This is a genomic window from Streptomyces sp. AC550_RSS872 (assembly GCF_019049285.1).
Lineage (GTDB): Bacteria > Actinomycetota > Actinomycetes > Streptomycetales > Streptomycetaceae > Streptomyces.
Genome location: NZ_JAGMUL010000092.1, coordinates 144,069 through 201,739 on the forward strand (window position 1 = coordinate 144,069; position 57,671 = coordinate 201,739).

Here is a 57,671-nt window from a genome sequence, read left to right on the forward strand (position 1 = left end):
GGATCTTGAGACCACGAACAGCCCATGGAAGGTTCATGCCGCATGATCGATGAATTCGCGAAAGACAGCCTGCACGGGAGACTGCGGCGGGACCGCAAGGCGCTGCTCTGGAAACTCGACGGCTTGTCCGAATACGACGCCCGCCGGCCTTTGACGGCGACCGGGACCAACCTTCTCGGCCTGGTCAAACACGTGGCCACCGTCGAGGCCAGGTACTTCGGCGAGGTCTTCGACCGCCCTTCCCCGGAACCGCTGCCCCGCTGGCAGGACTACAACGGCAGCGATCTGTGGGCGGCCGAGGACGAGACCCGCGATCAGATCACCGGGTTCTACCGGCGCACGTGGGAACACGCGGACGCAACGATCAACGAGCTTCCCCTCGACGCCCCCGGCCACGTGCCGTGGTGGCCGGAGCCTCATCCCAACACGAACCTGTTCGCCGTCATGCTCCACGTCCTCACCGAGACCATCCGGCATGCCGGGCACGCCGACATCCTGCGCGAGGGCCTCGACGGCCGGACCGGGATGCGCCCCGAACACGAGCAGCAGATCGACGAGGAAGCCCGTGCAGCCTACTGCGCGAAGATCGAGCAGGCCGCCAGGTCGGCCGCACCAATCAAGGCTTAGTCAGGCATACCAGGCAGCCCGACATCAGGTCCCCTACCGGCACTTGCGCTTTTCGAGCACCCCGGCGCCTGATATGCCTGCGTCACCCGATGCGGGCGTTCCGTCCACACCTTCGTCGTCCGCCTCCCGCCCGGGCGCGTCCGCGTCCCGCAGCAGGCGCAGGGCGCCGGCGCCCGGGGTCGAGGCGGTGAAGCTGTAGCGGCCGAGCAGGTTCAGGTTGCGGTGCGTGAGAGGGGAGTGCCGGGTGATGTCCTCCTCGCGGATCGCGTGGCCCTCGGCCTGGTAGCTGGGCGACGGCGGCGTCGACGTAACGGGTCGTCCAGAGCACGACGGTGCTGAGGGACCAGACTGAGCGAGCCGAGCTGGTCCTCCACGCCGTCCCGGTACGCCTGGTGGATGGTGCCGCGCTTGCCGTGGCACACGTCCCGGACCAGCTTGTGGCGGGAGATCGCTAGAGGTTGTCCGATGCCCCGGCCCCGCCCCGACTCTCTGATACAGATGCGGACGTTGATCAGCGAGATGCTTGAGGAACCGGCCCGAAGGTGCTTCGCAGTTCAACGCCTGGCGGACGAGGCGGTAGTCGGGCGGCGCGACGTCGCCCACGGCTACGTGATGCCGGAAGCCGCCTGACCTGCCGGAGAAGGCTCCTGTTCGGTCAGTACCGCCCTCATGACGGAAAAGGCAACGGCTCCCGGATCAAACTCAGTCGCCGTCGATGATCTGGTACAGGTAGATGATGTGGGACTCATCGTCCGGCATCGTGTTCACGTCGTTGGACTCGCTGTCGATCCGGAAGTAGAACTCGGGGGACTTGGGGCTACCGAGCTCGCCGTTGTCCCGCATCTTTGCGAGCTGCTTGACGAACGTGTTGGCGTCCGGTGTCTTGGTGCCCAGATCGCTCGCGAGCGTGCCGCCCACGACAACCTTGAGGTGGCTGTCGTCGAGGAGTACGTCCGTCGCGGCCCCGGTCGCGCTGGTCGGCTTGAAGACGGGGCCCTCGTCGCCGCACTCGTATCGGCCGAGGACGAGCCCTATCGTCGTGTTGGGGGCCTCGCCCCCGAAGTTGACGGACTCGATCATCCCGTAGGGGCCCTGACCGCCGTCGTCGCAGACCGAGCTCTGGGGCGGGGTCTGCCGGTCCGCATACTCGTATGTGTCGTCCTTGCCGCCCGAACCGCCGGTGTTCGCGCCGCCGGAATCGGCGTCCGGCTTGCTCGGGGCGCTCGCGGACGGACTCGTTTCGCCGTCGGCCTTTCCGTCGCCCTCGCCCGGCTCGCAGGCTGTGGTGGTCAGGGCCGCCGCGACGGCCACTGCCAGGGCGTACAGCTTCATCTTCTTGCGGGTGGCGCTCATGTACAGGTGGTCCCCGTGGTGGTGCGCACGTTGTGTGCATGGTCAATTCATCGGTGCCCGGGAAATGTGCCCGTGGACCGGGCGTTCCTCGCCGGCCGTAGCGCGTCTGTGGCCGGAGTACGGCATGTAGGTGCCGTACTCCGGCCACAGACGACATAGGCCTTAGCCGCAGGGGATCACGTAGCGGACGGGCATCCAGTCGCCGTGGCGGTCCTCGCTGTACGCCCGCGGCGTCTTGTAGATCATGTGGCCGCTGGGGTTGTACATCCGGGCCCGGCGGCTCTCCAGGTCGCGGGTCTGGTCGTTGATCCAGGAACCGCCCCTCCCCCAGGTGGACACGTAGTACTTCGTATTGCACTGGAACATATTGATCCGGGTCCCCTCGAAGCCGTCTTTCCGGTAGGCACAGAAGTTCCCGGACACCCCCGGAGAAAGGCACGGGTCGGCGGCGGCGCGCATCCCGTTGCCCGAGGCGAAGTCGCGCGGGTGGGCCTCGCCCGGCAGGGCGACGAGGACCTCGCCCTTGCCGTTGAGGTCGATCTTGTTGAGCGCGACCTGGGTCCCGCCCATCTTCTTCAGGTAGCGGTCCACGTCCGCCTGCAGCGCCGTGGTCTGCGCACTGGTCAGGTGCGCGGACTCGGCCTGCTGGGCGAAGCGCGAGGCGGCCGGCGCCGCCGGTCCTGCCGCGGCCGTGCCCACGCCCGTGACGAGCATGAGCAAACCGCCCGCCGCCGCGATACCGCTCTTGTGCATGTACCTCATATCTCTCCTTCGAGTCACGGGCACGGCTCGTGCCCACGGCCGCATGCCGCCGGATCCCGGGGCGTGCCGTTCGGTTGGTTCGGCACCGAGTTCATCGGGCTGGGGGTTGTTGCTCAGCCCTGTCCCGGGCGTGAAACAAAGCAGGTCACAGGCTTCGGTTGGCGAAATGGTGTCTTTCGCGGTGGTGGGGCGCGTGTTGGGATGAGACGCCGCTGCTGGTCACGGGGCGGCACGGGGGAAGGAAGCGATATGGGGCGTCCGGAGGCGGACCTCGATCCGGGGCTGGGGCCGGTCCAGCGGTTTGCGTTCGAGTTGCGCAAGCTGCGTCAGGAGGCGGGCGGCATCACCTATCGGCAGATGGCCCGGCAGGTGGAGGTCTCGGTGTCGACCCTGTCGAGGGCGGCCAAAGGGGAGCAACTGCCTTCCCTTCCGGTGGCCTTGGCCTATGCGCGGGCGTGCGGTGGCGATACGGAGGAGTGGGAGCGGCGCTGGCGCGAGGCGGTCATGGAGCAGGCCCGGGCTGCCGACCTCGTGGCGGACGAGACCACCGCTTCCCCCTACCGTGGCCTGGCCCGGTTCGATGTGGGCGATGCGGAGCTCTTCTTCGGCCGGGACGAGGTGACCGATGCGCTGGTCCGCGCGGTGACGGAGCACCGGGTGTTCGCGGTCTTCGGGCCGTCCGGCAGCGGCAAGTCATCCCTGCTGCGGGCGGGGCTGATTCCCCGCCTGCGCAGCCTCGACGGACCGGACCGGCCGGCGGCGGTGCGGATCCTCACCCCGGGCGAGCACCCGCTGCGCACCCACGACACCGTGTGCGTACCGGCCGCGGGCGAGGGGGACACCTGGCTGGTCGTGGACCAGTTCGAGGAGGTCTTCACCCTCTGCCGCGACACCGCAGAGCGGGCCGGCTTCCTGGCCCGTCTGCTGGCCGCCGCCGAGCCCGCAAGCCGGCTACGCGTCGTCCTCGGTGTTCGCGCCGACTTCTACGGCCGCTGCGCCGAGCACCGCGAGCTCGCCGACGCCCTGCGGGAAGCCAACCTGCTGGTAGGACCGATGAGCCCGGCCGAGCTGCGCGAGGCCGTCGTCAAGCCCGCGCAGTCGGCCGGACTGATCGTCGAACGTGAGCTGACCGCCCGCCTGGTGGAGGAGGTGGACGGCGAGCCGGGCGGCCTGCCGCTGCTCTCCCACGCCCTGCGGGAGACCTGGCGGCGCCGCCGCGGTCGCACGCTCACCATGGAGGCATACGACGCGGCGGGCGGCGTGCACGGCGCGATCACGCAGACAGCGGAGGAGGTCTATGGCCGCCTCTCTGCCGGCCACGCGGAGCTGGCCCGGATGATCCTGCTGCGGCTGATCGCCCCCGGCGAGGGCTCCCCGGACACCCGACGCCCGGTCGACCGGAGCGAACTCGACCTCGGCACCGCCTCCCAGGACGACATCGCCCTGGTCCTGGACCGGCTGGCCCACGCCCGGCTGCTCACCCTCGACGAGGACACCGTCGACGTCGCCCATGAGGCCCTGATCTCCGCCTGGCCCCGGCTGCGCGGGTGGATCGAGGAAGACCGTGAGCGGCTGCGCATCCACCGCCGGCTGACCGAGGCAGCGCGCGCCTGGGACGACCTCGGACGCGACCCGGGGGCCCTGTACCGAGGCACCAGACTGGCCACCGCCGAGGAGGCCTTCGCCCCGCTCGGACGCAGCACTGCCCTCACCGTGCTGGAGGCGGACTTCCTCACCGCAAGCGCCGCAGCACGCGATCAGGAACGGCAGGCGGCGACCCGGGCCGCACGCCGGCTGCGCACGCTGGTCGGCTCACTGTCCGCTTTGGTGGTGCTCGCCCTCCTGGCGGGCATCGTCGCCTGGCAGCAGACTCAGCAGAGCGACCAGCAGCGGGTTCTCGCCGCCGCCCGCAGGGCCGCCACCGTGGCAGACGGGCTGCGCTCCTCCGACCCCCGGCTGGCACTCCAACTCAGCGTCGCCGCCTGGGAACTGAGCCATACTCCGGAGACCGAATCGGCACTGCTGGGCGCCTTGGAGCAGCGGGAGCGGGCGAAGTTCGAGCCGCCGACCTCCGACGACGACTACGAGCAGTTCCTGAGCGACGGAGGCCGCACCTTCACCCGCATCGAGAACGAGAAGCGGCGCATCACGGTGTGGGACGCGGAGACGGGCCGGGTGGCCGGCACCTACTCCTCCGTGCCGGGTCACACGGACCCGGAGGTATTCGTCCCTCCTCAGCACAGCCCCGACGGCGCGGCGCTCGCCGTCCCCACGGGCTCCGGAAGGCAGGTGCGTTTGTGGGACATCCGCGCCGGACGGTACCGCGGCCCCGCCTTCGGCCCCTCCCGTTCTGCCTCCGGCTCCACCTCGTCCTCCACAGGATTCAGCAGCAGCGGGCGGACGATGTACTTCAACACCGCCGACCGCGGCACAGAGGTGTGGGACACGCGCACCGGGCGGCGGCTGCTCTCCGTCCCGGATGCCCCCCATGCGGTGGCGGCGGACGTCAGCGTGGACGGCCGCCTGCTGGCTTTCTGCACCGTGGACGATCACGTCGAGCTGTGGGACATGCGCCAGGAGCGCCGATCGGCTGCCGAGTGGAGCACGAACGTTCCCTGCTCGACCCTGCAATACATACAGTTCTCGCCCGACGGAAACACCCTGGCGGTGGCGGATGAGCAGGGACTGCGGCGCTGGCGGCTCTCCTCCGGGAAGGAACTGCCCATGCTCCGCCAGACGGGCCCGGAGCAGTACGCCTTCAGCGACGACGGCAAGTTCGTGGCGAGCGCGGGCAGGAACGAGATTCTGCTCTGGCGCCTTGACCGGCCGCAGGCCTCGGTCTTCCGCCACGCACTGGCCGACGAGTACGGGGTCCCCGGCGGCATCGAACTCGACATGAGTTCCCGTGCGATCCGCTACATCGGAAGCGGGACCGGCACCCGACCCGTGGTGCACACTCTCGACCTGGGCCGGTCCATTACCTCCTCCTGGCGTGCGCAACCCGTCAACAACGCCACGTTCAGCGCGGACGGCAGCACGCTGGCCCTGGCCCACGAGGGCGCCCGCGCCGACCACTTCACCCTGCTCGACGCGCGCAGCGGCAAGGCCATGGCGACCGTTCCCGGGCTGGAGCGGTCTGCCCCGGCCGGGGAAAACGGCCCGTTCCTGCCGATGTCGCTGAGCGCCGAGGGGGACCGCTTCTCCTACGGCCTCGACGAAGACCCGATCCTGCACGGCGCAGACGGGATCCGCGTGTGGGATACGAGGAGAAACCGGCAGGTCACGGCGCTCACCCCCGGGAACGCGGACATCCAGTTCATGTCAGTGACCCTCAGTCCGGACGGCCGGAAGGTGATGACCACCGGAGCGGAAGGCGGAATCAAGGTCTGGGACACCCGCAGTGGAAAGCGGCTGCGCACTCTGCCCGAGCCGAACCGTGGCATCCGCGATGAGCAGGTCCAGGGAGTCGGCGCGCTCAGTGCCGACGGCACGAAGCTCCTGACGGACGCCGGTGCCCTGATCAGAGTGTCCGACGGCAAGACCCTGCCCGACGAACTCGGGGAATGCATGGACTGCTTGTTCGCGTTCAGCCCGGACGCGCGCCGGATCGCCGTGGCGGCGACGTACCAGGGAAAGGTGTCCCTGTGGGACGGCACCCTGCGTACGCCGCTGGGCACACTGTCCGGCACCCTCTCCCGCGCCACATACGGCGCACGCGAGGTACCGACCGCGATGGCCTTCTCCCCGGACGGCACCACCCTCGCCGTCGCCGGGGAACAGGGCACCCTCCAGCTGTGGGACATGACCTCCCAGCAACCTCTCGGCCCCGCGCTGCGCACTCCGGGCGACGGCATCCTGTCCCTGGCCTTCAGCCCGGACGGCGGCACACTGTACGCCGCCGGTGAACACGTGCCGTGGCAGAAGTACGACATCGATCCGGATCGAGCCCTCGACACGGTCTGCGCACGCGCCGGAGCCCCGCTGTCCCCAGCCGCCTGGAACAGGTTCCTCCCCGAAATCCCCTACCGGCAGCTGTGCCGGCCCTGAGCGCACGCAGTCCCCCGAGCGCCCCACCACGTCCACAAGGCGCCCTACCCGAACCTGATCTCCACCGATGCCGACCTGCCCCGGGACCTGCGCCGCCGCGGCACGTGTACGCCGGCTACCCCACCCCCCGGGGATATGGCTGCGGACCCCGTTATCTGCGCGGACGTACAGCATCCGGTCAGTAGTCATCCCGTTGTTGTGCGGGTGGAAGTCGAGGTCGGCGAGCGCCGCGTGGTAAGGCGCAGCGTGCGTGAGGTCGTGGACGGCGGCCATCAGGTCGATGACGGGCTTGGCCGCCGGCCCCGGGACAGCTGTTGAGCCGATGTGCTCGATCTTCACGAACAGCCCAGATGCCGCTGCCCGGAGAGCATCGATGGCGCTAGCGGCATGCCGGGGCCAGCTCGGGTCATAGTCGGCTACGTGGATGGCGCTGGGCTCTGACACACCACGCCCGCCCTCAAGGTTGGAAAGGCTCTGTGTCCGCTTCTTGGTCGAAGGGTGCGCGGTGATGCTCGGCCAGGAACGCGAACACACTCCCGGCCGGGATCAGATCCCGGCAGGTCTCCCACACGTCCGGCCCGACCATCTCGCCGACCCACTCGCCCATCGCCAAATGACGAGTCCGGCCCTGCCGCTCACGCGGCAGGGCCAGAACCCAAGATGTTCATCGACCTTCTAGGGGGCTCCTGATGGATCTGGGCGTCCCGGGACGCTCAGCCGCCGTACTCGATCGCCACGCCGCCGACGCCACTGCTCAACGGGCCGCAGCCGATACTGACAGTGGTGGTCCCGCCCGGCGACACATATGCCCAATTCGAGTAAGCGTCGGGGGACCAGCCGCAGATGGCGTGTACGGAGAACGCATGTAGCTGCGTCCCGGGGTTGTAGCACTCGCCGTAGGCGCGATTGTCCGCGACCCAGGCGCTGCACCGCAGCACATTGCCCTCCGCGGCCGCCGCGGGCGAGGCGGTCACAAGACCGGCTCCGCCGGCGAGAGCGATCCCCGCTGCTCCGGTGACGAGTGCGCGTTTCCAGAGGATCTTCATGTCCTGCCCTTCTGTTCCGCCCTGTGCCGGGCGTCCTGCGCGAAAGGGTAGGAGACAGGCAGGCAGGCGGGATCCTGACAGATGTCAGGGCTCCCGAGCATGGGCACGGCGAGGCCCGGTGTGCTGCGCACGATGGTCACGGCAGTCCTTGAGGTGCTCCCCTCGCGCACAGGCTGAGGGGATGGGGGTGAAGCAGGGTGAGGACTGAGCCTGTCCGGCCAAGACGTGGCTGCGCACTGCTCGCTGCCACCGGCCCAGATCGTCATGCCGTAGACCCGCGGGCCGAGCCCTCCCGAGGAGCGCTTGCATGACACGGGCGCCATCCTGCCGAAGACAACGCCAGCGGCAGCCGTGGATCCTTTCGGCCCAGCAGCAGCCCCGGCTGCCCTCGCGCCCACTCCGCAGCAGGCCATGACCACTGCCGCCGCCAAGGCGTTCGTCATCCTGGACGGCACCGTGCTACTCATCGATCGCATCGCCGCCGACCGACCGCTCCACTCAGGCAAGCACAAGAAGCACGGCATGAACGTGCAGGTTCTCACCGACCCGTTCGGAAAGCTGATCCGGGCCTCACCGACCCTGCCCGGTGCGGTCCACGACATCAGGGCCGCCCGTGCCCACGGCCTACTGGACGTTCTCGACACGACCGGCGTCATCTGCTGGGCGGACAAGGCGTACCAAGGCGCCGGCCACGCTGTTCGCGTTCCCTACCGCCACCGCTGGGACAAGCTCCCTGCGGGCCAGAAGGCCGTCAGTCGCGCTCACGCGAAGATCCGCGCGCTCGGCGAGCAAGCCATGGCGGCCCTCGGGACCTGGCGGCTCCTGCGCGAGCTTCGGTGCAGCACCACCCGCATCACCGACCTGGTCAAGGCCGTCCTCACCTTGGAGCTGACCGCCCCAGCCTGAGGATGCAAGATCCTCACTGATCGGCGTTGCTCAACCGACCGGTCCCGTCGCCGCGAGCACGTACTGCCGGTTCGAGCAGCGACAACGTCCTCTCCTCCGCGTCGAGGGCGACGCGGATACCGACCGGCATCGGCAGATTCGGGCCTGCGTGCCCGACCTCGACGTTGCCCAGGACCGGAATGTCACGGTCGCCGAGGACGTCGAGGACGATCTCGGCCAGGGTCGGGGAGCCGTCTGGTGAGTCGAGCCCGTCGATCGCCTCCGGAACGCCCACGACCATGCCGGCGATCCGATCGAGGACGCCACTGTGCCGCAGTATCTGCAGGTAGCTCCACACGTGGGATGCCTGGCCGCCCAGCTCCTCCCAGAACAGCACCGCGCCGTCGAAGCATTCGAGCGGCAGCGCGAAAGGCGTCGCCTGCGCAAGCACGATGCGGTTGATGACCCCACCGATCAGCGGACCTTCGGCCCGCCCGGCACGCCAGCATTCCCACGACGGACTGGCAGGCAGCGCACCGATCGGCTCTGTGTCGGTCAGCAGCGTCGCGTACAGCTTCCCCAGCTCCGTCCGGCGGGCAGCGGACGCTCTTTGCCAGTGCCCGCCGAGACCTGGCGTGGCCACGTCGGCATGGAATCCGACCAGGCCCGTGCGCGCGTAGAGCACCAGGTGCAGCAGGGAGATGTCGCTGTAGCCGAGGATCGGTTTGGGGTCGGCCCTGATCGCGTCGAAGTCGATCAGGTCGAGGTATCCGAATACTGTCTGGCCACCGTCGTGCGCGACGATCGCGCGCACCTCGGGGTCACGCAGCAGACTGTTGAACTCCTTGGCGATCTCGTCCGGCCGCGCCGCGCTCCACCAGCGGCGCCGTCCAGCTTCGAGGAGCGGCGCGAGACGCACACGGAATCCCATCCCCTCGATCTCGGCCACCGCCCGTTCGAGATCGGGCACGTACCTGGCGTCGAGCGGCCCGGACAGCGCCGCGACGACGACAAGGTCTCCGGGCACGAGAGCCCGAGGCCGCAGCAGTTGGGACGGCTGGGGCAGTGCGGTGAGAGTCACCGAGGAAGTATCCCGGCGCCTGCGACGACACGCGACACATTTACCGATCGGCTCCCTCCTCAGGTTGGCAAAGGCTCCCTACGTTGTTCTGCGGGAGGCGGTGAGCCTCTCCGCAGGCAGTCAGTGACCCTCAACTGCCCCAGTTACACCACTCGTTCGACAGTCCCCTACCTGGAAGTGGGTGAAGAGCGGCCGGATATCAGCGAGACAGCGCCAGGCGCCGGACCACCTTCGACCCCGGCCACAGCGCCCATGACCGCTCCCGCCGTACGCCTGTGACCTGGTTACGGGCCCGCCTCGTTCCCAGGCCGGCCATCGCCCGACGCCGACGCAATCGGCCGCATCCTCCCCCGCCATGCAGGTGGCGCCGAAGCCAGTCCGTGTCCACTGGCACGGCCGGGCCTCCGGCGCCGCCGCACCCGCAGGCATCGTGCTACAGCCGAGACCGGTCCAACCATGAACTGTGCGCCCGGTGCGGTCGTACGGGCGAGATACGCCGGACCGGCGACCATGCGGGCGTGTGCTTCGCGTGCGTACGGGCCCCCGTCGCCCTGTGCTCCGTCTGCGGGCGGTTGCCCCCGTGCTACCGCGTGGACACCGCCTCGCCCCGGTGCCCGGAGTGTTCCCGAGTGACACGTCGCACCCGATCGGTCTCCGGCGGCGAGGGCGTCCGGGCCAGGATCGAGGCTGTACGCCAGATCCTCGCCGGGCAGTGACGCGCCCGACCCCCGCACGCGTCCGGGCCCCGCTCACCATGCCAGTGCGGTTGCGGTTCCTTCAGCGGCACATCCTCGGGGCCGCGGCCGGTCTCCCGGGCGAGCATCTGGAGCACTACGACGAGAACGCCGCGGATGCCCGACGTCGTCCCAGTGGAACTCAGTGCGCCGGGCAGGCGGCCGATCCGCTCCGCCGACCTGATCGGCTGCGGCGTCATGGGTTTCTCGTTGCTCCACAGCGCGGCCGATGAGTTTGTGGCTCCCGGCCGGTCCAAGCTCGTGACAGCCTAGGAAAGGACACCGCCATGTCGGAGCTCCTCGTCGACTTCATCACCTCCCTCGACGGCCACGCATCCGGAGAGGGATGGCCCGGGTTCTGGGGGCTCGAGGGCCCGGAATACCTCGCATGGCTCGGCGAGCAGCCCGAGGCCACCTACCTGATGGGAGCGAACACCTACCGCCTGATGTCGGGCTTCGCCGCGGGCGAGGTCCCGAATGGTCAAGACGAGTTCAGGCCCGAAGAAGAGGCGTCCGTCGACTCGCTCACGCAAGCGTCCAAGGTGGTGTTCTCCTCCTCGCTCGAGGAGCCACTGACGTGGGCCAACTCCACGCTCGTCCGCGACGACGCCGTCGAGGCGGTCCGCGCCATGAAGTCGAGTGGCTCGGGGCTCCTCAGCACGATCGGCAGCCTCAGCCTGTGCCGGTCCCTGCTACGAGCCGGACTCGTCGACCGCTTCCGGGTCGTGATGTTCCCGGTGATCACCGGGGCCACGGGCGAAGAACGCATCTACGACGGTTATCCGGACGTTGCCCTCGAGATGATCGAGCACCGCACCTTCGACGGCCGTATCCAGCTGGTCGAGTACAAGCCCCGCGTGCTCGAGCACCCGCCGCTCGGCGTCACTGCGTGACGCCGCCCCGTCCGCCGGTCTGGACGGCCGCCAGGCCAGCGCCGCGGGCGCGGAGCAAGACCTACCGCCAACGTCAGGACGCCCGGTCCAGGTCGCGACGCGGTTGAGGGAGACAGGGTTCCTCTCGCCCCCGGAGGCGATCCCGTGCCCGTACACGGCCAGGAGACCAGCGATGTCCGACAAGCCCGCCGTGCTGTTCGTCCGCGTCCACAACGCCGGCCGCTCACTGATGGCCGCCGCCTGGCTGAGCCACCTCGCCGGCGACCGCATCGAGGTCTGCTCCGCCGCTTCGGCCCCCGCCGGCCAGGTCAACCTCGCCGCCGTCGAAGCCATGGCTGAGGTGGGCATCGACATCACCGCCGAACAGCCCAAGCTCCTCACCGTCGACGCGCTCCGGGCCTCCGACGTGTGCATCACCATGGGCTGCGGCGACGCCTACCCCTGTCCGGCCAGCTCGGCAGCCGACGCGCAGGCCCGAGCGCGCGGGCGGTACAAGCTGGCCGTCGAAGGTCGCCGCACACTTCCTGCCGCCGATTCACTCAGCGCCTGCCCAACGCCCGCCGCTCTCCGCCATGGGGGCACGGAACCGCTCGATCGCGGCCGCACGTGTGGCGCCTGGTCCCATTTCGCGCCGTACTCGCCGGTGGGCATACGCCAGGTCCGTACACGGTATTCGGCAACGCCGTCCGGCGCTGCGAAGACCCGGTGCGGCACGGCGAGCGGCCGGATCGACGTCGCGGGGGAAGAACCGACTCTGAGCACGACGTAGGACCAGCCGGTCTCTTCCTTGGCTTTGTATCCGAGAGCGGGCTCATCTTCACCCGGCTCCGGCATATCGCCCAGGCGGCGTACGAGCGCATCGTCGGCCTCGTACTGGACCAGGTCGCCGTCGACGGGCCGATCACCGCACGCCCGGAGGCGGGGAAGCCGCCGGACGCTCCCCGGTCGACCGGGGCAAACAGGGCCTCAAACCTTCGGGGATGACAGACGGGTACGGCATCCCGCTGGGCCGCGTCCTGGCCGGAGCGAACTGCCATGACTCGCCGCTGCTCGCCCCGACCCTGGATGTTCTGGACGGCCTGGGCCCGCTGCCCGACGACACCACCGTGCACACGAGGGCGAGAGAACTCCCGTCCGGGCCACCGGGCGCCGGCGCGTAGAGCGCACCCACGCCTGGCAGAACGCCTTCCACCGTCTCGCACGCTGCTACGAACGCCGGATCGACGTCATCAACGCCTTCTTCGACCTCACGGATGCCGTCATCACCGTGCGTACCAGCTCCAGCGAAGCACCAATGGAGAACGCGCTGTACCTACCAGAGCCCTGGCGGCCGTCGGCGGCGGTCGGTCACGGCATTGCCGCGAATGCCTCCCGATGGTCGCGTGCCCACTGCTCAAACGTGCCCGCCGGCCGGCCGAGCACCCGCGGCACGTGGTCGGTGACGTAGGCCGCACCGCCGGCGCGCGCCCAGCCGATCCCGGTGACCATCCCGGTCGACAACTGGTCGAACGCATTCGTGTCGGTGATCCTGACTGGCCGTTCCAGCACTCCCTCCAGGATCGCCGCCTGGTCTGCGAACGTCAGCAGCTCCGGCCCGGTCAGGTCGTACCGCTGCCCGTCGTGCGCCTCGCCGGTCATGGCGGCGACGGCGACCGCGGCCACGTCCCTCGGATCGACGATGGCCTGCCGGGAGTCGCCGGCCAGGTTCGGGATCGGCTCTCCGGCCTGGATAAGCGCCCGGTACCACAAGAAGTTCGAGGCGAAGCTCGGCGGGCGAAGCATCGTCCACACGAGCCCGCTGGCCTCGATCGCCTCCTCCGCGGCGAGGTGCCACGCGCCGACGGTCGCCCCGTCGAACCGCTCGCCGCTGCCGATGGCGGACAGCTTGACGATCTTACGGACCCCGGCCGCCCGCGCGGCCGTGACCAGGGCGATGTCGTGGTCCGCGGTTGGTACGGGGGGCACGGTTACGAGGAAGACCGTGTCGACGTCGGCCACCGCGCGCGCCAGCGACGCCGGGTCGTCGAAGTCGGCCCGCACCCCGCCGGGCCGCTCGCGGCGGGACATCGCCCGGAACGGTACGCCCCGCTCGGTGAGCAGACGGACGACGTGATTACCGATGGTGCCGGTAGCACCAGTAACAAGGATCATGTCCCGACGATGACAGCGCTCTTACACCTCGTGATAGGAAGTTTCGGCACTATCGTGGGCCGCGTGGGTTCTCTCGTCGTGCCGCCTGCCCTTCTGCGGTGGGTGGCCGGGATCGATGTCGCTACGGCGGCCGGTTCGGCGGCGGTCGATGTGCCCGATCACGCCACCACGCTTCTCCTGCGCACTGACAAGCGCGAGCTGATCGTCATGGGCCCCCGCACCCGGGCCGCCTATCACGTCGCCGCGCCCGGCCACTCGTGCGTGCGGGTTCGTATGCGGCCGGGTCGTGCCCAAGCCCTGATCGGCCGTCCCCTGCGTGACTTCGCCGACCGGGCCCTGCTGCTCCGCGAACTACCGGGCCTGGACATCGACCAGTTCGCCGCCGACCCGGTCACCGCTCTCGAAAACGCATGGGCCGACCGCCCGGAGCCGTCGGAGCGGCTCGAAGAGGCGGCGCGTCTACTGGCCGGCAGCACTGTCGCCGAGACCGCGGCCCGGTTGCACATCAGTGAGCGCCGCCTGCACGCCCTGTTCACCGAAGGCACCGGTTTGTCCCCCAAGCACTTCGCACGCATCGACCGCGTTCGCACCGTGCTCGCGGCAGGTGTGGGCCGATGGGCGGACATCGCCGCGACGGCCGGCTACTACGACCAGTCCCACATGACGGCCGAGTTCCGCCACTTCATGGGTGTCCCACCGGCCGCGTTCACCGCGGGTCGGCGCCCCGCCGCGACTTCGTGCAGAGCGGTCACACTCCGATGAAGCTCACTGTTTCTGTCATGTCCGCCCGCCCGGTACGCAGCCGTGGCACGCCTTCCTTCTCGAATCCCACCGCGACACCGCAGAACAGTACGAGCCCGTCGTCGGCTCCGACCATCCGGCTGACGGTCTGGCGATACATCGTCCACATCACCTGGGGGCAGCTGTGCAACCCTTCCGCCCTGAGCAACAGCATGACCGTCTGCAGGTACATCCCCGCGTCCCCCCACTGCCCGGGCCCCATCGTCCGGTCGAGGTAGCAGAACAGTACGACCGGTGCCCCGAACGCCTCCGAGTTCAAGGCGGCGATCTTCGTGGGCCTCTCGGGGTCGTCGCGCTCGATTCCCAGCGCCTTGTACCGCTGGGCGGCCGCGGTGGAGAAGCGTTCCAGATACGGCGAGGTCAGTTCGGCCGGGTACATCGGATACTCCCGCTCATCACCCGGGTCTCCCGCCAGTGCCCTGGCCGTCGCGCGCCTCTTCAGTTCGGCCAGGGGCTCGCCGGTCACGACATACACATGCCACGGCTGGAGGTTCCCACTCGACGGAGCCTGCGTCGCTGTGGCCAGCACTCGTTCGAGTACCTCTTTGGGCACTGGCTCATCGCTGAACGCCCGTACGGCCCGGCGACTGTTCACGGCTTCGTAGACGTGCACGCCTTCTTGTCCTCTCACTCCACGCTGATGCTTCTGGCCCGCTCCTGCCATGTCTCCGCCCGCTCCGGAGCGATATGCCCGACCGGACGTCGACGCGGTCGCCGGTTGCCGCCCGTGCCCAGCGTGATCCCGCTGCACGCCGCCAGGACTGAACCAGGTGCCGCGGCGGGGCGGAACGTCGTTGAGACGTGACGCCAGGCCGGCGGTGCCGCCTGGCCACCTCCAGGTGCTCGGGCGTATCTGCGGCGCACAGTGGCTCTCCGGGACTCTCGATCAGCTCAGGGGGAATGCCGTGGACCTGTTCACGCCACCAGATTCTCCGCCTCGCGGCCGTCGACATACGTCGCCACCACCTCGATGTCGCCGATGCGCGAGGCGTCGACGCGCCGCGGGTCGTCACCGAGCACCACCAGATCGGCGCGTTTGCCCGGGGTGAGGCTGCCGGCACTGTCCTCCCAGTGGCAGGCATAGGCGCCGGCGATCGTGTAGGCACGCAGGGCGTCGTCGACGGTGATGCCCTCGTCCCGGCCGATCAGCCGGCCCGACTCGGAGGCGCGCTCGACCATGAACTGGACGGCCCGCAGTGGGGATCCGTCCGTGACGGGACGGTCGGAGCTGCCGACCAGGGTGATGCCGTGGTCGAGGAAGCTCTGGCCCCGGTACAGCCACGGTGCACGCTCTTCGCCCATGATCGCCGCATAGTCGTCGCCGAAGTAGCGCAGGAAGTTGGGCTGGACGACCGCGCTGACGCCGAGCTGCGCGAAGCGCGGAAGCTGGTTCGGGCGGATCAGGCCGGCGTGTTCGATGCGGTGCCGGGCGCCGGGGCGCGGCCGCAGACGCTGGGCGCGCTCCAGGGCGTCGAGGGCGACGTCGGCCGCGCGGTCGCCGATGGCGTGGACGGCGAGCTGCCATCCGGCGAGGTGGCCGTCCACGATCGTGTCGGCGAGCGCGTCGGGGTCGTCCTGCAACTGGCCCGCGTGGTCCAGCCCTTCGTACGGGCTGCTCAGAGCGGCCGTACGGGCCATCATGCCGCCGTCGGTGTAGATCTTCAGGGCACCCACGGAGAGCCAGTCGTCGCCGAAGCCGGTGCGCAGGCCGAGGTCGAGGGCGCGGGGGATGCCGTCGGTGTCGTGTGCGGCGACCGGGCGCAGCCGGTCGGCGGACACCATCAGCTGCACCCGCAGCGGCAACAGGCCCTTTTCTCGGGCAAGTTGGTAGGCGCCCAGCTCGACGGGGCTGTGGCCGAAGAGGGTGCCGCCGATGCCCGCCTCGGCACAGGCGGTGACGCCCTCGGCCAGACAGGTCCGGGCGGCGCGCCCGATCGCCGCGGCCAACTCCTCCTGGGAGTACGGCAGGCGCAGCGCGCGGGCGGCTCCCATGGCACCCTCGGCGAGGAAGCCGTTCTCATGCGGGATGTCGGCGGGGAGCAGGTCGAGGACGGCGCTGTTGACGACGCAGCCGTGTCCGGAGTCGTGCATCATGAACACTTTGCGCCCGTAGCTGACCTTGTCCAGTTCGGCGGCGGTCAGGTGGCGGCCCAGGGCCCGCTGGTCGTACCCGGCGATGCTCACCCAGTCGTCGGGTGAGCTCTTCCGGGAGGCGGCCTCCTCCACGACCGCGAGCACGTCGTCGATCCGCGCGCGGCCGGCGATGCTCGGGGTGACCTCCTTGAACCCGGTCCAGGGCAGATGCACATGCGCGTCGATGAACCCCGGCAGCACGGTGGCGCCCTCCAGGTCGATCACCTCGCGGGCGGGCAGGGAGGTCACGGCATCGTCGAGCCCGACGATCCGGCCCTGCCAGATGCCCAGGTCGTGGGCGACCGGGTGGTCCGGGTCCATGGTGAGGAAGCGTGCGTTGGTCAGCCGGGTGCTGAGCATCAGCGGTGTCCCCCTTGGGTGTCGGCCAGCACGGTGGCGGGCGGGTCGCCCGGCTCGCCCTCGCCCTGCGCCGCCGCGTCCTCAAGGGCGGGTCGCCTCGGTGCGGCGGGCACCATCAGCGGCGTACCGGTCTCCGGGTCGTCGATGATCCGGCAGGGCAGGCCGAAGACGTCCTCGACCAGGTCGGCGGTCATGACGTTCGCCGGGTCCCCCACGGCTGCGATCGTGCCGCCGGGGCGCATCACGATGAGGTGGGTGGCGTAGCGGCACGCCTGGTTGAGGTCGTGCAGGACGGCGACGACGGTGTGTCCCTTGCGGGCGTGAAGGTCGGCACACAGGTCGAGGACCTCGACCTGGTGGGCGATGTCGAGGTACGTGGTGGGTTCGTCGAGCAGCAGGACGGGGGTCTGTTGCGCGAGCACCATGGCCAGCCAGACGCGCTGGCGCTGGCCGCCGGAGAGGTCGTCGACGGGCCGGTCGGCGAGTTCGAGTACGCCGGTCTGGCGCATCGCCTCGCCCACGGCATCCTCGTCCTCGGCGGACCACTGCTTGAGCAGCCGCTGGTGCGGGTAGCGTCCGCGGGCCACCAGGTCGCCCACGGTGATGCCGCCCGGCGCGGTGGACGACTGGGGCAGGAGCCCGAGCCGGCGGGCGACTTCGCGGGAGCGGTACGACGCGATGGCGGCGCCGTCGAGATAGACCTCGCCCACCTTGGGCTTGAGCATCCGCGCCAGCGCCTTCAACAGGGTTGATTTACCACAGGCGTTGGGGCCGATGATCACGGTGAAGGAGTGATCGGGGATGTCGACGCCGAGGTCGGTGGTCACGGTTCTCTGGTCGTACGACAGCGTCAGGTGCTCGGCCCGCAGGCGGGACGCCGGGGCGTTCTTCGCTGTCGTCCCTGTCATACGCGGCTCGTTCCTGCTCATGCGCGGCTCGTTCCTGCTCATGCGCGGCTCTTTCGGGACTCGGTGACCAGCAGCCAGATCAGGTACAGCCCGCCGAGGGTGCCGGTCGCCGTGCCCACCGGGAGGAGGGTGGGGGCGAAGAGGCGCTGTACGGCGAGGTCGCTCGTGGTCAGCAGGACGGCGCCCATGAGGGCGGTGGGCAGCAGGGCGGGTCCGGAGGATCCGGTCAGTCTGCGGGCGAGTTGGGGTGCGGCCAGGGCGATGAACAGGATGGGGCCGGTCACGGCGGTGGCGAAGGCGGCCAGACAGACGCTGATGACGAGCAGCGCGGTGCGGGTGCGGGCCACGTTGACGCCGAGTGCGGTCGCCGTGAGATCGCCCATCTCCACCATGGACAGGCGGCGGGCCAGGACGAGGGCGAGCGGGAGGAGCAAGGCGACGGCGAGGCCGATGGCGTTGGCCTGGGTCCAACCCCGGTTGTTCAGGCTGCCGATGAGCCACGCCTGGGCCTCGATCGCCTCCTGGAAGTTCGCGCGGGTGATCAGGTACGAGTTGACGGCGAGCAGCAGGGCGCTGACGCCGATGCCGATGACGACCAGCCGGAACCCGTGCATCCCCCGCCCGACCATGAGCAGGTACACCGCGGCGGCGGTGGCGAGGCCGCCGATGAGCGCGCCCAGCGCGATCTGGGTCATGCTGCCGTGCACCACGATGATGACCACCAGCGCGCCGACGGCGGAGCCGTTGGTGAAGCCGATGACGTCGGGGCTGCCCAGGGCGTTGCCGGTCAGGCTCTGCATGATCCCCCCGCTGACCGCGAGCGCCGCGCCGACGCACACCGCGGTCACCAGGCGCGGCATGCGCAGGGTGTTGACGATGAAGTCGGCGCCAGGGTCTGCGCTGCCGGCCAGGGCCCGCAGGACCTCTCCGACGGAGAGGGCGAAGTCCCCGGTGGTCAGGCTGATGCCCATGACGACGACGAGCAGGGCGAGCAGCACGGCCGTCACGGCCACGGCACGTCCCTGGATCCGCAGCGAGACGCCGCCTCGTCCGGTGCGGACGACGAACCCGCTGACGACCCGAACGGGCGCGGTGTTCTTGCCGCCCGGGGTCGGTGGTTCGCCGGCGGCGGTGGTCCCTGCCTCCCGTACGGCACTCACAGCATGACCAGCTTTCGACGGCGGCACAGTGCGATGAACAAAGGTGCGCCCAGGAACGCGGTGACGATCCCGACTTGCAGTTCGCCCGGGGCTCCGAGCACCCGGCCCAGGACGTCCGCGCCGATCAGCAGCACGGGCGCGAGCAGCATGGAGTACGCGAACACCCACCGCTGGTCGGGGCCGACGATGAAGCGGGCCACGTGCGGTACGGCCAGGCCCACGAAGCTGATCGGTCCGACCGCGGCCGTGGCGGCGCCGCAGAGCAGCATTACGGCGACCGCGCCCAGTACCCGGGTCCGGCCGACATTCACGCCCAGGGCGCGTCCCATCTGGTCGCCCAGGGCGAGGGCGTTGAGCGACGGGGCGAGCACCAGGGCGATGAGCAGGCCCACGGCGACGAACGGCAGGACGACGTAGAGGACGTCGAAGTAGCGGCCCGTCAGGGCGCCCACCGTCCAGAAGCGGAACTGGTCGAAGGCGCGCGGCTTGAGCAGCAGCACCGCCGAGTCGAAGGCGTACAGCACGACTGTCACCGCCGCTCCCGCGACGACCATCCGGTCCGGGGTGGCGAGTTTCCGTCCCGAGGAGCCCAGCACGTAGACCACCACCGAGGTGATGGCCGCGCCGGCGAGTGCGAACCACACCTGGCCCAGCACCGAGCCCACCCCGAGGAAGGCGATGGCCGCGACCACACCGGTGGCGGCGCCCTGGCTCACGCCGAGCAGGCCGGGGTCGGCGAGCGGGTTGCGGGTCAGGGCCTGCATGAGTGCGCCGGACAGGCCGAGGGCTACGCCGACCACCAGGCCGAGAAGCGTGCGGGGGATGCGGTAGTCGTGGATGATGACCGACACCTCCGACCCGTCAGGCTGCCACAGCAGGCTCCAGGTCGAGGCGAAGGGGATGCCCCTGGTGCCCACCCACACGCTGACGAGACCGATCAGGACCAGGGCACCGAGGGCGAGCAGCAGACCCGCTCCACGCAGAGCGGCCACCGAGCGCCGCGTTCCGGGCACGATCGGATCGGTGGCCTGCTTCCCGGGTACCGCCTGGGCTTCGACCGACAACGACAACTCCCCCTGGCGGCGGCGCGATACGCGAACAGCAGAGCGTTACTTAGGTGAGCCTAAGCGCACGTCGACCGGAGGGTCAACGCGCTGTTCCAGAACGGGAACTGAGGGTCGACCATGGACTCTCGGAAGCACTCGCAGCCGACATCGAGAAACTACTTATTTAGAGTAGCCTTACCTAACCATCTGACCATCCGCGGAGGTACCGCATGCCGTCTGGAGGACCAACGGGGGGCCATGTCCTCCGTGGAGCGATCAGAGACCAGCGCCGCCGCCTTGTCACGGCGTCCCTGCTCGGGATGACCCACCAGGCGTGCGAGGCCCTGGTCCCCGTCATCATCGGGGTGATCATCGATGAAGCGGTGGCCACCGGCTCCACAGGCGTTCTGCTGCGCTGGCTGCTGCTCCTCGCCGTCCTCTTCCTCGTCCTCTCCACGTGCTACCGGACCGGCGCCCGGATCACGGAGGGCGCGGGCGAAAAGGCCGCACACCAACTCCGGTTGGAACTCGGCACCAGGGTGCTCGATCCGCGCGGCGGCGCGGACGCCGACCGGCTTCCGGGCGCGTTGACGAGCATCGCCACCAACGACGCCAAGCGCGTGGGCTCGGCGGTGACCGTACTGCCGTACGGGGCCGCGGCCATCGCCGCCCTGGCGGTCAGCGCGGTGCTGCTGCTGCGTATCTCGGTGCCGCTCGGGCTGCTCGTGCTGCTCGGCATCCCGCCCCTGCTGTGGCTGGGCCACCGCATCAGCCGCCCGCTGGAGCAACGCAGCGAGACCGAGCAGGAGCGCGCCGCCCACGCCTCGGGTGTTGCCGCCGACCTCGTCGCCGGCCTGCGTGTACTCAAGGGGATGGGCGCGGAGTCCGCCGCCGTGTCCCGGTACCGCCACACCAGCCAGGACTCGCTGGCCGCGGCGTTGCGTGCCGCCCGCAGCCGGGCCGGGCACGAGGGCGCGGTCCTCGCCCTCACCGGTGTCTTCATCGCGGCGATCGGCCTGGTCGGCGCGTACCTGGCGATGGGCGGCACCATCAGCGTCGGCGACCTGGTGGCGGCGGTGGGACTCGCCCAGTTCCTCCTCGGCCCCTTCCAACTGCTCACCTACGTCAACGCCGAGTTCGCCCAGGGACGTGCCTCGGCGCGCCGGGTCGCCGAGGTGCTGGCGGCGCCGGCAGCCGTGGAACCCGGTGACGCCGCACTGCCCGACCCGGTCGCCGGCGGGGTCCGGCTGCGCGGTGTCGCGCTCGGCGCGTTGCGCGGGATCGACCTCGACATCGCCCCCGGAAGCCTCATCGGCATCGTGACCAGGGACCCGGCGGCCGCGAACGACCTGCTGCACTGTCTGGCCAGGGAGACGGACCCCACCGAGGGCGTCATCGAACTCGACGGCGTACGACTGGCCGACCTGGACCCCGACGACCTGCGTCGCTCGATCCTGGTCGCCCCTCATGACGCCGCCCTGTTCGAAACCAGTCTCCTGGACAACGTGCGCGCGGGAGCCGACACGGCAGCCGCGGACGTCGAACCGGCCCTGACGGCATCGGCGGCCGACGACGTGGCCCGCATGCTGCCCGACGACGTGGACACCGTGCTCGCCGAGCGCGGCCGGTCCCTGTCGGGCGGGCAGCGGCAGCGCGTCGCGCTCGCCCGCGCGCTGGCCGCCGACCGTCCCGTGCTGGTCCTGCACGACCCGACCACCGCGGTGGACACGGTGACCGAGTCGAGGATCGCCGGCCGGCTGCGGGACGTCCGCCGCGGCCGTACCACGGTCCTGGTCACCACCAGCCCCGCACTGCTCGCGGTGACCGACCGCGTGGTGGTGCTCGAGGAAGGCACGGTCACCGCCGAGGGCGGCCACGCCGAACTCGTCGCCGCCGACGAGACCTACCGCGCGGCGGTGCTGGCATGACGGCCGCGTACGGCAGCGAAGTGAGTGCCACGGAACGGACCGACGAAGGACGGAACCCAAAGACAGGACGGGCCGAAGAGACGATGAGCGAAGCCAGCCCCGCGGACCGCGCACTCCTGCCGACCGCCACCGGTGCCGCGACCCTCGCCGCACTCCGCGCCCTGCTGAACGGCCACCGCCTCCTGGCCGTCACGGCGCTGGGCGTGCTGGTCGCCGGCACCGGCATCGGCCTGCTGACCGCTCCCCTGCTCGGGCACGTCGTCGACCTGGTGGTGGATCAGAAGGGCACGGGAGCGCTGATGCTGCCCATGGTCCTCCTCATCGTGGTCGCCCTGGCCCGAGGTGCCGCCACCGCGGTCGGCAGCGCGCTCGTGGCCCGGCTCGGCGAGACCGTGCTCGCGGCGCTGCGCGAGCGGTTCCTCGAGCGGGCGCTGGGGCTGCCGCTCGAGCGTGTCGAGGAGGCCGGCTCGGGCGACCTCGTCTCCCGCGTCACCGGCGACGTCTCCGTGATCACGAAGTCCGTGCGCCAGGCCCTGCCGGAGTTCTCCCGCTCCGCCCTCACGATCGTCCTGACATTCGTCGGACTCGCCGTGCTGGACTGGCGGTTCCTGCTCGCCGCGCTCCTCGCCATGCCGGTCCAGGTCCTCGCCGCGCGCTGGTACCTGCGCCGGGCCGCGCCCGTGTACGCGGAGCACCGGGTGGCGACCGGCGCCCTTCAGCACCAGCTCCTCGACAGCGTCGGCGGCGTCCGCACGGTACGCGCCTTCCGGTTGAACCGGGTGCACGCGGACCTCCTGGAGCAGCGGTCGCGGTCGGCCGTCGACCTCGCACTGCGCGGCATCCACACGGTGACCGGCTTCTTCTCCCGGCTCAACCTCGCCGAGTTCATCGGGTTGTCGGGGGTGCTCGTCACCGGCTTCCTGCTGGTCGACGGCGGCTCGGTGAGCATCGGTACGGCGACCGCGGCGGCGCTGTACTTCCACAGTCTGTTCAACCCGGTCAACGCCGCGCTCTTCCTCCTCGACGACGTACAGTCGGCGGGCGCCAGCCTCGCCCGGCTGATCGGCGTGTCGAACCTCGCCGGGGAACCGGAGGACGGCGGCCGGGCCGTGCCGGTGGACGGCTCGGTCAAGGTCTCCTCGCTCGACCATGCCTACGTACCCGGCCACCCGGTACTGCGCGACGTCGACCTGGAGGTGGGCAGCGGGGAACGGATCGCGCTGGTGGGCGCGAGCGGCGCGGGCAAGACCACGCTCGCCAAGCTGATCGCAGGCGTCCACCAGCCGTCCGCCGGGACGATCACGCTGGGCGGGGTCGACACCGGGGAGCTGGGCCCGGCGGGCATCCGCCGCACGGTGACGCTCATCAGCCAGGAGGTCCACGTCTTCGCCGGGCCACTGGCCGAAGATCTGCGGCTGGCCCGGCCCGAGGCCACCGACGAGGAACTGCGGGCCGCCCTGGCGAAGGTGGGGGCCCTTGAGTGGGTGGAGGCGCTGCCGGAAGGGCTCGACACGGTCGTGGGCGAGGGCGGGCACCGGCTGACGGTGACCCAGGCCCAGCATCTGGCGCTGGCCCGCCTCGTCATGGCCGACCCGCCCATAGCCATCCTCGACGAGGCCACCGCCGACGCGGGCAGCGCGGGCGCCCGCGTCCTGGAGACGGCCGCCCTGAAGGCGCTGGAGGGCCGCACGGGCCTGATGGTGGCCCACCGCCTTCCCCAGGCCGCGACCGCGGACCGCGTCGTCGTCCTCGACGAAGGCCGCGTCGTCGAGACCGGCACACACGAGGAACTGGTCGCGGCGGGCGGCCGGTACGCCGCGCTGTGGGCCGCGTGGTCCGACAGCCGCAAGGGGACGGAAGCCGACGCGGAGCACACGACTGCGGAGACGTGACGCGCGGTCGGCGTCAGTTCTTCGGTCACTCTTTGCCGACCGCCGGCGAAGAGGCGTTGCGTCTCTCCGCCGGCGGCGACGTGCTGTCGGCAGGTTCAGCCCTGCTGAGCGATCAGGCTGGCCGGGCGCAGGTCGGTCCAGTGGGACTCGACGTAGGCGAGGCAGGCTTCGCGGGTGTCCTCGCCGAAGGCGGTGCGCCACCCGGCCGGAACCTCGGCGAAGGACGGCCACAGCGAGTGCTGGTTCTCGTCGTTGACCAGGACCAGGAAGCGGCCCTGCGGGTCCTCGAACGGGTTGGTGGTCATGCGTTGTCACTCCTCGCGCATGTGGTGGGCGTTACGGTGAACAGCTCCGAGAGCGGCTGCCCGGGATCGGCTGCCGCGTTGCGCAGCAGCGCCTGGAGTTCGTCGGCGAGCCGCTGTGCCTTGGCGGTGCCGAGCAGGTCGGTCGCGTGGATCAGTCCGCAGTGGACCGGGCCGTCACCGCGGGGTTCGTAGAAGCTGAGGGTCAGCTCCGCTCGCGTCGATCCGGTCGGGACGGCCTGGAGGGCGCCCATGCCGCCCTCCAGTCGTTCCAGGTCCGCCTGTTCGTGGTGGACGACCATGACCTGCGGGCCGTGGCTCGGCAGGCCGGCGGCGCGTACGACCTCGTCGAACGGGACTTCCTGCCGGTCCAGGGCGCTGAGCGTGATCTCCCGTACGCGGGTGAGCAGTTCCGCGAAGGTCGGGTCGCCCGCCGTGTCGGTGCGCAGGACGACGGTGTTGAAGAAGCAGCCGACCAGGTCGGCGAGCTGGTCGTCGGTGCGGCCGGCGACCATCGTGCCGATGGGCAGGTCGGTGCCCGCGCCGTGGGCGGTGAGCAGAGCCGCCAGGGCGGAGTGCAGCACCATGAACATGCTGGTGCCGGTCGCCCGGGCGAGCCGGTCGACGGCCGCGTGGAGTTCCTCGTCGAGGACGAAGCCGACGTGGTCGGCGGTCCGGTCGTGCTGGGTGGTCGCGGCAGGTCGCGGCCGGTCGGCGGGTAGCGCCAATTCCCGCGGGACGTCCTTCAACGTCCGTCGCCAGTAGGCGAGTTGCCCGCCGCCCCGGCTGTCCGGTTCGGCGAGGTCGCCGAGCACCTCGCGGGCCCAGTGGGCGTAGTCGGTGTACGTCACCGGCAGCGGCTCCCACTGGGGTGCCCGGCCCTCCGTACGGGCCGCGTAGGCCGTGGTGAGGTCGCGGAACAGGGGGACCACCGACCATTCGTCGACCGCGAGGTAGTGCATGGCCAGCAGGACCGCCTGACTGCCGTCCTCGGCGGTGAGCAGCCGGGCCCGAACGGGCGGTTCCTGCTCCAAGTCCGGTGCATGGGTGGCGAGTTCGGCCAACCGTGCGTCGAGGTCGACGCACTCCTCGACGGCGAGCACCGGGGCCTCGACGGCCTGTTGGAACAGCACGCCTCCGCGCTCCGCGAACCCGGTGCGCAACGGTTCGTGCCGGGCCGTCACATCCGCCAGCGCCGCCGCGAGCGCGTCGGCGTCCAGCCCGCCCGGCGAGCGCAGTACGAGTGCGTGGTCGAAGGCGGGGCTGCGGCGGTACGCGTCCCACTGCCACCTCTGCACCGGCGCGACCGGCCGGACAGCGCTTTCCGGCTGCTCCCCCTCAACGGGGCGCAGCGCGGGCCGGGCCGCCGAGGCTCCGTCGAGCTTGGCCGCGATGCCTGCGACGGTGAGTGCGTCGAAGACGTCGCGGATGCTCAGCTCGGCCCGAAACTCGGTGCGGATACGGCCGAGGAGCCGCATCGACGCCATGGAGTGACCGCCGAGTGCGAAGAAGTTGTCGTGCACGCCGACGCTGTCCAGCTTCAGGACCTCGCAGAACAACTCCGCCAGGCGGGCCTGCGTCTCGGTGGCCGGGCGGGCGTCGCCGGTCATCGCGGACCAGTCCGGTGCGGGCAGCGCCCTGCGGTCCAGCTTGCCGTTGGGCGTCAGCGGCAGGGGGCCGTCCAGCGGTATGACCAGGGCCGGGACCATGTACTCGGGCAGCAGCCCGGCGACGTGGGCGCGCAACGCCTGCGGGTCGAGTTCCGCACCGGCCTCGGGTACTGCGTAGCCGATGAGGCGGACGATGTCGCCGTCGCGGTCCGGCAGTACGGCGGCCTGGGCGACCGACGGGTGGCCGGCGAGGGCGGCCTCGATCTCGCCGAGCTCGATCCGGAAGCCGCGCACCTTCACCTGGGTGTCGACCCGTCCGAGGAAGTCCAGGTTGCCGTCAGCGCGCCAGCGGGCGCGGTCGCCGGTGCGGTACATGCGGCTGCCGGGCGGTCCGTACGGGTCGGCGACGAACCGCTCGGAGGTCAGGGCGGCCTGGCCGAGGTAGCCGCGGGCGAGACCGCGTCCGGAGACGTACAACTCCCCCGCCACGCCCGGCGGGACGGGCCGCAGGTGCTCGTCCAGGACATAGGTGCGGGTGTTGGGGTCGGGGCGGCCGATGGGCACCCGGCCGGAGGGCTTCCCACCGTGTTCGCGGGAGGGCCACAGCGTGGAGTTGACGGTCGCCTCGGTGAGGCCGTAAGCACAGATCAGGTGGGCCGTGGCGCCGAACCGTTCGAACACGTCCGGCGGCACCGTCTCCGTGCCGACCAGGACGGTCGACCCCTCCGGCAGTTCGCAGCCGGGCGGCAGGGCCGACACGAGCGAGGGCGGCAGGATCATGTGGGTGATCCGCTGGGCCGCGAGGAAGTCGGTGAGCGCCGGTCCGGCGACCCTCGCCTCGTCCGTGATCAGGACGAGCCGGCCGCCGTGGCACAGCGCCATCGACAGCTCGAAGGCGAAGACGTCGAAGCCGATCGACGCGAACTGGAGTACGTGGCTGTCGGCTTCCAGGCCCATGCGGTCGACGGCGGTGGCGACCAGGCTGGCGATGCCCTCGTGCGGCACGACCACGCCCTTGGGGCGGCCCGTCGAACCGGAGGTGTAGATCACGTACGCGGCCTGGTCCAGGGCGACCGGCCCGCCCTCGACGGGCGCGTCCGACAGCGCATCCAGCTCACGGGCCGTCTCCGGGGCGTCGAGCAGCACCACCGGCACACTCGCCAGGTCGGGGATCTTCCCCGCGACCTGCTCGGATCCGACGACGAGGGCCGCCCCCGAGTCCTCGATCATGTAGGCGAGGCGGTCGGCCGGGTGGGCCAGGTCCAGCGGCAGGAACGCGGCGCCGAGCTTCAGCGCGGCGAGCACGGCCGCGACCATGTCGACGGACCGAGGCACGGCCACACCGACCACGCTCTCGGAACCGACACCGCGTGCGGCGAGGAGCCGGGCGACGCGGTTGGCGCGCGCGTCCAGCTGGGCGTATGTGACCGAGCGGGAACGCTCCACCACGGCGATGGCGTCGGGCCGCTCGGCAAGCCGCTGGGCGAACAGGGCGGGCAGGGACGCCTCGTCCACGTCCCGGACGGTGGCGTTGAAGCTCTCCAGGACCAGCCGCCGCTCGTCCTCGGCGAGGATCTCCGCCCGTGAGACGGGCTTGCCGGGCGCTGCTACGAGGGCCGCGACGAGCCTGCGGAGCCGGTCACCGATCCGCTCGGCCGTCTCGTGGTCGAACAGTTCTGTGGCGAACTCCAGGCGACAGTCGAGGGAGCCGCCGTCACCGTCGGCGGCCAGGTGCTCGGTGAAGCTGAACACCAGGTCGAACTTGGCCGAGCTGATCCGGAACGGCACGTACTCCGCCTGGAGTCCGGGCAGTTGAAGTCCGTCGCCGGTGCGGGCGTGGTAGCCGACCATCACCTGGAAGAGCGGGTTGCGGGACAGCGACCGGGTCGGGTTGAGCTTCTCCACCACCGCCTCGAACGGCACGTCCGCGTGGGAGAAGGCGGCCAGGTCGGTCTCCCGGACCCTGGCCAGCAGTTCGGTGAAGCTCGGATCGCCGCTCAAGTCGGCGCGCAGCACAAGCGTGTTGACGAAGAAGCCGACCAGATCGTCCAGCGCCTCGTCGCCGCGCCCGGCGATGGGCGCGCCGAGGGGGATGTCCGTCCCGGCGCCCATGCGGTGCAGCAGGGCGGCGACCGCCGCGTGCACCACCATGAACATGCTGGCGCCGGTTCCGCGGGAGAGCCGCTTCAGCCCCTCGTGGACCTCGGCGTCGAAGGTGATGTCCAACTCGGCCCCGGAGAACGCCGGGCGGGCGGGCCGGGGCCGGTCGGCGGGCAGCTCCAGTTCCTCGGGCGCGCCGTCCAGCGTCGTACGCCAGTATCCCAGCTGACGGGCCGCCAGGCTGTCCGGGTCGGTGGGGTCGCCGAGCAGCCGTTGCTGCCACAGCCCGTAGTCGGCGTACTGGACCGGAAGCGGGTCCCAGTGGGGTGCCTTCCCCATGTCGAGGCGGGCCGCGTAGGCGGTGGTCAGGTCACGCAGGAACGGGCGGTCCGACCACTCGTCGGTGGTGATGTGGTGCAGCAGCAGGACGACGACGTGATCGTCGGGCGCCAGTTCGACGACCGTGGCGCGCAGCGGCAGTTCGGTGGCGAGGTCGAACGGCCGGTTGACCGCCTCCTCGACGATGCCGGGCAGCTCGTCCTCGGCGGCGCTGACGCGCTCCACCACCGGGTGCGCCTGTTCGGCGGGCAGGACGCGCTGGAACACCTGGCCGTCGCGCTCGGTGAAGACGGTGCGCAGCGCCTCGTGACGTGTCGTCACATCTGTCAGTGCCAGGCGCCACGCGTCCACATCGAGGGTGCCGCGCAGCCGCATGACCAGCGGGAAGTTGTACGCGGCCGAGGTGCACTCGATCTGCTGGATGACCCACAGCCGCTGCTGGGCGTGGGACAGCGGCAGCTCGGCGGGCCGGTCGGCGGCCGTGAGCGCCGGGCGGGCGGCGCCGCCGGAGCGTGCCGTGCGCTCCACCAGTTCGGCGACGGTGGATGCCTCGAACAGGTCGCGGATCGCCAGTTCGGCGTCGAGCGCGGTGCGGGCCCGGCTGACCAGGCGGGTGGCCAGCAGGGAGTGGCCGCCCAGGTCGAAGAAGTCGCTGTCGATGCCGACGCTGCCCTCGGGCAGGCCGAGCACCTCCGCGAAGAGCGCGCACAGCGTCTCCTCCTGCGGTGTGCGCGGCGGGCGGCTGGTGGCCGTGCCCGCGAATTCCGCGGCGGGGAGGGCCTTGACGTCCAGTTTGCCGTTGACGGTGAGCGGCAGCGTCTGCACGGGCACGAGCGCGGCGGGGACCATGTAGTCCGGCAGCCCGGCCTTCAGGTGGTCGCGCAGCCGCTGGATCAGGTCCTCGTCCGCCTCTGTGCCGTCCTCCGGTGCGAAGTACCCCACCAGGCGCTTGGTCCCGGTGGTCTCCGTCACGACGACCGCGGCGTGCGCGACCCGCGGGTGCGTGGACAGAGCCGTGGAGATCTCGCCCAGTTCGATGCGGTAGCCGCGGATCTTGACCTGGTCGTCGGTGCGGCCGAGGAAGTCCAGCAGGCCGTCCGGCCGTTGCCGTACGAGGTCGCCGGTGCGGTACATCCGCTCGCCGGGCTCGCCGAACGGGTCGGCGACGAACCGCTCGGCGGTCAGGCCGGGCCGGTCGTGGTAGCCGCGGGCCAGGCCGGTGCCGGCGATGTACAGCTCGCCGGGACAGCCCGGCGGGACGGGCCGCAGCATGGTGTCGAGGACGTAGGCGCGGGTGTTGCGGATCGGCAGACCGACGGTCGAGGTGGCGCTGTCCGTGGTGGAGCCGCCGAGCGTGTTGATCGTGTACTCGGTCGGGCCGTACAGGTTGTAGCCGTAGACGCCCTCGGTACGGCGCAACCGGGTCCACACCGTGTCGGACACGGCCTCGCCGCCGAGCAGCACCAGCGCGGGCCGGTGCTTGCCCGCCGCCTCGTCCTCGTCGAGCAGGCCCTCCTCGATGAGGAGTTGGGCGTAGGTCGGGGTCACGTTGACCACGTCGACCTGGTGCCGGTCGCAGTAGGCGACCAGGGCCTCGGCGTCGCGGCGCAGCTCTTCGTCGCAGACGTGCACCTCATGGCCCTCGACGAGCCAGAGCAGCTCCTCCCAGGACATGTCGAAGGCGAAGGACACGGTGTGGGCGATGCGCAGCCGCCGCCCGCCGGCCGAGGCGATGGCCGGGTCGAAGATCTCCTTCTGATGGTTGAGCTGCATGTTCGTCAGACCCCGGTACGGGGTGACGACGCCCTTGGGGCGGCCGGTGGAGCCGGAGGTGTAGATGACGTAGGCCGGATACTCCAGGCGGTCCGGCACGTCGTGCGCGAACGCCGGGCGCTCGGCGTCGGTGATCTCGCCGTGCGCGAGCGCGGCGAGTTCGGCGGCCACGGTCTCGTCGTCCAGGAGGAGTTCGGGCGCGACGGGGCCGGTGTCGCCGCGGAGGGTCGGGGCGACGACGGTGGTGGACACCAGGCACAGGGGGCCGGTGTCCTCGACCATCAGCCGCAGCCGGTCGGCGGGGTGGTCGAGGTCCAGCGGCAGGTACGCGGCTCCCGTGCGCAGTACGGCGAACAGCGCGGCCACCATCTCGATGGACCGGGGCAGCGCGAGCGCGACGACCTTCTCCGGTCCCGCCCCGCGCGCGAGCAGCAGGCGGGCGAGCCGGTTGATGTGGGTGTCCAACTCCGCGTAGGTGAGGGCGCGTTCGCCGAAGACCAGCGCCACCGCGTCCGGGGTGCGGGCGACCTGCGCGGTGAGCAGGTCGGCGATGGTCTCGTTCGGCACCGGGTCGCGGGTGGTCTCCCAGCCCGCGACCAGGGCGGCGCGCTCGCTCGGCAGCAGCAGGTCGACTCCGGCGGCGGTGCGGGCGGAGGCGGCGGCCGGGTCGGCGAGGGCCTCGGCCAGGCGTTCCAGGACGGCCGTGAACCGGGTGAGGATGGTGCTCGCGTCCTCGGCGTCGAACAGGTCCGGCCTGGCGGCGAGGGTGACCCGCAGCCGGGTCTCCGGCGTGACGATCAGGGTGAGCGGGAAGTGGGTGCCGTCGACGTTGGACACGTCGGTGATGCCGTGCCGTTGCCTCAGCTCGGCCGCCCGCTCCTCGCCGCCGGCCGAGCGGAGCACGAACAGGGTGTCGAACAGGCGGCGGTGGCCGGTCTCCTGCTGGAGCGTGCCGAGGCCGACGTACTCGTACGGCATGACGGCGGCGCGCTCGGACTGCATCCGGCGCAGCAGGTCGAGCAGGGGCTCGTGCGGGGTGAGGGCGACGCGGGCCGGGATCGTGTTGAGGAACATGCCGATGATACCGGCGACGTTCGGCACCTCGGCGGGGCGTCCGGCGACCGCCGTGCCGAAGGCGACGTCGGCGCGACCCGTCATGGCGGAGAGCACCAGTCCCCAGGCGGCGTTGAGCACTGTGTTCAGCGTGAGGCCGTGCCGTCGTACGGCGGTGCGCAGGCGGTCGCTGGTCTCCTGCGGCAGTACGGCGTCGAAGTCGACCGGGATCACCGGGCCGCTGTCGCGCCCGGCCGGGGCCACCAAGGTCGGCTCCTCGAACCCGGCGAGCGCGCGACGCCACGCCTCGATCGCCGTTTCGTTGTCCTGCTCGTCCAGCCAGGCGAGGTAGTCGCGGTAGGTGCCCGGGTTTGTCAGACCGGTGGCGTCGCCGGCCCGCTCGTACAGCGTGAACAGCTCTTCCAGGAACAGCCACGCGGACCAACCGTCCCACACGATGAGGTGGTGGGTGATGACGAGCCGGTCCCGGCCGTCGCCGAGCCGGATCAGCAGCAGGCGGGCGAGCGGTGGCGCGGAAAGGTCGAAGCGGCGTCGGCGGTCCGCCGCGAGGAGTTCCTCCGTCCGGGTGCGCTGTTCGTCGGCGGCCAGGGCGGACAGGTCCTCCACCTCGAGCGGGATCTCGGCGCCGTTCACGATGAACTGCACCGGACGGGACAGGCCGTCGCTGAGGAACCCGGCGCGCAGGCTGGTGTTGCGCTCCAGCAGGGTCCGGCAGGCGGCCCGCAGCCGGTCGGCGTCGACGCGGCGGTCGAAGTCCAGCGTCTCCTGGGAGAGGTAGACGTCGAGGGCGTCGCCGGCGTCGTAGGTGGCGTGGAAGTACATGCCCTCCTGGAGCGGGGAGAGCGGCCAGACGTCCGCGACCGGCAGTCCGGCGGCGGCCTCGACGCGCTCGGTCTCCCCCGGTGTCAGCTCCAGTCCGCCGAGCGGGGCGGGAGGCTGCTGTGGTGTGGCGGCACCCGCAGTCAGCTGGTCAAGCAGCGCACGCAGGGCGGGGTCTACCGCCGCGCCCGACTGTTCCTGCTGGGCCAGCATCGCCTGAAGGGCGGCCGCGGCCTGTCCCGCGTCGGTGGCCGAGACGGTCACGGCGGCCGGGGCGTCGGCGGGAGACTGAGAGCTCTCTTGGGCCTCCTGAGTGGCGGCTGCGGCTAGCGCGGCGGGCGTGCGGTGCTCGAACACATCACGTGGGCTGATCGTCAGTCCCCTCTCCCGGGCCTGAGTGGCGACGGCGATGGAGGTGAGGCTGTCGCCGCCGAGCACGAAGAAGTCGTCGTCGGCGCCGATCCCCGGCATGCCGAGGACGGCGGTGAAGATCTCGCAGAAGGCGCCTTCTCGTTCGTCTCGCGGCGCGCGTCCGCCGGACCTGGGGGCGACCTCCGGTGCCGGCAGAGCGTTCTGGTCGAGCTTGCCGCTGGGCGTCAGGGGCAGTTCGGCGACGGCCACGACGGCTGACGGCACCATGGTCGCGGGCAGCGCGTCGGCGAGTGCCGCGCGCAGGGCCTCGGTGTCCAGGGCCTCGGTGTCCAGGGCCCCGGCGCCGGGCGCGAGTACGGCGTAGCCGACGAGGGCGCCGTCGCGGACGATCACGGCCGCGCGGGCCACTGCGGGCAGGTCCGTCAACGCCGCCTCGATCTCGCCGAGTTCGACGCGGTTGCCGCGGATCTTCACCTGCCGGTCGGTACGGCCGAGGTACTCGACGGCGCCGTCGGCACGGCGCCGGACCAGGTCACCGGTGCGGTACATGCGCTCGCCAGGCGCACCGAAGGGGTCGGCGACGAATCGCTCGGCGGTCAGGGCAGGCCGGTCGTGGTAGGCGCGCGCCAACTGGACGCCGGCCAGGTACAGCTCGCCGGGGACGCCGTCGGGGACGGGGCGCAGGAAGGCGTCGAGCACGTACAGCCGGGTGTTCCACACGGGTCGGCCGATCGGCACAGCGAGCTCGTCGGCGCCCTCGTAGGGGAAGTACGTCACGTCGACGGCCGCCTCGGTGGGCCCGTACAGGTTGTGCAGGGGCACAGGGCCGCCGCGACCGGTGCCGGCGGTCGACTCCCGCCAGCGGCGGGCGTCCGCGCCGGTGAGCGCCTCCCCGCTGCAAAACACCCGGCGCAGGCTGGCCGCCCAGCCCGGCGCAGTCCTCCCGGCCTCCATGACCTGGAGGAACGCGGCCAGCATCGACGGCACGAAGTGCAGCGTCGTGATCCGCCGGGCGCGGATCAGCTCGGCCAGGTAGGCGGGGTCGCGGTGGCCGTCTGGGCGGGCGAGGACCACGGTGGCGCCCTCGACCAAGGGCCAGAAGAACTCCCACACCGACACGTCGAAGCTGGACGGCGTCTTCTGCAACACCCGGTCGTCCGCGCCGAGCCCGTACTCGCCCTGCATCCAGGCCAGCCGGTTGACGATCGCCCGGTGGGTGACGGCGACGCCCTTGGGGCGGCCGGTGGAGCCAGAGGTGTAGATCAGGTAGGCGGGGTGGTCGGGGCCGGCCGCCTCGCCCGGCACGTCGGGGACGTCCTCGTCGTGGTCGACCACATCGACCACAAGGCGCTCCAGGCCCGGCACCTCGGGCAGCCGCCCGGCCGCCTCGGCGGTGGTCACGACGGTGCGCGCCCCCGAGTCGCCGAGCATGAACGCGACCCGGTCGGCGGGATAGTCGAGGTCGACGGGCAGGTAGGCGGCGCCTGCCTTCAGGACGCCCAGCAGCGCGACCATCAGCTCCGCCGAGCGCGGTAGCGCGACCGCGACGAACCGCTCCGGGCCCGCACCCCGCGCCCGGAGCCGTCGGGCCAACGCCTCGGCGCGCCGGTCGAGTTCCGCGTAGGTCAGCGTGGTGTCCTCGAAGACGACGGCGGTGGCGTCAGGCGTGCGCCCCGCCTGTGCGGCGACGAGTGAGGCGAGGGTGGCGTCGGGAACCGGGTGCGCGGTGGCGTTGAGCTCGACGAGACGCTCATGCTCCCGGTCGTTGAGCAGGCCGGTCTGGGCGACCGTGCGGCCGGGGTCGGACAGCAGCGTCTCCAGCAGGGCCACGAACCGGTTGGCGAGCACAACCACGGTCGGCCGGTCGAGCCGGGCCGCGTGGTGCTTGAACCGCAGCCGCAGTCGGCCGTTCTCCGGCTGGACGATGAGCGCGAGCGGGTAGTGCACGGCGTCGAGCACCTCGGTGCAGGTGATGCGCAGCGCGCCGGGGTCCTGGTCGGCCGACAGGTCGGCGGTCGGGTGGTTCTCGAACACGACGAGGGTGTCGAAGAGTTCGCCGCCGCCCGCGGTCCGCTGGATGTCGGCGAGGCCGAGATGCTGGTGGTCCAGCAGCGCCGCGTGCTCGTCCTGGACGCGCAGCAGCAGCTCGATCAGCGACTCGTCGCCCTGGAGCCGCACGCGGGCCGGGATGGTGTTGATGAACAGGCCGACGGCGGATTCCCAGCCGCGGACGTCGGTGGTCCGGCCTGACACCGTGGTGCCGAACACGACGTCCTGACTGCCGGTCAGCCCGCCCAGCAGCAGGCCCCACAGTCCGTGGACGACGGTGCTGAGGGTGAGGCCGTGGGTACGGGCGCAGGCCGTCAGGTCTGCGGTGAGCCGCTCCGGCAACAGGCTGTCGACGTGCTCCGGCCTGGCGGCGGCCTTCTCGCCGTCCGCCGTGAGGACGGACTCGGGTAGCCGGGTCGGTCCCTCCAGTCCGGACAGGGCCTGCCGCCATGCCTCACGGGCGGCGTCGCGGTCCCGGCCGGCCAGCCAGGACAGGTAGGGGCGCGGGACGGCCGGCTCCGGCAGCTCTTCGCCCTGGTGGGCGGCGAGCAGTTCGCGCAGCAGGGCGGCCACCGACCAGCCGTCGGCGATGATGTGGTGCAGGGTGAGCAGCAGCCGGTGGCGCTGCCCGGCCCGGATCAGGGTGGCCCGTATCAGCGGCGGGCGGGCGAGGTCGAACCGCTCGGCGCGGTCCGCCGCCAACAGCTCCTCCAGCCCGGTCTCGGAGGTGTCGACCTCCCGCCAGGGCAGGGTCACGTGCTCCGCGAGCCGCTGGACGACCTCACCGCCGGGCAACTGGCGGAACGAGGCCCGCAGCAACGGGTGCCGGTCGAGCAGGAGTTGCAGCGCCTGACGCAGCCGGTCCGGGTCGACGGGTCCCGCGAGGTCGAGGAGTTCCTGGACGACGTACAGGTCGGCGGCCTGGTCGTCGAACTGGGCGTGGAAGAAGAAACCTTCCTGGAGGGGGGAGACCGGCAGGGCGTCCTCGTCGAGATCCACCGTGGCCGCGGAGGCCGCAGTGGCCGTACGGGCTGTGGACTGGCTCGCGGCGCGGGCGAGTGCGGACACGGTCCGCTGCCGGAACACGTCGCGCGGGGTGATCGCGAGACCGGCCTCCCGGGCGCGGTTGACCAGCTGGATGGCGATGATGCTGTCGCCTCCCAGTTCGAAGAAACTGTCGTGGACACCGACCGAGGGAAGACCCAGGACCTCCGCGAAGAGCGCGGCGAGCGCGCTCTCGGCCGGGGTGGTCGGCGCGTCGGATCCGCTCACGGCGGTCCACTGCGGTTCGGGCAGGGCCCGGCTGTCGAGCTTTCCGTTGGGCGTCAGAGGAAGCGGCCCGTCCAGGGTGACGACGGCGGACGGCGCCATGTGGTCCGGCAGCGTGTCCCCCACGTGGGCGCGGGCGGCAGTCACGGCGGCTCCGGTGTCCGCATCGCCCGCCTCCGGGACGAGGTAGGCGACGAGCCGCTTCACGCCCCGGTGATCCTCTCGGGCGAGAACGGCGGCCTGGGCGATGCCGGGGCAGGCCATGAAGGCGCTCTCGATCTCGCCGGGTTCGATGCGATGGCCGCGTATCTTGATCTGGCCGTCCGCGCGGCCGAGGAACTCCAGGTTGCCGTCGGCGCCCCAGCGGACCCGGTCGCCGGTTCGGTACATCCGGCTGCCCGGCTCGCCGAACGGGTCGGCCACGAAGCGCTCGGAGGTCAGCCCCGGTCGTCCCAGGTAGCCGCGGGCCAGTCCGCGTCCGGCGACGTACAGCTCACCATCGGCGCCCACCGGTACCGGGCGCAGAGCCGAATCGAGCACGTAGGCGCGGGTGTTCGGGTCGGGCCGCCCGATCGGCGCGGGCCCCGGCCGGTCCGGGTCGGCGAGCCACAGGGTGGAGTTGACCGTCGCCTCGGTGAGGCCGTAGGCGACCACGACCTTCAGCCGCCCGGACCACCGGGCGATCAGCTCGCTCGGCACCGCCTCGGTGCCCACGATCAGCACGGCGCCGTCGGGGAGTTCGCAGTCCTGCGGCAGCGCCGAGACGAGCGACGGCGGCAGGATCATGTGGGTGGCGCGGTGCCGCGCGATGTACTCAGTGAGGGCGGGACCGGCGACCCGGCGCTCAGCAGGTACCACGATGATCCGTCCGCCCACGCACAGCGACATGATCAGGTCCCACACCGTCACGTCGAAGCCGACGGACGCGAACTGCACCACGCGGCTGGTGGCGTCGATGCCGATCCGGTCGGTCGCGGTGGCGATGAGGCTGCCGACGCCGTCGTGGGTGACGACGACGCCCTTGGGGCGGCCGGTGGAACCGGAGGTGTAGATGACGTACGCGGCCTGGTCCAGGGCGATGGGCAGGCCGAGGTCGGCGCCGTCCAGAGCGGCGCACTCGTCCGCCGTGGCCCGGTCGTCGAGCAGCACTTGGGCGACGCCGGCTGCTTCGGGGAGTTCACCGGCGAGTTCGCGGACGGTGACGACCGTTCGCGCGCCGGCGTCGGACAGCATGTAGGCGATCCGGTCCTGGGGGTGGTCGGCGTCCAGCGGCAGGTACGCGGCGCCGGCCTTCATGACCGCCAGCAGTGCGACGACGAGTTCGGGCGAGCGAGGCAGGGCCACGGCGACCACGTCCTCGGCGGCCACCCCGCGGGAGGTGAGGAGACGGGCGAGGCGGTTGGCGGCGCCGTTGAGCTCGCTGTACGTCAGCTCCCGGTCCTCGCACACGAGCGCGACGGCGTCGGGCGAGCGGCGCACCTGCTGCTCGAACGCGGCGGGCCAGGACAGCTCGGGCACCTCGCGCGGAGAAACCCCGAACTCACCGAGCAGCCGGTCGCGTTCGGTGCCGGAGGTGAGTTCGATGTGGCCTATGGGGCGGTCGAGGTCCTGGGCGAAGGCATGCAGCAGTCTGAGAAAACGGCGCTCGTGGTCCCGCAGCGTCTGTTCGTCGCAGACGTCCGCGTCCGCGTCGACGTACACCCGGATGCCGCCGCCTCCGTCGTACTCGGCGAAGCTGACGGCCAGGTCGCTGACCGGGCCGAGCCACGCCGGGTGGAGTTCGGCCTTGAGGTCGGCGAAACGCAGATCCCCGGCGCCGGGCAAGACGTTGACCGTCGGGCCGACCAGCTCCGGTACGCCGTCGGTCAGCCCCAGGTCCCTGGCCAGGTCCTCCGCGCGGTACCGCCCGTGCTCGACGCCCTCGGCGACCGCGTGCGTCACGTCGGCCACGAGGACGGCTCCGGTGGTACCGGGGTGGACGGACAGGCGTAGCGGGACGACGTTGGAGACCATGCCGGGGACGGCCGACGAGGCGGCGTCCAGACGGGCGGCGATCGGCAGGCCGAGGACGAGATCCTGCTCGCCGCTGGCCCGGTGCAGGTAGGCGGCCACGGCCGCGATCAGGAGGCGGGAGGGCCGGACACCCGCGCTCCGGGCGGCGGCGCCCAGCCGGGCGATGTCCTGCGCGGACAGCTCCGTGGTGCGCCTGAGGCGCCGTGTCATCGCTGACGGGGCGCGCCGGACGAGGCGTACGGGTTCCGGACGGCCGGCCATCCGGTCCAGCCAGTAGGCACGGTCCGCCTCGTGCTGCTCGCCGGCACGGTACGCCTGGTCGGCGGCGACCAGCCGGGACAGCGCCCAGTCGGGCGCGGCGAGGGACTGTCCGGCCGCGCTGTAGATGTCGCCGGCCCGGCGGGTGATGAGCGCGACGCCCATCCCGTCGACGACTACGTGGTGGTAGCGCTGGCACCACAGCACGCGGTCCTCCGCGAGCCGGAGCACCGCGTGGGCGAACAGCGGACCTGTCGCGAGGTCGACGGCCCGGTCTCGGTCGGCTGCCATCCACGCGGCGGCCGCCCGCTCCGGGTCGGACTCTGCTCGGAAATCGTGGATGGGCACATCGACGGTGAACCGCTGGACGGTCTGCCGCGGGACGCCGTCCACGGACGTGACCCGGACGTGCAGGGCCTCGGCTTCCTCGACGGCCTGCCGCACGGAGTCGGACAGGCGTGCGTCGTCGACGTCGCCGCGCAGTTCCAGGACGAACGAGATGTTGTAGGCCGTACTGTCCGGCTCGATCTGCTGGGCGAGCCAGATGCCGGCTTGCCCGCCGGTGACGGGGGTTCCGGCGGTGGAGGTCCGGTCCGACGCGGCGTCAAGCATCTTCGGAAGAGCCCTTCCCTGGTGGTGCCAGTGGGGAGTCGTACGTCGGTACGGTGCGGCGGATGCCGCCCGGCGACGGGCACCGCTGACGCCGCCCGTGGCCGGGCGGCGTCAGCGGTGCGCCGTCACGGGACGCCCGGCCGTCACTTGATGGCGGTCAGCAGCGGCTCGATCTCCTCGATCGCGTAGGGGATCGACAGGACCGTGTTGAAGGAGAACGCGGCCCCGATGTCCGGGTCCTGGTAGGGGACGAAGAGGTCGCGCTTGTCCTGGTTGACCTTCAGCTTCTTGTACAGCGGCTCGGCCTTGATCCGGTCGTTGGCCTCGGTGCTGGAGGTGACCCAGACCAAGCGGTCGACGTCGAGCACGTTGAGCTTCTCGGCGCTGAGTTCGGCGACGTTCCAGCCCGGCTTGGCCAGCTTGTCGATCTCGGGCTTCAGCTTGAAACCGAGTTCGTTGAAGAAGATCGCCTTGGGGTCGGTCTTGGTGAACGCCGAGTACTTGCCGGCTTCGAAGCTGTCGGCCACGGCGAGCGTCATGTCGGCCCATTCCGGGTGCTCGTCCCGGGCCGCCTTGAACTGCGCGTCGATGTCCGAGATCAACTTCTCGGCCTCGGTCTCCTTGCCCAGTGCCTTGCCGATCTGCTGGGTCATCACCTGCCACGTCGCCCCGTAGTCGGCGTAGTCCTTGGGCTGGGCGACGACCTTGGTGAACTTGGAGAGGGTGTCGTACTGCTCCTTCTTCATGCCCGAGTACTGGGCGATGACCAGATCCGGCTTCAACGCCGCGATCTTCTCCATGTTGTACTCGTCGCGCTCACCGACGATCTCCGGCAGGTCGGAGCCCCACTTTTCCTTGGCCCACGGCCACTTGCCGTAGGGGTCTTCCTTGAACCAGTCCACCGCGCCGACCGGCTTGACGCCGAGCGCCAGCACCGCGTCCTGGTCCGACAGGCCGAGCGTGACGACCTTCTTGGGCTCCTCCTCGATCGTCGTGCTGCCGTACTTGTGCTCGACCGTGACCGGGAACGCGGCGGACTTCGCGCCCGCGTCGGCCGATGCCGAAGTCCCGGACTTCGACTCGGAGTTGTCGGTCCCGCCCCCACAGGCGGTCAGGGCGAGCGCGGCGACGGCGGCCACGGCCGCTCTGGGGACGTATCTGGCGAACCGCGCCAGCACGGGGCGTGTACCAGTGGACACGTTCTTTCCTTTCACGGGGTTTCACAGTGCGGGCCGCGTCCTGCCGGTCGCGCGGGGCGCCACCGGCAGGACGTGGCGGTGTGGGGGGGGGCTGAACCTGTGGGCGGAGCAGGCGGGCTAGCGGGCGGTGCCGATCCCGTCGACGACCGGCCGTGCCTCGTCGGAAGCGGACTTGAGGCCCCGGTCGAGGACCGAGTCCAGGATCTCGCCGACCCTGATCGCGGTGTTGGACAGCAGGGACGACGTGATGCCGTGCGTGTGTTCCGTGCCGCCCTGAAGGTAGATGCCGCAGCGCAGGCCGGGGTCGGTCGCCAGGCGGTAGTCCCGCTCGACACTGACCCGGCCCTCGTCGTCGCGCAGGCAGCGGTCCGCGACCTCGCCGAGGAGACCGAGGGGGTCGGCGGGGCTGTAGCCGGTGGCGAACACCACGACGTCGGCGTCCAGGGGCATCTCCTCGCCGGTGACGAGGGACTTCACGGTGGCGCGGACCGTGTCCGGGCTCTCCACGACGTCGGTCAGCCGGGACACGTTGAGGAAGCGCAGGCGCTCGGTGCCGAGGACCTTCTCCTGGTACATCTGCCGGTACAGGTCGTCGATCAGGTCGATGTCCACCACGGAGTAGTTGGTGTTGCCGTGGTAGTCGATCAGCTGCCGCTTGACGTTCTCCGGCGCGGTGAAGAACTCGTCCACCGCCGCCGGGTCGAAGATCCGGTTGGCGAAGCTGCTGTCGTCGGCGGGGCTGTATCCGTAACGGGAGAAGACGGCGCAGACCTCGGCGTGGGGGAAGCGGCGGTGCAGATAGGCGACGTTCTCGGCAGCACTCTGCCCGGCGCCCACGACGATGAACCGGGAGGGCGAGGTGCCCTCCAGTCCGTCGACCTTCGCCAGCAGTTCGGAGTTGTGCCAGACGCGGTCGGTGCGCTCCACGCCCTCCGGCATGAGGGGACGCAGGCCGGTACCGATGACGAGGTTGCGCGCCCGGTGGACCGCGAGCCCCTCCCCCGACCGGACCGTCACGTCCAAATAGTCCACGGCACCGTCGCGAACGACAGGTGTGACCCCGACGACCTCATGGCCGTAGGAGACCATGTCGTCGACCTTTTCGGCGGCCCACTCGAAGTACTCGTGGAACTCCACTCGCAGGGGGAAGAGGTTCTTGTGGTTGATGAAGTCGATCAGCCGTCCCTTGCTCTTGAGGTAGCAGAGGAAGCTGTACTCGCTGGCCGGGTTCCGGAGCGTCACCAGGTCCTTGAGGAAGGACACCTGCATGGTCGCGTCGTCGATGAGCATGCCTCGGTGCCAGCCGAAGCGCGGCTGCTGCTCGAAGAAGTGAGCGTTGACCGCTTCCTGTCTGCCGACGCGCGCGTTGTGCTCGCTGAGCGCGATCGCCATGGCCACGTTGGACGGCCCGAAGCCGATACCTATGAGGTCGTGGATCAAAGGGGCGTCGCCTGGACGAGCCTGTGCCATGTCACTCCCATCGTGCGGGGCGGCCGCCCTGTGGGGCCGGCGGCCGCTGGTCGAGCATCGGGAAGTACGAAGTTGGGCACGCCGAGAGCCGCGGCCCGAAACTTAGGCAAGGCTAAGCTCACCCTGTGGAGGTGTCCATAGACAAAACGGACAGCCGGGGGCGACTGATCGTCAACGCGCCCCTAAACGCGCCCCGTTGACCACTTAGGTAAGCCTTGCTTTACTGACCGCGGTCAATCCCTGCCCTGAGGAGGAACCCCATGCGGGTCGTCATGTTCGGCTACCAGACCTGGGGGCACCGCACCCTCCAAGCCCTCCTGGACTCCGAGCACGACGTGGTCCTGGTCGTGACGCACCCCAAGAGCGAGCACGCGTACGAGAAGATCTGGAGCGACTCGGTCGCCGACCTGGCCACGGAGAACGGCGTACCGGTCGTGATCCGCAACCGCCCTGACGACGAGGAGCTGTTCGAGCGCCTCAAGGAGGCCGACCCGGACATCATCGTGGCCAACAACTGGCGTACGTGGATCCCCCCGCGCATCTTCGACCTGCCGCGCCACGGCACACTGAACGTGCACGACTCGCTGCTGCCGAAGTACGCCGGCTTCTCCCCTCTGATCTGGGCGTTGATCAACGGTGAGCCCGAAGTGGGCGTCACGGCACACATGATGAACGACGAACTCGACGCCGGCGACATCGTGCGCCAGGAGGCCGTACCGGTCGGACCGGCGGACACCGCCACCGACCTCTTCCACAAGACGGTCGGCCTCATCGCCCCGGTCACCATCGGCGCGCTCGACCTCATCGCCTCCGGGCAGACGGAGTTCACCAAGCAGGACCGCTCCCAGGCGAGCTTCTTCCACAAGCGGTCCATCGAGGACAGCCGCATCGACTGGACCTGGCCGGCGGAGGACCTTCAGCGCCTGGTCCGCGCCCAGTCCGAGCCGTACCCCAGCGCCTTCACCTTCCACAAGGGCCGGCGACTCGAGGTCCTGGCCGCCGTCGTCTCCGAGGGGCGTTACGGCGGCACGCCCGGCCGCATCTTCTACCGCGAGGGTGACGGCGTGGTGATCGTCGCCGGACCCGACGCCCGCACCGGCCGCAACCACGGCCTCGCCATCACACGCGTACGGACGGAGGACGGCCGGGAGTTGCCCGCGACCGAGTACTTCACCTCCATGGGCGGCTATCTGACCAACCGTCCCTGACCTGTCGGCCCCACCGCGGTCCCGAGGGCCGGCCGGACGTCGCCGCCGTGCGGATCCCAGTCCGCGCGGCGGCGGCAACGCCTCGGCATGGCGCCCGCTTCGCTCCGTGGGTAGGCAAGACACGTGCATCATCTCTCCGCCGACACGCTGCTGCCCGTCAACGCGACGCTCGCCGTCGCTCTCACCTTGCTGCTGCTCGCCGCCACCGCGGTGACCGCCCTCTTCCGGCTCTCGCCCGACGAGTCGTACGGGCGGGCCCGCGAGGTCGTGCTGGCGGGTGTACGGGCGGCCGGGCAACTGGCCGTGGTGTCCCTGGTGATCGGTTGGGCCGTGCACCACACCGCGGCACTGATCGGCTTCCTGTTCCTCATGTTCGCCGTCGCGACCCGCACCGCCGGACGGCGCATCACCACCAACGGCACATGGTGGTGGGCGGTCCTGCCGATCGCGGCCCCCGTGGCTCCGGTCGTCGCCGCCCTGGTGCTGTCCGGACTGCTGACCGTGCCCGGCATCGCCATCGTCCCGGTGACCGGCATCCTCATCGGCGGCGCGCTGACCGCGACTGTGCTCGCCGGACGGCGTGCGCTGGACGAGGTCGCCGGGCGGTACGGCGAGGTCGAGGCCGCCCTGTCCCTGGGCTTCCTGGAACGCGACGCGCACCTGGAAGTGGCCCGGGGTGCCGCCTCTGACGCTCTCCTGCCCGCCCTGGACCAGACCCGTACGGTCGGCCTGGTCACACTGCCGGGCGCCTTCGTCGGCATGCTCCTGTCCGGCGCCTCCCCCGTCCTCGCCGGCGCCGTCCAGGTCTTCGTCCTCATCGCACTGCTGGCCGTCGAGGCGCTGTCCGTGGCCTTGACCGTCGAACTCGTCGCCCGCCGCCGGCTGCACCGTCAGGGCTGACGGCGGCTGCGCACCAGCAGGTAGAGGAAGTACGGCGTGCCGATCACCGCGGTCACCATGCCGGCGCCGAGCTGGGCCGGTGCGATGACGGTGCGGCCCAGCAGGTCCGCGGTGCACACCAGGCCGGCGCCGAGCAGCACGGCCACCGGAACCACCCGGACGTGCTGACGGCCCACCAGGGCCCGGGCCGCGTGCGGGGCGACGAGCCCCACGAAGCCGATCGTGCCCGCGGCGGCGACGGCGGTGGCGCTCAGCAGGACGCTCACCACGAGGAAGCCGAGGCGCCCCCGTGTCAGGTCGAGTCCGAGGAGCCTGGGGGTGTCCTCGTCGAGCGACACGAGGTCGAGCTCCGCGCGTCGCAGCACCGCGACGACCAACCCCAGGACGAGGACGGCCGCGAGCGGCGCGACGTCCGGCAGGGTCCGTCCGTAGGTGGAGCCGGACAGCCAGGTGAGGGCCTTGACCGCGTTGAACGGGTCAGTGAGGACGATCAGCAGGCTGATCAGAGCGGTGGCGGCGGTGGCCACGCCGATGCCGACGAGGACGAGCCGGTTCTGCTGGAAGCCGCCCCGGGCGGCGAGGCCGAAGACGATGACGGAGCTGACCGCGGCGCCCGCGAACGCCGCGCCCGCCAGGCCCCACGAGTCGGCCAGGGGCACGGTCGTCACCAGGAGTACGGCGCCGAGCGCGGCTCCGCCGGAGACACCGAGGACGGCGGGTTCGGCGAGCGGATTGCGGGTGACGGCCTGGATGAGTGTCCCGGACAGGGCGAGTGCGGCGCCCGCGAGGAGTGCCGCGAGGACCCTGGGCACCCGGGTGTCGAGCACGAAAGACACGGTCTGGCCGGCCCTGCCCTGCGCCCAGTTCACGACATCGCCCAGCAGCAGTTTGGCGTCACCCAGCAGCACGGCGGCGATCGTCACACCGACGAGCGCCACCGCCAGGACGGCGGTGACGGTGACGAAGACAGTCCGACTTCGGATGCGCAGCCGGTCGGGTGCGGCGGAGGCCGCGGTGTCCTTCAGCCGGACGGCCATGACGATCAGGAACACGGCACCGACGAGGCTGGTGACCACGCCCGTCGGCACGGCGACCGCGAGGTCGCCCGGCACGAGGGATCTCAGGAGCACGTCCGAGCCGAGCACCAGAGCCGCACCGATGAGGCCGGTGACCGGAAGGCTCGCCCGTGATCGCGCGAAGGCACGGAACCTGCGGGCGAGGGAGCGCATGAGGGCGGGGGCGCACAGGCCGACGAAGCCGATCGGTCCGCTGAGGGTGACGGCCGCCGCGGAGAGCAGCGACGCGAGGACGACCGCCGTGATCCGGGTGGCACGGACCGGGACACCGATGCCGCGGGCGGCTTCGTCGCCCAGGGCGAGAGCGTCGACCCGGCGGGCGACCAGCAGCAGCCCGAGGAGGCCGGCGAGGCCGATGGGCGCCATCTGGAGCACGCCGTCGAAACCGTTCTGGCCGATGCTGCCCTGGTTCCACTGGTAGAGCCCGTGAGTCTCCTCCGGGAAGAGCAGGAGCAGCCCCTCGGTGACGGCGTTGAGGCCGAGCATGAGGGCGGTGCCGGCGAGCACGAGGCGCACGGTGCCCGTGCCCAGGCCCGACAGGCCGAGTACGACGGCCGCCGCGGCGAGGCTGCCGACGAGTGCGACGCCGGAGGAGGCGAGCAGCGGCAGGGAGGCGCCGGTGACGGCGACCAGCCCGAGAGCCAGGTAGGAGCCGGCGTTCACGGCGAGGGTGTCGGGCGAGGCGAGGACGTTGCGGCTGACCGCCTGCAAAGCGGCACCCGCCATCCCGAGCATGGCCCCGACCAGGAGCCCGGCGGTCATCCTCGGCAGCCGGGAGGCGATGACGACGGAGGAGTCGGCCGGGTCGGCGCGGCCGGTGAGGGCCTTCCACACCTCGCCCGCGCCGACGGCGGCGGTGCCCTGGGTGATGTCGACGACCGCGAGGGCGCCGAGCAGCAGGAACAGAGCGGCCGTCACCGCGGCCGCGCCCGTCCGGGGCGTGACCTCCGACGGACGGGTGGCGGGGGTTGTCGCGGTGACGGCCATGGTGTTACTTCGTCAGCTCGGCGACGACGGAGTCGATGTACTTGCCCATCGACTCGTGCCCGCCGAACATCCAGATGCCGTCGGGCAGTCGGTGCACATTGCCCTTCTTCACGAACGGCAGCGAGGTCCACACCTTGTCCTTGGCCAGGGCGTCGGTGAACGGGGTGCTGCTCTTGTCCCCGTCGTTGCCGATGTAGGCGAACTTCACGTCGTCGCTGAGCTTGGTGAGCCCCTCGACGTCGGTGGTGCCGAGCCCGTAGTCCTTGTCGCCCTTGACCGTCCAGTCGTTCTCCAGGCCAAGCTGCTCGTTGACAGCGCCGATGAGCGAGCCGCTGGTGAACGGCCGGATGGAGACCTGGTTGGAGATGTCGTAGCCGTCGGCGAAGGCGTACTTGGCGCCGCCGAGCCCGGCGTCGGCAAGGGCCTGCTTGCCCTCGGTGACCTTGGCGTCGAAGTCCTTCTTGAGCTTCTCGGCCTGCTCGGTGGTGCCGGTCGCCTGCGCGAGGAGGTCGAGGTTCTTGTTCATCTGCCCCAGGGGGTCGGAGGCGTTGGCGGACTGCACCTCCACGACCGGGGCGACCTTGCGCAGCTGCTTCACCGCGGCCGGGGGCAGGTCGGTGCTGGCGACGATGAGGTCCGGCTTCAGGGCGGCGATGGTGTCCATGCTGGGCTCGCCGCGGGTGCCGATGTCCTCGGGCTCGTTCTTCAGCGGCACTGCCTGGTCCCAGGTCTTGTAGCCCTTGACGTCGGCGACGCCGACCGGGTCGACACCCAGCGATATCAGCAGCTCGACCTCGTGCCACTCGGTGCCGACGACCTTCTTTGCCGGCCCGTCGAGTTCGACCTTCTGACCGGAGGCGTCGGTGAGTGTGACGGCCTCGCCCGCCTTCTTCTTCGCGTCGTCGCTGTCGGCGGCGGGCTCGGTCGTGCCGCAGGCGGTCAGGGTGAGCGCCGCGGCAGTGGCGGCCGCCGCGGTCGTCATCAGGCGTCTCATGAGGGTGTGATGAGCCTTTCGCTTCGCGTGTGGTGCCGGCCGATCGCGCGGGTGCGCAGCCGGCCCGTCAGGGGGTCGGTGCCGACCTCGATGCGGATGCCGTAGATGTCCGTGAGCCGCTCAGCGGTCAGGACGTCGTCAGGCAGACCGTCCGCGACGATCCGCCCCTCGTGCAGCAACACGATCCGGTCGGCGAGGGCCGCGGCCTGATCGAGATCGTGCAGAACGGCACCGACGGCGATCCCGTGGTCGTCCGCCAAGTCGCGGACGAGATCGAGGAGTTCGATCTGGTAGCGCAGGTCGAGGTAGGTCGTCGGCTCGTCGAGGAGCAGTACGCCGGTCTCCTGGGCGAGACAGCTCGCGAGCCACACGCGCTGGAGCTGTCCGCCGGACAGGCGCTCGGCGCCGCGCTCGGCGAGGTCGGCGACGCCCGTCATGGCCAGCGCGCGATCCACCGCGGCCCGGCCGTCCGGGTCCGCCGTGCCCCAGCGCCCTCGGTACGGGTAGCGGCCGAACTCGACGACATCTCGCACGGTCAGCCCGCTGGGCGTGGGACGGCCCTGCGTCAACAGGGCCACCCGGCGCGAGAACTCACGGGCGGTCAACGCCAGGCCGTCCGTGCCGTCGATGACGAGCGTGGCGGTCCTGGGTCGGTGCAGTCGCGCGAGCGTCCGCAGGAGTGTCGACTTCCCGCTGCCGTTCGGCCCCACCAGCACGGTCACTTCGCCAGGCAGCAGCGTCACCGACGCACCGTGCACGACGTCGACGCCGTCGTACGCCACGGTGACTCCCGTGGCTGAAAGTTCATGACCGCGGACGCTCACCGCCGCGGAGCTCTCTTCACCTGCTCGCACGCCGCACAGGTTAGCCTAACCTAAGCACAATCCGTGAGGGGCGGCAGCGGCGGGCGCAAGGAGAAGATCAGTCACAGGTGGCCAACCCCACATCCACAGATGCCTCGATCCTGGCGGGCGAGCCGGAGCGCCATGAGGAACACCGGGGCGGCCGCATGGCATCACACCGCCGATCGGCGCCGGCGTGACCGCGCCCCCTCAGCAAGCCGGGTGCCAAAACTCGCGTCCACAGCCCGCTTGTACTCGACGATCACGGGCCCCGTTCTCGTCGATTTCCAGCGCGGAGGAAGTTCCGACGACGTGAACCGCCGTGTCGGATCACGCCCGCGTCGGCACGGAGCAAGTCGTCGTCGAGACCGTCTGCGAGCGCGACACCGGATCACTTACGCGTCGCCGGGGAGCATGCAGCTGCCGAGACTCACCCTCCGGAGATGACTGCTGCACTGACATCACCCCCGGGCTGCCGCTTCGCTCGTCCCCCGGATAGGCCATACTGCGCCTCCCCCACCACTGGCGCAGGCGTTCCCCCCACCAGGGCAGAGGCGACGGCACACACGGAACGCGCGGCGTCCAGCGGCTCCTGCATGTCGGCCACCATGCAGGCGAAGCCGGGTACCCTACAAACCGGCAAACCGGATCATTCCGAAGAAATGCGAAACTCGAATTCGGGACGGTCCCACGGCACGGCGGGCGGGTTCGCGAGCGCGGTCCCGGTCCGCACTGCGCCGGCGCGGTGGTAGAAGCCCTCGGCGGGAAGATGCGACACGACCTTGACGCGGTCGAGCCCGGCGGCACGGGCCTCGGACTGCATATGCGCGACGAGCAGTAGTCCAATACCCCGTCCTTGCGCTTCGTCGGCGACGAACAGCAGGTCGAGCTCCGGTGGAGCGAGGACGAGCGAGTAGAACCCGAGGACCCGGCCTCCATGCTCGTCGGCGCCGACGGCTACGAAGGCGCGGTGGGCCTCGATGTAATCAGGCCCGACCCGGTAGCCCGCGACTGCGGCTGCGTACTTACCCGCGTAGGCGCCTGAGCCACGCACGAGCCGCGTGAGCCGTTTGGCATCCCGCGCGACGGCCCTCCGTATCGTGATCGGCCGGCTGATCGGGGAAGTGCGTGAACTCATCGGGAGAGTATCTCGCACCGGGAAGTCGGATCGGGGAGGTGGTTGATCGCCTGGGTGCGAGCCTTGGCCGCGGAGTCCTTGGCGAGTTTGAACATCCGGGCGTTCCGCACCGGACGGTCGCCAGTTCTGGCGCGGGCCCGGGCGCGGCCGCTGAGCACGGCCTGAACAGCAGCCCGGGGCGCCGGGCCGGACCATCGCCTCGGCGCTGGTGCGTGGGCGAAGAGGCGCACTCGACGATCGCGGCCGGACGTCGTGCGGTCGACCGGGGTCCGGTTCGTCCGGCAGGCAACGGCCCCCACGTGCGGAGCCACGACGGCAAGCGCCTCGTCCCAGCGGGACGGCGGCGGCCGCGGCGTCGGACACGAGCTGGACCTTCGGCCGGCGCCCGCTCATCGCGTTCGTCCACCACGGCCGGGCCCAGGGGGAAAGCAATTGCCTCCTGCGGCGGGGCACCGCGGGTTCGGACACCGCAGCCGTCCACATCGCGACCGCCCAATTCGCCCTGGCACAGCTCCCAAGCGCCTGCGGCCGAGACCGGGACGGCGATCGCCGACATGCCCCACCGGGGGCACCGCTTCCTTGACACACCGCTTCCTTGACACACCGTCACTCGTCGGAGGGTCCGACGCGTGACAACGGAAGCGCCGTAGCACATCATGCTTTGCCGGTTGTTCTCCGGGGTGAGATACTGGCGCGCTTCGGAGACAGCGGAGCATACGGGGGCGTGATGGGCCAGGCGGTGACCGCAGCCATGCTGCGGGTGGCGGATGTGCACAAGTCGTACGGTCGAGGTGCCAGCGCCGTGCATGCCCTGCGTGGCGTTTCCTTCGAGGTCCCTCGGGGGGAACTCGTCGCTGTCAAGGGACGCTCGGGCTCGGGCAAGACCACTTTGCTCAACATCGTGGGTGGACTGGACGAACCGGACGGCGGACGCGTCACCATCGACGGGCTGCACCTTCGGGACCAGGGTGAGGACGCCCTCCTCGCGCTGCGCCGGGAGCGCATCGGCTTCGTCTTCCAGTCGTTCGGGCTCATCCCTATCCTCACGGCTGCCGAAAACGTGGGCATACCGCTGCGGTTGCGCAGGGCGGACCCGCGTGAGCGGCGGGAGCGCGTCGAACTGCTGCTGTCCCTCGTGGGGCTCGCGGACCACGCCGCGCAGCGCCCGGGTGAGTTGTCGGGCGGGCAGCGCCAGCGGGTCGCCATCGCCCGCGCCCTGGCCAACAGTCCCTCGATTCTCATCGCCGACGAGCCGACCGGCCAGTTGGACGCGGAGACCGGGCACTCCGTGATGGAGCTGCTGCGCGCGGTCGTCCGCAGCGAGCGGATCACTGCTCTCGTGGCCACCCATGACACGACACTTCTCGACCTTGCCGATCGTGTGCTGGAGCTGAAGGACGGCCAGATCGCCGAGTCCTAGCCCAGTCGTCCGCATCACACCGCAGACACGAGGTCCGGCATCAGGCCGCGTCGGAGTCGGCGGACCGGATGTACTCGGTTCGTCTCAGAGCCCCGGCTGTTCCTCAGCTGAGCCCTGGCCGTGACGGCCGTTCCGGGGGTCGTCCGGGCGGACGGCGATGTGGTCGGGTTCCAGTTCCAAAGCGACGCGGTCGCGCATCCCCAGGGCCCGGGTGTACTCGGCGGGGAGCTGGAGGCGGCCGGCCCGGTCGAGCATGGCGTATTCGCGGGCAACCAGGTTCTCCTGGCCGGTGGCGGAGTCGACTTCGCTGTGGCGCAGGACTTCCGTCGCCGTGCGGCCGTCCCGGATGGCGACCGTACGGCGGACCTCTCCGGCGACGGACTGATCGTGCGTGACGATCACGATGGTGGTCCCCAACTCCTCGTTGGCGGTGCGGAACGCGGCGAAGACCTGTTCGGCGGTGTGGGAGTCGAGTTCACCGGTGGGCTCGTCGGCGAGCAGGACCGCGGGATCGTTGGCGAGGGCGACTGCGAGGGCGACGCGCTGCTGCTGGCCGCCTGACATCTGGTGCGGCCGACGGTCGCGGCATTCGGCTACCTCCAGCAGGTCGAGGAGTTCCATGGCGCGGTCGGCCCAGGTTCGGCGCCGGCCTCGGGCGCGAGCCAGCCGCAGGGGCAGGGCGACGTTCTGTGCGGCGGTGAGATAGGGCAGGAGATTGTGGGAGGTCTGCTGCCGGACGAAGCCGACGGTCTTGCGACGGTAGGCGAGTCGTTCCTTGGAGGACATCGTGACCAGGTCGTGGTCGGCGACACGAGTCGCGCCGGCGGTGGGTTTGTCCAGTCCGGCCAGGATGTTCATGAGGGTGGACTTGCCGCTGCCGGAGGCGCCGACCAGGGCCATGAGTTCTCCCTTGCGGACGAGGAGATCGAGGCCTTGCAGTGCCTGGACCTCCACTCCGTCGGCGGAGAAGATCCGTACCAGCCGGTCGCAGGTGATCAGGGCGTCGTGACCGTAGGCCGCGGCGTTGCGCGCGGCGAGGGCACGGTCGGCGAGCTCGTGGAAGGTCGGGCTGCTGGTCATCGGCTGCTCCTGGGCGGTCGGAGGGGCACGGGCCGGTGCCGGAGGGGGCGGGGCCCTGTCGTTTGGATCAGGCCGGCGTCGCGGCGCCCAGGTCTCGATGCGCTGCTCACTGTCTAGTTGTCACCCAGCCTCAGTTCACGCACCGAGCCACGTCGGCTGGTCCACCAGGCCTGGCCGGCGGGCACACCGATGGCCAGGAGCAGCACGGTGAGCGCCGGAACCGTGAGCGAGAGCGGATCGGTGCGCAGCACGGCCTCCTCGAGAGCGGACGGGGATGCCAGCGCGATGGTCGTGAGGTCGATGCCGGGCGACAGCAGGTGAATGCCGACCCAGCCGGTCAGCATGCCGCCGGCCGCGGCCAGGAACGCCTGCGGGAGGGCCGTGAGGATCAGAAGTCGGCGGCCCTGAGCCCGGGTCATGCCCATCGTGCGCAATCGGGCGAGCAGGGCGCTGCGTTCGGGCGCGGTGCGCAGCACGGTCAGCACGAGCGCCAGGACCGCGAACCCGGCGCCAGCGGCGACCGCGACACCGTACAGGCGTTCCGCGCCGGACTGTAGCGGTGATTCGACGTGTCGCGTGCGTTGCTCGGCACGTAGCTGGACGCTCGCCGCCGTGCCTTCCGCCGCCGAGCGAAGCGCCCGGCCGTTCAGGGCGTCACCGGTCAGCAGCAGAGTCGTCGTACGCGCCGCGCCGCGGGGAAGGCCGGCGCGGTCCACGATCAGGAAGTCGTCACCGAGCACTGCCGGGGTGCGGTCTCGGACCAGGACGATCCGGACAGTGACGGAGGTGCCGTCCGGGAGCAGGACGGAGTAGGGGCCGGTGCCGTACTCGTCGGCCACGCGAGTCGAGGCAAGCGCGGGCAGGGGCCGGTCGGTGCTGCCCGTAGTACCGGCGTCCGCCGGCCGGAGGCTCGCCGCGTCGAACGGCCCCAGTCCCGTGTGGTGCGACAGGTGCGCATAAGCGTCAGGGTCCACACCGGCCAGCTGCACCGGCCGGCTGCCCAGTGAGGGCTCCGCCTCATTGGTAACGCTTGCTTCCGTCATGTCCTGTACGCCGGGCAGTCGGCGTACTCGGTCGGGCAGGGCACGAGGGAGTTCACCGGTGGTGGCCTCGATGCGGCCGTCAGCGCCGACGTGGAGGAGCGCGGCCTGGTCGCGGGCCGCCGTGACCCCTGCCAGGACCGAGCCGCCGAACGCGGCCGTGGTCAGGGCGCTGAGCAGGGCGAGCAGGGGCAGCACGGCGAAGCCGGGGGCACGAGCCACATGGGCAAGCGACAGCGGAATCACCAGGCCGCGCATGCGAGCGGTCGCCTTGCTCAGCGCACGGAGCGGCAGGGGGTGGAGGCGTGCCAGCAGCAGAGCCGCTACCAGGCCCGTCAGCAGTGGGGCGGCGGCCACCAGAGCGGTGCTGCCGGATCCCTGTCGACGCAGTGCGGCGACCGCCCCCGACGCGATCACCAGGACGGTCAGTTCCGCCACCGTTCGGCGCCGCGACGGCCGGGCGGTGGTGAGGTCCTCCCGCCCGTCGTGCATCCGTACCGTGCGGTGCGTCACCACGGCGCGCAGCGGGAGCGCGCCACAGGCGAGCAGGGTGACGGCGAGGGCGGCCGCGAGGGCGGGTGCGGTGCGGGCATCGGGCAGGACGAGCAGTGCGGCGGTCAGTCCGAGGGCGCCGGCCGGCACGGCCACCACCGCCGTCTCCGCCAGCAGCCGAACGGCCAGGCCGGACAGTGAGGCGCCGCGGGCACGCAGCAGGGCCAGCTCCGCGTGTCGGCGATCGGCTGCCACGCCGCCGGCCATGGCCAGGACGATCAGGGCGAGGCTGCCGGTCCCGACGGCGGCGAGGAGGAGCAACGAGTCGATCCCCGACCGTAGTCGGGCATGGTTCGCGAGGACCTCGTCGAGATGCGTCTGGGCACCCAGGTCCCCGTCGACAACCTCCCGCATCCGCTGTAGTCCGGGCCCCGTCTCCAGGGAGGCCACGGCGGACGCCAGACGGTCGAGATCGTGGCCGCGCAGGGTGGCGACGTCGGGGGCCACATGCCAGTACCGGTGCGGTTGGCCGGGGGTGCCCAGGAGTGCCGGGCCGGCGTCGGCGGCGAGAAGCAGGCCACCGAGCCAGTGGACGTCCGTCGGCGAAAGTTCGGGCTGACGGCTCAGCGAGGGCGTGCGCAGCACCGGCAGTGCCGCCCAGTAGGCGCCCTCGGGGGCGCGCGGGACGACGATGCCGGTGACCCGGACGGCGAGCGGGGCGCGCTCCGAGCCTGGTACGTGGATCACCGAGCCCACCCGGATGTGGAGCGTGCGGGCGGTGTCCACGGTGACGGCGGCCTCGACCTGCGCGGTCGCCGCGGTCACCGGTGCGCCCGTGGTGCGCGGCAACCGGCCCGCGCTGAGACGGGCGTGGGAGGCCAGGTCCTGCTGGGCGGCGAGCACCAGTTGGGCGGGCAGGCCGGCTGGCCGGGGAAGCCAGGGGTCGGACGCCTCCAGGGGGACGGTCGTGCGCACGCCGTACGACGACTGCGCGGGGTCGGGAACCAGCGGCGCCTCGGCGGTGGCGAGAACCTTGGCCCGCGCCGCGGTCAGCGGACCGACGCGCAGGGCGGCCTCCATCTCCTCGACCGTGTCGAACCAGGGCAGCGGGACCTCCATCTGCACGGTCGTCCGGTCGGGTGGGGCCTGCTCGACCGCCCGGCGCAGCCCCGCGTCCCCGTACCGGTCGACGGCACGCGGGTACGCGGCGGCCAGCGCCGCGGTCACGGCCACCAGGAGCGCGAGGGCAACGGACGTACCGGCGAAGGCCCTCAGCCGGGTCCGCAATCCGGCACGTACATGCGGTGGCACCGCCTTCGTCCCCCCGTCCTGCGGGGGCACCGGCTGCGTGGTCACTGTGTCACCTCGTCCCTGAGAGCCATCACGGGCTTCGCCCGCCGAAGGGCGAGGGCCGCGGTCACGAGGGCGGGGCCCGCCGCGAGGGCCGCCAGCAGGGCGGTCAGACGCAGGAGCGGGAGTTCGACCTGGACCGGCGGGAGCGGTCGGGTGGCCTGCCCGGTCAGGACGACGAGGGGAACCAGCGCGTGCGTCAGCACCATGCCCAGGACCGTGCCGACCAGCAGCGCCAGGGCCACGAGGACGCCGTGCTCCATGGCGACCAGCCGGGCCAGCCTGCGGCGCGGTGTTCCCAGGGCGCGCAGCACGGCGAACTCACCGTCCCGGGTTCGCATCGCCCCTGCCGCGCTCACCGCGAAGCCGAGGGCGGCGAAGAGCACCGTCACCGCTGCCGCCGCGATCAGCGCTGCTTCCGGGGCGGCCCCGAACGGGTCGGCGCGCAGCTGCGCCGCTATCTCGTCGCGCACCGTCACCTGCTGCGGATCGACGTCGGGCAGGGCGCGCACGGCCGCTGCGGTGGCGCCGGGCGCGGCCGTGCTCAGCCACCACTCGGTGGGCTCCAGGCTGGTTCCGTAGCGGGCCTGTAGCGCCCGGTTGACGGCCCGGAGATCGACCAGCAGGGCCCCGCCGTCGTGCGTGGTGGCTTCCGTCGTGGGCAGGGCGCTCGCGGTGCGGACGATGCGTACGGGCAGGGAACGGCCGCCGAACGTCACCTCCACGCGCTGGCCTTGGCGCGCACCGGACGCGGCGAGGAACCGGTCGGTGGCGACCGCGACGATCTCGGGCGCCGCGGGCTGGGCGACCTTCAGCCGGACCTCCAGCGGCAGGGCGGGCGGCGAGAGGCCGGCCACCTGGTACCCGGTGCTGTACGTCATGGTGACGGGTGCCGTCGACGTGAGCCGGGGACGGGTCGGCCGGGCGTCGTCGTCGGGTGGGGCGGCGTCCGCGTCGGCCTGGATCGCGGTCGTCCACCTCTTCGGCAGGGTCAACTGCCGGACGTCACCGTCGCCGGCCGTCGCCGTGAGCGCGCCGAGGACCAGGCGGTGCCGGTGGGGACGGCCGGCCGGCTGCTGCGTACTCAGTTGGAGCCCGGTCAACGCCAGCGGGCCCCGGGCGCCGTTCAGATCGGGGATCAGCCGGTGCGGGCGGCCGTCGGCGGCGAGGCTGCCGGACGGTATCTCGTAGGGGATTCCGTGACGGTCCCGCACCGTGAGCGTGACGTCCGCCTCCGACCCTGGCGCGGTGCTGTGCAGGGCAGCGGTCAGCGTGAGCCGGGTGGTGCCTTCCGGTATCCCGATGCCCGCGGGTGCCCCGCGCGGCGCGAGCCCGGCGAGTAGCGGACCGTTCGTCAGATCGCGCCGCGCCAGCACCATTCCAGCCGCCTCTGTCGTGTTCAGGGCCACAACGGTCGCCTCGCGGCTCCCGGAGAGCGACACGGTGTCACGGACGGCGGGGGCGACCGCGTCCACGTGTGGGAGGTCCGCGTAGACGTCTGTACGGCCCACCCCGCCGCCCCCGGAGGACAGGACGCGCACCTCGGCACCCGCGCGGAAGTCGGCCTGGTCGGCCTGGGAACGGTGCCAGGACGCGTCCTGCCCGATCGCCACCACACCCAGCGCCACGGAGATGACCAGGAGCAGCACCGGACCCGCTCCCCGCATCGGTCGGCGACTGAACTGCCAGCCGACCATGGCCGCGGTCAGTCCGCGCTCGCGGGTCAGAAGTCGCTCGCCGGCACGCGCCAGCAAGGGCAGCAGCCGCAGCACCAGAACCGTTCCGGCGAGCAGCACCAGAGCGGGTGCCACCACCAGAAGCGGGTCGACGCCGAGGACCCCCTCACGGTCGGCGGTGACAGCGCCGGACTCCTGGCTGCCGAGCAGCCAGAAGGCGACACCGGCCACAGCGAGCAACCCGACATCCGCCCCGGCACGCAGCGGTGCGGGCAGCGCTCCCGCCCGCGCCGCGAACGTGCCCGCGAAGGTCGCCCGCCACGCCGGGACAGCCACGGTCAGCGCACACAGCCCGGCCACCCCTGCGGCGACCGCCCACACCTCGAGTCGGCCTCCGGCCTGCACGTCGACGCGCACCCCGGTCCGGCCCAGGGCACCCTGCCCGGCCAGCAGCCGCGTCAACGGCCCCGACAGCAGCGGCGCCACCACCACCGCCGGCACGGAGATCAGCAGGGCCTCCAGCGCGGCCAAGCCCGCCAGCCGTGCCCGGGTGGCGCCGCGCGCACGCAGCAGCCCGGTCTCGGCCATGCGCTCGGAGTCGAGCAACCGTGCGACGAGCAACAGGGCGCAGGCCGCGAGCAGTCCGAGCTGACCGGCGACGATCAGCATGCCGGCCCGTGAGACGAGCAAGGAGCGTTCGATGCGGTCCAGTACCTCGGGCAACGCGGTGTCCGCTGTGGTCGCACTGCTGAGCGCCGGCCGCTCGCGCAGCTCCGCGGTCCCCGAGCGGGCAGCCTCGCGCAGCGGGCCGATCCGTTCCGTCGTCAGCGAGGAGTAGTCGGCCGAGACCAGCCAGCCCGACGCGCCGACACTCATCCGGCCCGACGTCGGCACGGCTGGGGCGGTGAGCAGGGGACCGTACGTCGTGAAATTCGACGCCTGCACGCCGCGGCCGCCCAGGTCGTCCAACTGCCAGTAGGGTGCCCGGACGTCCACCGGCCGGTACACGCCGGTGATCAGCACGCGCACCGCCGGGCCGTCCAGCCGGTCGGTGACGGTCAGCCGGGAGCCGGGCGCCACACCGAGCCGCCGGGCGGCGCTCTGTGGCAGTGCGGCCTCGATGGCCCCGGCGGTCACCGCCTCACGGGGGAGCCGCCCGGCGACGGTCCGCACCTGTGTGCGGTCCAGGGCCGCGAAGTACGTGAGGTTCGGGTTTCCGTCCCGCTCGGACGGCGGCCGCAGCGCCCCCGGCAGGGCGTAAGGCCCCGACCGCAGCAGGGTACGCACCCGCACGGGCAGCCCGGTGAAGACGGTGCGGGCCCCCGCCCGCACGGCGTCGTCGGCCGCCTGCCGCTCGTCGGCCGGCACGTCGGCCTTGATCACCAGAGCGGCCTGGGCAGCGGTGCGCTGCTCCGCGAGCGACCGCCGCAGCGCCGCATCGCCTATCGCGCCCGAGTAGGCGGTGAGCGCGGCCAGCACGACCGTGGTCAGCAGCACGGTCAGCAGTACGGCACCGAGAAGCGGGCGATACGCCCACGCTCGCAGCACGACTAATCGCAACACGCCCGCAGGCACCGCTCGTTCCCTCACCGAACCCCCCGTTTCCACCACACCGACCGGAACGCGATGTGGCGTCGGTGGCGTGCAGGTGCAAGAGGGAATTGTAGGACGGACTTTGGTCGCCTTGTGATCGAATGTGGGCGATTTTTGAGGGTCCTGTCGTCGAACGACCCTGCCTGATAGAGATGGTCAGTCGGAAGCGGCGCGGGATCGGAGTCCGTTTACTCCGGCCGCCGCAGCCACTCTCGCCCCGATCCGAACGGTCTGTCTTCCCTCCATCCGACTCTCCTTGTCGGTGTTCTGGCTCAGCCGCCCACGAGCGCTCCGTGACTGCGACGGTGGACGCCGGCATCGGCGGTCGGTGTCGTGGGCGGCGGACAGCAACAGGGGGATGTCTCAGGCGAGGTCGGTGCGGGCTCGGCGATCACGAGCCACGTCGCCGGCCGGGGCAGCGACACCGGCCTCCAGCTTGTCGGGTTCCGGCTCCTGCGGCGCTTCGGTGAGTTGCTCGCGCAGGTAGTTCCAGGTAACGGCGATCACCGCAGTGACCGGAACGGCGAGAAGACTGCCCACGATGCCGGCGAGGCTGCCGCCCAGCGTCACCGCCAGGAGGATCACCGCCCCGTGCAGGCCGAGGCTCCGGCTCTGGAGCATGGGCTGGAACACGTTTCCCTCAAGTTGCTGCACCACGACGATGATCGCCAGCATGATCAGCGCGTCCGTCGGACCGTTCGACACCAGCGCGATGAGAACCGCGACGAAGCCGGCGAACACCGCGCCCACGATCGGCACGAACGCGGAGACGAAGGTCAGCACCGTCAGCGGAAGGACCAGCGGTACGT

Annotated in this window: 31 protein-coding genes and 5 pseudogenes (1 of these 36 only partly in view); 12 read left to right on the forward strand and 24 right to left on the reverse strand. The window is 71.3% G+C overall.

The genetic code is table 11. The features are described from left to right. The first annotated feature begins 42 nt into the window (after positions 1-42). Entirely contained in the window at positions 43-627 is a 585-nt protein-coding gene (locus KUM44_RS30400; protein WP_217212964.1) for a DinB family protein, read from the forward strand. A gap of 108 nt (positions 628-735) precedes the next feature. On the opposite strand, the pseudogene KUM44_RS47715 reads toward KUM44_RS30400, so the two are convergent. The 3 genes and pseudogenes from KUM44_RS47715 to KUM44_RS30410 all read right to left on the reverse strand — a co-directional run. Then, positions 736-1,073 (reverse strand): annotated as a pseudogene (locus KUM44_RS47715) (Tn3 family transposase); the annotation flags it as partial. A gap of 256 nt (positions 1,074-1,329) precedes the next feature. Next, the gene (locus KUM44_RS30405; protein ID WP_217212965.1) at positions 1,330-1,980 is read right to left on the reverse strand and encodes a hypothetical protein; all 651 of its coding nucleotides are present in this window, start codon (positions 1,978-1,980) and stop codon (positions 1,330-1,332) included. A 162-nt stretch (positions 1,981-2,142) separates the two neighbouring features. Continuing rightward, on the reverse strand, positions 2,143-2,742 hold the full coding sequence (locus tag KUM44_RS30410; RefSeq protein WP_217212966.1) for a hypothetical protein: 600 nt from the start codon (positions 2,740-2,742) through the stop codon (positions 2,143-2,145). Between the two features lie 249 nt (positions 2,743-2,991). Between KUM44_RS30410 and KUM44_RS30415 the strand changes: the two genes are divergently transcribed. Then, the gene (locus KUM44_RS30415) at positions 2,992-6,789 is read left to right on the forward strand and encodes a helix-turn-helix domain-containing protein (protein WP_217212967.1); all 3,798 of its coding nucleotides are present in this window, start codon (positions 2,992-2,994) and stop codon (positions 6,787-6,789) included. A gap of 162 nt (positions 6,790-6,951) precedes the next feature. Here KUM44_RS30415 and KUM44_RS46935 read toward each other — a convergent pair. Then, positions 6,952-7,323: pseudogene (locus KUM44_RS46935) on the reverse strand (GrpB family protein); the annotation flags it as partial. Positions 7,324-7,502: 179 nt separating this feature from the next. Beyond that, positions 7,503-7,835, reverse strand: a complete 333-nt coding sequence (locus KUM44_RS30425; RefSeq protein WP_217212968.1) for a hypothetical protein — start codon at positions 7,833-7,835, stop codon at positions 7,503-7,505. A gap of 381 nt (positions 7,836-8,216) precedes the next feature. On the opposite strand from KUM44_RS30425, the pseudogene KUM44_RS30430 reads away from it, so the two are divergent. Continuing rightward, positions 8,217-8,741, forward strand: a pseudogene (locus KUM44_RS30430) (transposase family protein); the annotation flags it as partial. Positions 8,742-8,754: 13 nt separating this feature from the next. Here KUM44_RS30430 and KUM44_RS30435 read toward each other — a convergent pair. Then, positions 8,755-9,801 (reverse strand): LD-carboxypeptidase, encoded by a 1,047-nt coding sequence (locus tag KUM44_RS30435; protein ID WP_217212969.1) that lies wholly within the window; start codon positions 9,799-9,801, stop codon positions 8,755-8,757. Between the two features lie 1,021 nt (positions 9,802-10,822). Between KUM44_RS30435 and KUM44_RS30440 the strand changes: the two genes are divergently transcribed. From KUM44_RS30440 to KUM44_RS30450, 3 genes and pseudogenes are all read left to right on the forward strand, one after another. Then, positions 10,823-11,428 (forward strand): dihydrofolate reductase family protein, encoded by a 606-nt coding sequence (locus KUM44_RS30440; protein ID WP_217212970.1) that lies wholly within the window; start codon positions 10,823-10,825, stop codon positions 11,426-11,428. Positions 11,429-11,600: 172 nt separating this feature from the next. After that, a pseudogene (locus tag KUM44_RS30445) lies at positions 11,601-11,870 on the forward strand (phosphotyrosine protein phosphatase); the annotation flags it as partial. Between the two features lie 371 nt (positions 11,871-12,241). Continuing rightward, positions 12,242-12,704 (forward strand): annotated as a pseudogene (locus tag KUM44_RS30450) (IS5/IS1182 family transposase); the annotation flags it as partial. A 71-nt stretch (positions 12,705-12,775) separates the two neighbouring features. Here the strand turns inward: KUM44_RS30450 and KUM44_RS30455 are convergent. Continuing rightward, positions 12,776-13,579: an NAD(P)H-binding protein gene (locus KUM44_RS30455; RefSeq protein WP_217212971.1), complete on the reverse strand. Its 804-nt coding sequence runs from the start codon at positions 13,577-13,579 to the stop codon at positions 12,776-12,778. A gap of 63 nt (positions 13,580-13,642) precedes the next feature. Between KUM44_RS30455 and KUM44_RS30460 the strand changes: the two genes are divergently transcribed. Beyond that, a complete protein-coding gene (locus KUM44_RS30460; protein ID WP_308402768.1) occupies positions 13,643-14,341 on the forward strand; it encodes an AraC family transcriptional regulator in 699 nt (232 codons plus the stop codon). Here KUM44_RS30460 and KUM44_RS30465 read toward each other — a convergent pair. The 5 genes from KUM44_RS30465 to KUM44_RS30485 form a co-directional block, all read right to left on the reverse strand. Beyond that, entirely contained in the window at positions 14,328-14,993 is a 666-nt protein-coding gene (locus KUM44_RS30465) for a nitroreductase (RefSeq protein ID WP_217212973.1), read from the reverse strand. The two genes, KUM44_RS30460 and KUM44_RS30465, sit on opposite strands and share 14 nt — an antisense overlap. A 302-nt stretch (positions 14,994-15,295) precedes the next feature. After that, positions 15,296-16,873, reverse strand: coding sequence for an amidohydrolase (locus KUM44_RS30470; RefSeq protein ID WP_217212974.1), 1,578 nt, complete (start codon positions 16,871-16,873; stop codon positions 15,296-15,298). Beyond that, a complete protein-coding gene (locus KUM44_RS30475) occupies positions 16,873-17,781 on the reverse strand; it encodes an ABC transporter ATP-binding protein (protein WP_217213090.1) in 909 nt (302 codons plus the stop codon). Before KUM44_RS30475 ends, KUM44_RS30470 begins: the two co-directional genes overlap by 1 nt. Positions 17,782-17,819: 38 nt before the next feature. After that, the gene (locus KUM44_RS30480) at positions 17,820-18,941 is read right to left on the reverse strand and encodes an iron chelate uptake ABC transporter family permease subunit (protein WP_217212975.1); all 1,122 of its coding nucleotides are present in this window, start codon (positions 18,939-18,941) and stop codon (positions 17,820-17,822) included. Beyond that, complete coding sequence (locus KUM44_RS30485) at positions 18,938-20,005, reverse strand: iron ABC transporter permease (protein ID WP_217212976.1); 1,068 nt, start codon at positions 20,003-20,005, stop codon at positions 18,938-18,940. Before KUM44_RS30485 ends, KUM44_RS30480 begins: the two co-directional genes overlap by 4 nt. A 212-nt stretch (positions 20,006-20,217) precedes the next feature. Here KUM44_RS30485 and KUM44_RS30490 point away from each other — a divergent pair, with 212 nt between their 5' ends. Then, complete coding sequence (locus KUM44_RS30490; RefSeq protein WP_217212977.1) at positions 20,218-21,915, forward strand: ABC transporter ATP-binding protein; 1,698 nt, start codon at positions 20,218-20,220, stop codon at positions 21,913-21,915. Next, positions 21,912-23,807 (forward strand): ABC transporter ATP-binding protein, encoded by a 1,896-nt coding sequence (locus KUM44_RS30495; RefSeq protein ID WP_374202086.1) that lies wholly within the window; start codon positions 21,912-21,914, stop codon positions 23,805-23,807. Before KUM44_RS30490 ends, KUM44_RS30495 begins: the two co-directional genes overlap by 4 nt. Before the next feature lie 95 nt (positions 23,808-23,902). On the opposite strand, the gene KUM44_RS30500 is transcribed toward KUM44_RS30495, so the two are convergent. From KUM44_RS30500 to KUM44_RS30515, 4 genes are all read right to left on the reverse strand, one after another. Further along, entirely contained in the window at positions 23,903-24,112 is a 210-nt protein-coding gene (locus tag KUM44_RS30500) for an MbtH family protein (protein ID WP_217212979.1), read from the reverse strand. Continuing rightward, positions 24,109-38,397 carry a non-ribosomal peptide synthetase gene (locus KUM44_RS30505; protein ID WP_217212980.1) on the reverse strand — a complete coding sequence of 4,763 codons (14,289 nt, stop codon included), beginning with the start codon at positions 38,395-38,397 and terminating at the stop codon, positions 24,109-24,111. Before KUM44_RS30505 ends, KUM44_RS30500 begins: the two co-directional genes overlap by 4 nt. A gap of 143 nt (positions 38,398-38,540) precedes the next feature. Further along, entirely contained in the window at positions 38,541-39,596 is a 1,056-nt protein-coding gene (locus KUM44_RS30510) for an iron-siderophore ABC transporter substrate-binding protein (RefSeq protein WP_217212981.1), read from the reverse strand. A 117-nt stretch (positions 39,597-39,713) separates the two neighbouring features. Beyond that, a complete protein-coding gene (locus tag KUM44_RS30515) occupies positions 39,714-41,066 on the reverse strand; it encodes a lysine N(6)-hydroxylase/L-ornithine N(5)-oxygenase family protein (protein WP_217212982.1) in 1,353 nt (450 codons plus the stop codon). 260 nt (positions 41,067-41,326) lie between these two features. Here KUM44_RS30515 and KUM44_RS30520 point away from each other — a divergent pair, with 260 nt between their 5' ends. Both KUM44_RS30520 and KUM44_RS30525 read left to right on the forward strand, forming a co-directional pair. Beyond that, on the forward strand, positions 41,327-42,274 hold the full coding sequence (locus KUM44_RS30520) for a methionyl-tRNA formyltransferase (protein WP_217212983.1): 948 nt from the start codon (positions 41,327-41,329) through the stop codon (positions 42,272-42,274). Positions 42,275-42,397: 123 nt separating this feature from the next. After that, positions 42,398-43,174 (forward strand): ABC transporter permease, encoded by a 777-nt coding sequence (locus KUM44_RS30525; RefSeq protein ID WP_217212984.1) that lies wholly within the window; start codon positions 42,398-42,400, stop codon positions 43,172-43,174. Here KUM44_RS30525 and KUM44_RS30530 read toward each other — a convergent pair. The 4 genes from KUM44_RS30530 to KUM44_RS30545 form a co-directional block, all read right to left on the reverse strand. Beyond that, positions 43,165-45,237 carry an iron ABC transporter permease gene (locus tag KUM44_RS30530; protein ID WP_217212985.1) on the reverse strand — a complete coding sequence of 691 codons (2,073 nt, stop codon included), beginning with the start codon at positions 45,235-45,237 and terminating at the stop codon, positions 43,165-43,167. The two genes, KUM44_RS30525 and KUM44_RS30530, sit on opposite strands and share 10 nt — an antisense overlap. Before the next feature lie 4 nt (positions 45,238-45,241). Then, positions 45,242-46,231 (reverse strand): iron-siderophore ABC transporter substrate-binding protein, encoded by a 990-nt coding sequence (locus tag KUM44_RS30535; protein ID WP_217212986.1) that lies wholly within the window; start codon positions 46,229-46,231, stop codon positions 45,242-45,244. Continuing rightward, a complete protein-coding gene (locus tag KUM44_RS30540) occupies positions 46,228-47,085 on the reverse strand; it encodes an ABC transporter ATP-binding protein (protein ID WP_217212987.1) in 858 nt (285 codons plus the stop codon). Before KUM44_RS30540 ends, KUM44_RS30535 begins: the two co-directional genes overlap by 4 nt. A 637-nt stretch (positions 47,086-47,722) precedes the next feature. Further along, positions 47,723-48,211: a GNAT family N-acetyltransferase gene (locus tag KUM44_RS30545; protein ID WP_217212988.1), complete on the reverse strand. Its 489-nt coding sequence runs from the start codon at positions 48,209-48,211 to the stop codon at positions 47,723-47,725. A 727-nt stretch (positions 48,212-48,938) separates the two neighbouring features. Between KUM44_RS30545 and KUM44_RS30550 the strand changes: the two genes are divergently transcribed. After that, positions 48,939-49,631, forward strand: coding sequence for an ABC transporter ATP-binding protein (locus KUM44_RS30550; RefSeq protein ID WP_217212989.1), 693 nt, complete (start codon positions 48,939-48,941; stop codon positions 49,629-49,631). An 84-nt stretch (positions 49,632-49,715) separates the two neighbouring features. Here the strand turns inward: KUM44_RS30550 and KUM44_RS30555 are convergent, their stop codons facing one another. From KUM44_RS30555 to KUM44_RS30570, 4 genes are all read right to left on the reverse strand, one after another. Then, positions 49,716-50,711 carry an ATP-binding cassette domain-containing protein gene (locus tag KUM44_RS30555; protein WP_217212990.1) on the reverse strand — a complete coding sequence of 332 codons (996 nt, stop codon included), beginning with the start codon at positions 50,709-50,711 and terminating at the stop codon, positions 49,716-49,718. A gap of 113 nt (positions 50,712-50,824) precedes the next feature. Beyond that, the gene (locus KUM44_RS30560; protein ID WP_308402769.1) at positions 50,825-53,599 is read right to left on the reverse strand and encodes an FtsX-like permease family protein; all 2,775 of its coding nucleotides are present in this window, start codon (positions 53,597-53,599) and stop codon (positions 50,825-50,827) included. Continuing rightward, positions 53,596-56,844, reverse strand: coding sequence for an ABC transporter permease (locus KUM44_RS30565; RefSeq protein ID WP_308402770.1), 3,249 nt, complete (start codon positions 56,842-56,844; stop codon positions 53,596-53,598). The genes KUM44_RS30560 and KUM44_RS30565 overlap by 4 nt, the downstream gene beginning before the upstream one ends. Positions 56,845-57,225: 381 nt before the next feature. Continuing rightward, positions 57,226-57,671, reverse strand: the final stretch of a protein-coding gene (locus KUM44_RS30570; protein ID WP_217212991.1) for an AI-2E family transporter. The gene runs 712 nt beyond the window's last position; 446 of the gene's 1,158 nt are visible here — the last part of the coding sequence; its start codon lies off the right edge, out of view; the stop codon is at positions 57,226-57,228.

Excerpts from the sequence above, each read along its gene's own strand:
- KUM44_RS30520 (WP_217212983.1), top strand. The coding sequence starts at position 41,327 with ATGCGGGTCGTCATGTTCGGCTACCAGACCTGGGGGCACCGCACCCTC.
- KUM44_RS30550 (WP_217212989.1), top strand. The coding sequence starts at position 48,939 with ATGGGCCAGGCGGTGACCGCAGCCATGCTGCGGGTGGCGGATGTGCAC.
- KUM44_RS30495 (WP_374202086.1), top strand. The coding sequence starts at position 21,912 with ATGACGGCCGCGTACGGCAGCGAAGTGAGTGCCACGGAACGGACCGAC.
- KUM44_RS30535 (WP_217212986.1), bottom strand. The coding sequence starts at position 46,231 with ATGAGACGCCTGATGACGACCGCGGCGGCCGCCACTGCCGCGGCGCTC.
- KUM44_RS30425 (WP_217212968.1), bottom strand. The coding sequence starts at position 7,835 with ATGAAGATCCTCTGGAAACGCGCACTCGTCACCGGAGCAGCGGGGATC.
- KUM44_RS30410 (WP_217212966.1), bottom strand. The coding sequence starts at position 2,742 with ATGAGGTACATGCACAAGAGCGGTATCGCGGCGGCGGGCGGTTTGCTC.
- KUM44_RS30455 (WP_217212971.1), bottom strand. The coding sequence starts at position 13,579 with ATGATCCTTGTTACTGGTGCTACCGGCACCATCGGTAATCACGTCGTC.
- KUM44_RS30470 (WP_217212974.1), bottom strand. The coding sequence starts at position 16,873 with ATGCTCAGCACCCGGCTGACCAACGCACGCTTCCTCACCATGGACCCG.
- KUM44_RS30440 (WP_217212970.1), top strand. The coding sequence starts at position 10,823 with ATGTCGGAGCTCCTCGTCGACTTCATCACCTCCCTCGACGGCCACGCA.
- KUM44_RS30530 (WP_217212985.1), bottom strand. The coding sequence starts at position 45,237 with ATGGCCGTCACCGCGACAACCCCCGCCACCCGTCCGTCGGAGGTCACG.
- KUM44_RS30415 (WP_217212967.1), top strand. The coding sequence starts at position 2,992 with ATGGGGCGTCCGGAGGCGGACCTCGATCCGGGGCTGGGGCCGGTCCAG.
- KUM44_RS30475 (WP_217213090.1), bottom strand. The coding sequence starts at position 17,781 with ATGACAGGGACGACAGCGAAGAACGCCCCGGCGTCCCGCCTGCGGGCC.
- KUM44_RS30490 (WP_217212977.1), top strand. The coding sequence starts at position 20,218 with ATGCCGTCTGGAGGACCAACGGGGGGCCATGTCCTCCGTGGAGCGATC.
- KUM44_RS30555 (WP_217212990.1), bottom strand. The coding sequence starts at position 50,711 with ATGACCAGCAGCCCGACCTTCCACGAGCTCGCCGACCGTGCCCTCGCC.
- KUM44_RS30505 (WP_217212980.1), bottom strand. The coding sequence starts at position 38,397 with ATGCTTGACGCCGCGTCGGACCGGACCTCCACCGCCGGAACCCCCGTC.
- KUM44_RS30515 (WP_217212982.1), bottom strand. The coding sequence starts at position 41,066 with ATGGCACAGGCTCGTCCAGGCGACGCCCCTTTGATCCACGACCTCATA.
- KUM44_RS30545 (WP_217212988.1), bottom strand. The coding sequence starts at position 48,211 with ATGAGTTCACGCACTTCCCCGATCAGCCGGCCGATCACGATACGGAGG.
- KUM44_RS30400 (WP_217212964.1), top strand. The coding sequence starts at position 43 with ATGATCGATGAATTCGCGAAAGACAGCCTGCACGGGAGACTGCGGCGG.
- KUM44_RS30500 (WP_217212979.1), bottom strand. The coding sequence starts at position 24,112 with ATGACCACCAACCCGTTCGAGGACCCGCAGGGCCGCTTCCTGGTCCTG.
- KUM44_RS30405 (WP_217212965.1), bottom strand. The coding sequence starts at position 1,980 with ATGAGCGCCACCCGCAAGAAGATGAAGCTGTACGCCCTGGCAGTGGCC.